The organism is Bartonella raoultii, from assembly GCF_019659805.1.
In the GTDB taxonomy this organism is placed as follows: Bacteria; Pseudomonadota; Alphaproteobacteria; order Rhizobiales; family Rhizobiaceae; genus Bartonella; species Bartonella raoultii.
Map to the genome: position 1 here is coordinate 12,543 of NZ_JAIFRO010000005.1, position 57,671 is coordinate 70,213.

Annotated in this window: 63 protein-coding genes (1 of these 63 only partly in view); 28 read left to right on the forward strand and 35 right to left on the reverse strand. The window is 36.8% G+C overall.

The window, feature by feature from the left end:
* Both K3248_RS05400 and K3248_RS05405 read right to left on the reverse strand, forming a co-directional pair.
* The coding region (locus tag K3248_RS05400; RefSeq protein ID WP_220717510.1) for a phage terminase large subunit at positions 1–890 on the reverse strand (890 nt) is incomplete at its 3' end.
* Positions 871–1,203 (reverse strand): hypothetical protein, encoded by a 333-nt coding sequence (locus K3248_RS05405; RefSeq protein ID WP_220716903.1) that lies wholly within the window; start codon positions 1,201–1,203, stop codon positions 871–873. The genes K3248_RS05400 and K3248_RS05405, both read right to left, overlap by 20 nt.
* Positions 1,204–1,417: 214 nt before the next feature.
* Here K3248_RS05405 and K3248_RS05410 point away from each other — a divergent pair, with 214 nt between their 5' ends.
* Positions 1,418–1,936, forward strand: coding sequence for a hypothetical protein (locus tag K3248_RS05410; RefSeq protein ID WP_220717373.1), 519 nt, complete (start codon positions 1,418–1,420; stop codon positions 1,934–1,936).
* On the opposite strand, the gene K3248_RS05415 is transcribed toward K3248_RS05410, so the two are convergent.
* The 12 genes from K3248_RS05415 to K3248_RS05470 form a co-directional block, all read right to left on the reverse strand.
* A complete protein-coding gene (locus K3248_RS05415) occupies positions 1,933–2,460 on the reverse strand; it encodes a hypothetical protein (protein ID WP_220717374.1) in 528 nt (175 codons plus the stop codon). The two genes, K3248_RS05410 and K3248_RS05415, sit on opposite strands and share 4 nt — an antisense overlap.
* Positions 2,461–2,473: 13 nt before the next feature.
* Positions 2,474–2,911: a single-stranded DNA-binding protein gene (ssb, locus tag K3248_RS05420; RefSeq protein ID WP_220716900.1), complete on the reverse strand. Its 438-nt coding sequence runs from the start codon at positions 2,909–2,911 to the stop codon at positions 2,474–2,476.
* Between the two features lie 808 nt (positions 2,912–3,719).
* The gene (locus tag K3248_RS05425) at positions 3,720–4,385 is read right to left on the reverse strand and encodes a hypothetical protein (RefSeq protein WP_220717375.1); all 666 of its coding nucleotides are present in this window, start codon (positions 4,383–4,385) and stop codon (positions 3,720–3,722) included.
* 104 nt (positions 4,386–4,489) lie between these two features.
* Positions 4,490–5,239 (reverse strand): phage antirepressor KilAC domain-containing protein, encoded by a 750-nt coding sequence (locus K3248_RS05430; protein ID WP_220717376.1) that lies wholly within the window; start codon positions 5,237–5,239, stop codon positions 4,490–4,492.
* A 57-nt stretch (positions 5,240–5,296) separates the two neighbouring features.
* Entirely contained in the window at positions 5,297–5,596 is a 300-nt protein-coding gene (locus K3248_RS05435) for a hypothetical protein (protein WP_220717377.1), read from the reverse strand.
* 289 nt (positions 5,597–5,885) lie between these two features.
* On the reverse strand, positions 5,886–6,347 hold the full coding sequence (locus K3248_RS05440; RefSeq protein ID WP_220716896.1) for a hypothetical protein: 462 nt from the start codon (positions 6,345–6,347) through the stop codon (positions 5,886–5,888).
* Positions 6,348–6,533: 186 nt separating this feature from the next.
* On the reverse strand, positions 6,534–7,028 hold the full coding sequence (locus K3248_RS05445; RefSeq protein ID WP_220716895.1) for a hypothetical protein: 495 nt from the start codon (positions 7,026–7,028) through the stop codon (positions 6,534–6,536).
* Positions 6,970–8,037, reverse strand: coding sequence for a hypothetical protein (locus K3248_RS05450; protein WP_220717378.1), 1,068 nt, complete (start codon positions 8,035–8,037; stop codon positions 6,970–6,972). The genes K3248_RS05445 and K3248_RS05450 overlap by 59 nt, the downstream gene beginning before the upstream one ends.
* On the reverse strand, positions 8,027–8,392 hold the full coding sequence (locus K3248_RS05455; RefSeq protein ID WP_220716893.1) for a DUF1376 domain-containing protein: 366 nt from the start codon (positions 8,390–8,392) through the stop codon (positions 8,027–8,029). The genes K3248_RS05450 and K3248_RS05455 overlap by 11 nt, the downstream gene beginning before the upstream one ends.
* Entirely contained in the window at positions 8,374–8,859 is a 486-nt protein-coding gene (locus K3248_RS05460) for a crossover junction endodeoxyribonuclease RuvC (protein ID WP_220717144.1), read from the reverse strand. Before K3248_RS05460 ends, K3248_RS05455 begins: the two co-directional genes overlap by 19 nt.
* Before the next feature lie 20 nt (positions 8,860–8,879).
* Positions 8,880–9,200 (reverse strand): dATP/dGTP diphosphohydrolase domain-containing protein, encoded by a 321-nt coding sequence (locus tag K3248_RS05465; protein ID WP_220717379.1) that lies wholly within the window; start codon positions 9,198–9,200, stop codon positions 8,880–8,882.
* Positions 9,201–9,209: 9 nt separating this feature from the next.
* Positions 9,210–9,446 carry a helix-turn-helix domain-containing protein gene (locus tag K3248_RS05470; RefSeq protein WP_220717380.1) on the reverse strand — a complete coding sequence of 79 codons (237 nt, stop codon included), beginning with the start codon at positions 9,444–9,446 and terminating at the stop codon, positions 9,210–9,212.
* Between the two features lie 88 nt (positions 9,447–9,534).
* Here K3248_RS05470 and K3248_RS05475 point away from each other — a divergent pair, with 88 nt between their 5' ends.
* The 7 genes from K3248_RS05475 to K3248_RS05505 all read left to right on the forward strand — a co-directional run bounded on the left by K3248_RS05475 (position 9,535) and on the right by K3248_RS05505 (position 13,937).
* The gene (locus K3248_RS05475; protein ID WP_220717381.1) at positions 9,535–9,888 is read left to right on the forward strand and encodes an XRE family transcriptional regulator; all 354 of its coding nucleotides are present in this window, start codon (positions 9,535–9,537) and stop codon (positions 9,886–9,888) included.
* Between the two features lie 277 nt (positions 9,889–10,165).
* Positions 10,166–10,579, forward strand: a complete 414-nt coding sequence (locus K3248_RS05480; RefSeq protein WP_220717382.1) for a hypothetical protein — start codon at positions 10,166–10,168, stop codon at positions 10,577–10,579.
* 43 nt (positions 10,580–10,622) lie between these two features.
* Positions 10,623–10,988, forward strand: coding sequence for an antA/AntB antirepressor family protein (locus K3248_RS05485; RefSeq protein ID WP_220717383.1), 366 nt, complete (start codon positions 10,623–10,625; stop codon positions 10,986–10,988).
* Positions 10,989–11,106: 118 nt separating this feature from the next.
* Complete coding sequence (gene bet / locus K3248_RS05490) at positions 11,107–11,928, forward strand: phage recombination protein Bet (RefSeq protein WP_220716888.1); 822 nt, start codon at positions 11,107–11,109, stop codon at positions 11,926–11,928.
* A gap of 1 nt (position 11,929) precedes the next feature.
* Positions 11,930–12,553 carry a lambda exonuclease family protein gene (locus K3248_RS05495; RefSeq protein WP_220717142.1) on the forward strand — a complete coding sequence of 208 codons (624 nt, stop codon included), beginning with the start codon at positions 11,930–11,932 and terminating at the stop codon, positions 12,551–12,553.
* Between the two features lie 124 nt (positions 12,554–12,677).
* On the forward strand, positions 12,678–12,890 hold the full coding sequence (locus tag K3248_RS05500; protein ID WP_220717384.1) for a hypothetical protein: 213 nt from the start codon (positions 12,678–12,680) through the stop codon (positions 12,888–12,890).
* A gap of 9 nt (positions 12,891–12,899) precedes the next feature.
* Entirely contained in the window at positions 12,900–13,937 is a 1,038-nt protein-coding gene (locus K3248_RS05505; RefSeq protein ID WP_220717385.1) for a tyrosine-type recombinase/integrase, read from the forward strand.
* A gap of 62 nt (positions 13,938–13,999) precedes the next feature.
* Here K3248_RS05505 and K3248_RS05510 read toward each other — a convergent pair whose 3' ends face one another.
* Positions 14,000–14,578 (reverse strand): undecaprenyl-diphosphatase, encoded by a 579-nt coding sequence (locus K3248_RS05510; RefSeq protein ID WP_220717386.1) that lies wholly within the window; start codon positions 14,576–14,578, stop codon positions 14,000–14,002.
* 350 nt (positions 14,579–14,928) lie between these two features.
* On the opposite strand from K3248_RS05510, the gene rpsF reads away from it, so the two are divergent.
* The 9 genes from rpsF to K3248_RS05555 all read left to right on the forward strand — a co-directional run bounded on the left by rpsF (position 14,929) and on the right by K3248_RS05555 (position 23,627).
* On the forward strand, positions 14,929–15,336 hold the full coding sequence (gene rpsF / locus K3248_RS05515) for a 30S ribosomal protein S6 (protein ID WP_220717387.1): 408 nt from the start codon (positions 14,929–14,931) through the stop codon (positions 15,334–15,336).
* Positions 15,336–15,584, forward strand: coding sequence for a 30S ribosomal protein S18 (gene rpsR, locus K3248_RS05520; protein WP_220717388.1), 249 nt, complete (start codon positions 15,336–15,338; stop codon positions 15,582–15,584). Before rpsF ends, rpsR begins: the two co-directional genes overlap by 1 nt.
* Positions 15,585–15,733: 149 nt before the next feature.
* Positions 15,734–16,714: a DUF2232 domain-containing protein gene (locus K3248_RS05525; RefSeq protein ID WP_220717511.1), complete on the forward strand. Its 981-nt coding sequence runs from the start codon at positions 15,734–15,736 to the stop codon at positions 16,712–16,714.
* A gap of 25 nt (positions 16,715–16,739) precedes the next feature.
* Entirely contained in the window at positions 16,740–17,339 is a 600-nt protein-coding gene (gene rplI, locus K3248_RS05530) for a 50S ribosomal protein L9 (RefSeq protein ID WP_220717389.1), read from the forward strand.
* Between the two features lie 376 nt (positions 17,340–17,715).
* On the forward strand, positions 17,716–19,206 hold the full coding sequence (locus tag K3248_RS05535) for a replicative DNA helicase (RefSeq protein WP_220717390.1): 1,491 nt from the start codon (positions 17,716–17,718) through the stop codon (positions 19,204–19,206).
* A 6-nt stretch (positions 19,207–19,212) separates the two neighbouring features.
* Positions 19,213–20,607, forward strand: a complete 1,395-nt coding sequence (gene radA / locus K3248_RS05540; protein ID WP_220717391.1) for a DNA repair protein RadA — start codon at positions 19,213–19,215, stop codon at positions 20,605–20,607.
* Between the two features lie 124 nt (positions 20,608–20,731).
* A complete protein-coding gene (locus K3248_RS05545; protein ID WP_220717392.1) occupies positions 20,732–21,313 on the forward strand; it encodes a CvpA family protein in 582 nt (193 codons plus the stop codon).
* Between the two features lie 71 nt (positions 21,314–21,384).
* Positions 21,385–22,875: an amidophosphoribosyltransferase gene (gene purF, locus K3248_RS05550; RefSeq protein ID WP_220717393.1), complete on the forward strand. Its 1,491-nt coding sequence runs from the start codon at positions 21,385–21,387 to the stop codon at positions 22,873–22,875.
* A gap of 2 nt (positions 22,876–22,877) precedes the next feature.
* Entirely contained in the window at positions 22,878–23,627 is a 750-nt protein-coding gene (locus K3248_RS05555; protein ID WP_220717394.1) for an SDR family NAD(P)-dependent oxidoreductase, read from the forward strand.
* Between the two features lie 95 nt (positions 23,628–23,722).
* Here K3248_RS05555 and pssA read toward each other — a convergent pair whose 3' ends face one another.
* The 5 genes from pssA to cysS form a co-directional block, all read right to left on the reverse strand.
* A complete protein-coding gene (gene pssA, locus K3248_RS05560; protein ID WP_220717395.1) occupies positions 23,723–24,544 on the reverse strand; it encodes a CDP-diacylglycerol--serine O-phosphatidyltransferase in 822 nt (273 codons plus the stop codon).
* 8 nt (positions 24,545–24,552) lie between these two features.
* Positions 24,553–25,251: a phosphatidylserine decarboxylase gene (locus K3248_RS05565; RefSeq protein WP_220717396.1), complete on the reverse strand. Its 699-nt coding sequence runs from the start codon at positions 25,249–25,251 to the stop codon at positions 24,553–24,555.
* 116 nt (positions 25,252–25,367) lie between these two features.
* The gene (locus K3248_RS05570) at positions 25,368–27,251 is read right to left on the reverse strand and encodes an ABCB family ABC transporter ATP-binding protein/permease (protein ID WP_220717397.1); all 1,884 of its coding nucleotides are present in this window, start codon (positions 27,249–27,251) and stop codon (positions 25,368–25,370) included.
* Positions 27,252–27,370: 119 nt separating this feature from the next.
* Complete coding sequence (locus tag K3248_RS05575; protein WP_220717398.1) at positions 27,371–28,042, reverse strand: DUF421 domain-containing protein; 672 nt, start codon at positions 28,040–28,042, stop codon at positions 27,371–27,373.
* Between the two features lie 42 nt (positions 28,043–28,084).
* Entirely contained in the window at positions 28,085–29,593 is a 1,509-nt protein-coding gene (cysS, locus tag K3248_RS05580; protein ID WP_220717399.1) for a cysteine--tRNA ligase, read from the reverse strand.
* A gap of 511 nt (positions 29,594–30,104) precedes the next feature.
* Between cysS and K3248_RS05585 the strand changes: the two genes are divergently transcribed.
* On the forward strand, positions 30,105–30,476 hold the full coding sequence (locus tag K3248_RS05585) for a TIGR02301 family protein (protein ID WP_220717400.1): 372 nt from the start codon (positions 30,105–30,107) through the stop codon (positions 30,474–30,476).
* A gap of 170 nt (positions 30,477–30,646) precedes the next feature.
* Here K3248_RS05585 and K3248_RS05590 read toward each other — a convergent pair whose 3' ends face one another.
* On the reverse strand, positions 30,647–31,975 hold the full coding sequence (locus K3248_RS05590) for a dihydroorotase (protein WP_220717401.1): 1,329 nt from the start codon (positions 31,973–31,975) through the stop codon (positions 30,647–30,649).
* A gap of 64 nt (positions 31,976–32,039) precedes the next feature.
* On the opposite strand from K3248_RS05590, the gene ygfZ reads away from it, so the two are divergent.
* Entirely contained in the window at positions 32,040–32,906 is an 867-nt protein-coding gene (gene ygfZ / locus K3248_RS05595) for a CAF17-like 4Fe-4S cluster assembly/insertion protein YgfZ (RefSeq protein WP_220717402.1), read from the forward strand.
* Positions 32,906–33,526: a YfbR-like 5'-deoxynucleotidase gene (locus K3248_RS05600; protein WP_220717403.1), complete on the forward strand. Its 621-nt coding sequence runs from the start codon at positions 32,906–32,908 to the stop codon at positions 33,524–33,526. Before ygfZ ends, K3248_RS05600 begins: the two co-directional genes overlap by 1 nt.
* A gap of 273 nt (positions 33,527–33,799) precedes the next feature.
* Here K3248_RS05600 and panB read toward each other — a convergent pair whose 3' ends face one another.
* The 11 genes from panB to rpoZ form a co-directional block, all read right to left on the reverse strand.
* The gene (panB, locus tag K3248_RS05605; RefSeq protein WP_220717404.1) at positions 33,800–34,636 is read right to left on the reverse strand and encodes a 3-methyl-2-oxobutanoate hydroxymethyltransferase; all 837 of its coding nucleotides are present in this window, start codon (positions 34,634–34,636) and stop codon (positions 33,800–33,802) included.
* Positions 34,637–34,638: 2 nt separating this feature from the next.
* A complete protein-coding gene (gene panC, locus K3248_RS05610) occupies positions 34,639–35,493 on the reverse strand; it encodes a pantoate--beta-alanine ligase (RefSeq protein ID WP_220717405.1) in 855 nt (284 codons plus the stop codon).
* Between the two features lie 28 nt (positions 35,494–35,521).
* The gene (gene recO / locus K3248_RS05615) at positions 35,522–36,268 is read right to left on the reverse strand and encodes a DNA repair protein RecO (protein WP_220717406.1); all 747 of its coding nucleotides are present in this window, start codon (positions 36,266–36,268) and stop codon (positions 35,522–35,524) included.
* Between the two features lies 1 nt (position 36,269).
* Positions 36,270–37,175: a GTPase Era gene (gene era / locus K3248_RS05620; protein WP_220717407.1), complete on the reverse strand. Its 906-nt coding sequence runs from the start codon at positions 37,173–37,175 to the stop codon at positions 36,270–36,272.
* Positions 37,168–37,875 (reverse strand): ribonuclease III, encoded by a 708-nt coding sequence (gene rnc, locus K3248_RS05625; protein ID WP_220717408.1) that lies wholly within the window; start codon positions 37,873–37,875, stop codon positions 37,168–37,170. Before rnc ends, era begins: the two co-directional genes overlap by 8 nt.
* Positions 37,856–38,668: a signal peptidase I gene (gene lepB / locus K3248_RS05630; protein ID WP_220717512.1), complete on the reverse strand. Its 813-nt coding sequence runs from the start codon at positions 38,666–38,668 to the stop codon at positions 37,856–37,858. Before lepB ends, rnc begins: the two co-directional genes overlap by 20 nt.
* A gap of 105 nt (positions 38,669–38,773) precedes the next feature.
* Positions 38,774–39,175: a holo-ACP synthase gene (gene acpS / locus K3248_RS05635; protein ID WP_220717409.1), complete on the reverse strand. Its 402-nt coding sequence runs from the start codon at positions 39,173–39,175 to the stop codon at positions 38,774–38,776.
* A gap of 6 nt (positions 39,176–39,181) precedes the next feature.
* A complete protein-coding gene (locus tag K3248_RS05640; RefSeq protein ID WP_220717410.1) occupies positions 39,182–39,775 on the reverse strand; it encodes a DUF2062 domain-containing protein in 594 nt (197 codons plus the stop codon).
* 94 nt (positions 39,776–39,869) lie between these two features.
* Positions 39,870–40,448 carry an orotate phosphoribosyltransferase gene (pyrE, locus tag K3248_RS05645; protein WP_220717411.1) on the reverse strand — a complete coding sequence of 193 codons (579 nt, stop codon included), beginning with the start codon at positions 40,446–40,448 and terminating at the stop codon, positions 39,870–39,872.
* Between the two features lie 17 nt (positions 40,449–40,465).
* A complete protein-coding gene (locus K3248_RS05650) occupies positions 40,466–42,694 on the reverse strand; it encodes a RelA/SpoT family protein (protein WP_220717412.1) in 2,229 nt (742 codons plus the stop codon).
* A gap of 149 nt (positions 42,695–42,843) precedes the next feature.
* Positions 42,844–43,242 carry a DNA-directed RNA polymerase subunit omega gene (rpoZ, locus tag K3248_RS05655; RefSeq protein ID WP_220717413.1) on the reverse strand — a complete coding sequence of 133 codons (399 nt, stop codon included), beginning with the start codon at positions 43,240–43,242 and terminating at the stop codon, positions 42,844–42,846.
* Between the two features lie 540 nt (positions 43,243–43,782).
* On the opposite strand from rpoZ, the gene K3248_RS05660 reads away from it, so the two are divergent.
* Complete coding sequence (locus K3248_RS05660; protein ID WP_220717414.1) at positions 43,783–44,448, forward strand: uracil-DNA glycosylase; 666 nt, start codon at positions 43,783–43,785, stop codon at positions 44,446–44,448.
* A gap of 44 nt (positions 44,449–44,492) precedes the next feature.
* On the opposite strand, the gene smpB is transcribed toward K3248_RS05660, so the two are convergent.
* Positions 44,493–44,969, reverse strand: a complete 477-nt coding sequence (smpB, locus tag K3248_RS05665) for an SsrA-binding protein SmpB (protein WP_220717415.1) — start codon at positions 44,967–44,969, stop codon at positions 44,493–44,495.
* 18 nt (positions 44,970–44,987) lie between these two features.
* Positions 44,988–45,872 carry a 4-hydroxy-tetrahydrodipicolinate synthase gene (gene dapA, locus K3248_RS05670; RefSeq protein ID WP_220717416.1) on the reverse strand — a complete coding sequence of 295 codons (885 nt, stop codon included), beginning with the start codon at positions 45,870–45,872 and terminating at the stop codon, positions 44,988–44,990.
* Positions 45,873–46,124: 252 nt separating this feature from the next.
* On the opposite strand from dapA, the gene K3248_RS05675 reads away from it, so the two are divergent.
* A complete protein-coding gene (locus tag K3248_RS05675; protein ID WP_220717417.1) occupies positions 46,125–48,218 on the forward strand; it encodes a lytic transglycosylase domain-containing protein in 2,094 nt (697 codons plus the stop codon).
* An 87-nt stretch (positions 48,219–48,305) separates the two neighbouring features.
* Here K3248_RS05675 and K3248_RS05680 read toward each other — a convergent pair whose 3' ends face one another.
* On the reverse strand, positions 48,306–49,094 hold the full coding sequence (locus K3248_RS05680) for an energy transducer TonB family protein (protein WP_220717513.1): 789 nt from the start codon (positions 49,092–49,094) through the stop codon (positions 48,306–48,308).
* A gap of 242 nt (positions 49,095–49,336) precedes the next feature.
* On the opposite strand from K3248_RS05680, the gene K3248_RS05685 reads away from it, so the two are divergent.
* From K3248_RS05685 to thiC, 6 genes are all read left to right on the forward strand, one after another.
* On the forward strand, positions 49,337–51,514 hold the full coding sequence (locus K3248_RS05685; RefSeq protein WP_220717418.1) for a TonB-dependent hemoglobin/transferrin/lactoferrin family receptor: 2,178 nt from the start codon (positions 49,337–49,339) through the stop codon (positions 51,512–51,514).
* A 265-nt stretch (positions 51,515–51,779) separates the two neighbouring features.
* Entirely contained in the window at positions 51,780–52,829 is a 1,050-nt protein-coding gene (locus tag K3248_RS05690) for a hemin-degrading factor (RefSeq protein WP_220717419.1), read from the forward strand.
* An 18-nt stretch (positions 52,830–52,847) separates the two neighbouring features.
* Positions 52,848–53,744, forward strand: a complete 897-nt coding sequence (locus K3248_RS05695; protein ID WP_220717420.1) for a heme/hemin ABC transporter substrate-binding protein — start codon at positions 52,848–52,850, stop codon at positions 53,742–53,744.
* Positions 53,745–53,746: 2 nt separating this feature from the next.
* Positions 53,747–54,844, forward strand: a complete 1,098-nt coding sequence (locus K3248_RS05700; RefSeq protein ID WP_220717421.1) for a FecCD family ABC transporter permease — start codon at positions 53,747–53,749, stop codon at positions 54,842–54,844.
* Entirely contained in the window at positions 54,841–55,641 is an 801-nt protein-coding gene (locus K3248_RS05705; RefSeq protein WP_220717422.1) for a heme ABC transporter ATP-binding protein, read from the forward strand. Before K3248_RS05700 ends, K3248_RS05705 begins: the two co-directional genes overlap by 4 nt.
* Positions 55,642–56,301: 660 nt before the next feature.
* Positions 56,302–57,671, forward strand: partial view of a phosphomethylpyrimidine synthase ThiC gene (thiC, locus tag K3248_RS05710; protein WP_220717423.1) — the 5' portion only. The gene runs 466 nt beyond the window's last position; only the first 1,370 of its 1,836 coding nucleotides appear in the window; the start codon lies at positions 56,302–56,304; its stop codon lies off the right edge, out of view.

A 57,671-nucleotide genomic window follows, 5' to 3' on the forward strand; every position in this document is an offset into this window, starting at 1 on the left:
GATAACGGCTGCCCTTGGGCCTCATAATAATCTAGCACTCTGATCTCTCTACCAATAAACTGGGCTATCCAGATTGCTGTTGCATCTGCCTTGGCTCCTGTCCCCCCAATATCCCAAAAGGCGCGTATCTGCATTAAAGGGTCACGTGCAACACGCCCTATCCGCCCCTCCTGTTCAGCTGCTAACATCTCCTTTTGGTAATAAGCACCTTGAACGGCTGTAAGGTAAGCTCCCTCCCAAATATGCTTATAGGTCTCTGGACGGTTTCTCAAATCATCAAGACGCGCTTCATTCAAGATCTTAGGAAACTTGGGATTATCTGACCAATTAACCTCAACACGCTTAATCGCTTCATTGTCTGAAAAACGAAAGCGCCTTTCAACCGGGGCATTCTCCCGTAATGGGTTCCATGTTACCCATAATTCTGCACGCCATCCATCCCCTTCTTCACGCAACGTCGGTATAAGCGTCTGCCAAGCGGTCTCTGTGACAGGCTCTGCCTCATCAACCCAACAGAGCAAAATACGCCCCATCGACTTGATACTCGCAATATTACGGTCTAGTCCAGAAAACTGAAAGGCTATACGCCCATCATTTGACTTAATTGAAGATTCCCCAACCCTGTAATAATCCTTTAAAAAGTCATGGGCTTCAATAGCACGCTTAATCTCTTCCAAGGAACTTTCCGCAAGAGAATTTTGAAACTGACGTGCACAAAGAATGGTCCCCGATATCCCTCCTATACCAAATTGATACCCCTTTAACGCTGCCATCAAAGCAAAAGATCTTGTCTTTCCAGACCCGCGTCCACCCCAAGCCGCTCTGACCAAAGCATCCCCTGCAAAAAGAGAAATAAGCTTTGGAACAATCTTAATCTGTCTTGTCGTCATTTAATAAAGGAGCTATTTCTACACGCCCTATGATCTTCACGGCTCCCCCATTCTCTCCTGTCACTTGCAAGGGCAAAATCTTCCCAAGCAGTGCTAAATAAGCCGCGGGGCAATCCATTGCCTGCTTTTCTAAATAAGACACCAAACCCTCATTGCCTATTCTATTACCAGCATTTTCTGCTGCCTTCAGTACTGCTTCTTTAAGAACACGCGTGATTTTATTAGGGACACCTTTTACACGCCCTATGCCTGCTCTTGGTGGAATACGTTTTTTTATGGGCTGTAAAACCTGCTCTGTGTTTTCGGATGTCATAAATTCCTCCCTCCAGATAATAAAAAACCCCGCATTTGCGGGGATTTAAACTGTACATCACCCTCATTTAGATACAATACACCTAAGTACAGTAATGTCATTAAATACGATTTGTTATAACTTGTCAACACAAAAATAACACATATTGATATTTTTAAGGGGAATCTGTTAGGATACATTTTAAACAGTGAATCATCAAAAAAGGATGATAATGATGCTCGAAAGCTTATGCATCGGAGTTTTGATAACATTTTTTTTATTAATGCTATGCCAAGCAATATACGCCCTGAAAAAAGCAAAGAAACAAAGAAAGGAAATAGTTGCATATTGCGCTGTACTATTTTTACCCATGTTTGTTCCATGGCTTCCTTTAATTATAATATTTAATTCTAATCTTGAAAGTGATCTACAAGATAAAGTGGGAGCTCTATTTCTAGCTATATCTGGCGTGAGTTTGTGCATGACATGTCTGATAATAAAATCGCTGCGTGAAGATGGACTACAAAGTAATATCGCGGATATAGCTTTCATGACTTGTGGAGTACCGCTTCTAATTTGTGGTTTAATTGGTGGTATAATTGCACTTTTTATGTGGAATATAACAATAGGAATAATAATTATAGGGTTATTAGTTCTAATCTCTATAAGAGAATATTTGTTAGGAATTTGTGGAGTAATATTGGGATTAATATTAACTATAGCGTTGATTAAATTTATTTGGAGAATTGTCTAATGATCAAAATACTTATGAAGCGCATTAAGAGCGACACGTAATGAACTCATAAGATGTGGTAACTCTTGATCTTCTATAACGAGGTACTGTAGCGCGGCGTAAAGATTGTACTGTCTATAGAGACATTGCGCTTCTTTTATTGCCTCTTGTGTGTTTAAAAACTGCTCTGTCGCAAATTCTACCCATTTGTCCCTTGCCTTGTCATCTGCTGACGATGGCATTTCATCATAAATCGCGTTTGGTAATCCCTTTGCACAAAGGTAGTTATTTCGTATCTGTAAATATTTTTGAGCAGTATCATATTGCTCTTGAGTAAGCACGCCTTTCAAACAAAGCCGCCCTATGTAGGTACTTGCAAGTGGATTTTTCGCATCTTGTAAGCTTAAACCGAAGCGCTTTGCACGTATTTCTATTGCTAATTTATCAATAGCTTCACGAGGTGTTTTTGACCGTGATAGACGTCCATTGGCTTCTCTTATATGCCCTGTGATTTTAGGGCGTCCCCTCTTTTTATTTTTTTTCACTTATACCCTCTGTTTAAAAAGAAACGCCATCATTTGCTACTGTAGGCATATCAAGAGGTCTGTAAATGCTTCTCTCATAAGAAGAGGACTGCTCTTGATTATCATCATTTTTGCTATCTAAGAGCTTTAAATCCCCTTTGTATTTTGGTAAAATAACCTCTGTTATATAACGATCAACACCGTTTTTATCTTGCCATTTACGGGTTTGCAATTGCCCCTCTAGATACACTTTAGAGCCTTTGTGAAAATACTGAAGCGCTATTTTTACCAATTGTGAATTAAAAATAACAATGGAATGCCATTCTATTTTGTCTATTTTCTTATTACTTGCCTTATCGGTATAGCTTTCGGTGGTAGCTAAACGAAAACTCACCATTTCGCTACCAGTAGACATTATTTTACTTTCAGGATGAGAGCCAATATAGCCAATTAAAATCACTTTATTAAGCATTCGCTTTAGATCCATTAATAGGAATAACACATAACAATACAAAGAACGTATAACCAGCCATTATTATAACACATTATAGGCTATAGTTACAAACGAAATTATTATTATAAGCTATTGAATCTAAAGAATGAATCCCATTTTTAGTTTGCTTGATTTATTGCTTTTTTATACAAATTATGTATTATAGAGATATTCGTCTCATTAGGATGTCAAAAGGACATCACGCATTACAAAACAGAAGCCGTGTCAAAAGCAATTGATACGGCTTTGTTGCATTTGCATATAATTAAGAAAATCAAGATTTAAGATTATGATGATGTTAGATAAAAAGAAAACCCTTTCACGTAATACATGAGCAAGGGCTTTCCACTTTTTAAATCTGTATGTTGTATAGCAGATTATGAATAAATTGGCAATATTGAATTCACAATGATATCTTAAAACGAAGATTTGTTTTTTACTAAAAGGAAAACACTTAGAATAACGTCGCTATTAAAAGCAAGCATCATTTACTTTAAGAGCAATTTGATAAAAATTGTATTGCGTTTATACATAAAATATGTAATTTAGAACCATATCACTAAAGTGATATCTCCTTTATTGTTAGTTAGTTTTTCATATTTCTCTAGATTCAAAGCCGTATCATTTCATTTTGATACGGTTTTTTCTTAATCATGCTTGCCATTATACACAAAATGTGTAATATAGATTTGATGTTGATTAAATATTGTGTATTGCGTAAAAAGCCGCGTTCATTAAGGACACGGCTTTCTTTTTTCTGTTTAAGACCAGACCCCAAACCCCTTATTTATGCTGTTTTTTCTAAAGTTTCTTCACTAACATCAGTATCTTTATAAACTCTTTTATTGCCTTTAATAACGGCATTCCCAAAAACTTTTACAGAGAAATAAACCTTCACTTTTCCTTGAATGCACGCATTATCATAAATCTCCGCCTCGGGATAAATACAAGCCGACCCCGATATTTTTGCATTCCCATAAATAAAGCCACCAACACAAGCGCTATTCAAAATTTTTGCATTGTCATAAACCTTTGCTTCTGGAGATACCATGGCTTTATTACAAACAATGGCATTCCCATAAATTTCACCACAAATTGCTGCATTATCACATATTTTTGCATTACCGTGAATATAAGCAGTCTTTTCAAGAACCCGCGCCTTATCACTAACTACTGCATTTCCTGCTACCCTTGCTTCCATAAAAACACAAGCGTTATTACGTATTTTTGCATTTTCACTAACAATAGCACCATGTGAAACGGCGGCATTATCGTATATCCAACAATTGCCATCATGAGAGAGATTGCTTTCATTTTCAATAAAACCACCTAAATCACCAGCCTTTACACCATCAAAATCTCTTAATGCTCTAATTCGGTATAAAGTAATCCCTTCAATATCGTAAGTTTCATTTGTAAGTTCATATTTTTTAGATACAGTTGTAGTGGTCATAGGTTGCTCCCTAATCTAATATTCGTTAAATTTTTAAATGAGATGTTTTAAAGGGGGCGCCCCCGCCGCGCCCGCGTGCCATTTACGCTGCTTTATTTTCAAAATTACTGCATATTTCCATGGATTTGCTCTCTTAAATATGCTAGTCCTTTAGATGTTATCTTTGTTGATGGTACTGTCTTTTCTGTACCATCATTTTTTTGAATAGTGATAGTTGTGCAATCCATAAGACCTTTTTGTATTTTATCTTGATATGGTAATAATGGACCGCTTGGTACTCTTTTGTAAACCCAACCATATCTTCTTAGGTAATCTGATAAATCTTTAGGTCTTACTTCTAAGATTTTCGCAGCATCTATAATACCAAACAAGCCATCCGAACGTGTTAAACCTTCAAGAGCTATTGCTTTCGGTTTTAATTCTGCAATGACATGATCTTTCTGTTCGATTTGACCTTGCAAGTAATTTAAAAAACCAATCATCGCTTGTGGACTTGAGTAATCGATTTGTGGTGTTGTTACTTGCTTTTCTAATTCTTGCCAACGATCAATAATTTTCGCACGCAAAGCAACACTGTAACCAGATACGAGAATTAAGCATTCACGTTTAGGGAGAAGATATTCAGTTTTCTGGCGATTCATGCTATCAAAAAAGATGCCCTCAAATTTGAGGATATCTTTTTCATCATACAATTCAAGCAAAATATTCTTGATATCACGCATAACATTATCATGCCGTTTACCACACAATTCTGCAATTTCACGACTAGACATAGTTTGAATGCTATCATCTATTTTGATTTGATTGACGTCTATTGGATTTTTTTGATTTACATTAATTAAATGTTGCGACATTTTTCTTTTCCCTACAAAAATTAAAAAGCAGACGCCCCCGCCGCGCCCGTGCGTTATTTAAGCTGCCTCATTAATGCTATGTACATTATCAAAATTAGGTCTATAAGCTTTCAATAATGGAGCTATTGAATGAATTGGTTCAGAATGACCAAATTCTGTAATGATTGCTAAAATTTTTGTAAAATTGGGAATTTCGTTTTGTAATTTTAAAACTAAAACTTTTTCAAGATCTACCATAAGCTCTACTAAAGCATTGCTATATTCGTCTTCAGTATAATCAGTGTTAGCTTCTTTAAACACTGCCATCCACAAATCACATAAGAAATCGATAGTTATTTGGATTTCATTTTTTTCCATTTGAAATTCTTTCTTATCAATAAATGTTTTTAATTGACAACCCTATAAGGGCGCCGGGCGCTAAAAACACGGTGATAAGTCCGCCGCTATACTTTTCCCTCGCGAAGGGTCTTGTATGGTATAGCTACACCCGACATAAATCGTTATATGCCAATAACAGCATAAAAGAAAGCCAGTTTTTTAAAGAATGGGAAAAACCTTTTCGTGGTCTATCCGCTTATCACAAGTGGTTTTTAAGCACTTGCCAATCCTTCTAAACAAACCTGCCTTTAAAGTCAATACGTATTTTTTATTTTTTACATTTTTTCCTGTTTTGATATTTACCCAGTTGAATATCAAGTGCTTTTTCTAACTCGCGATCTATATCATCATCATAAGCTTGTGAATAACTCTTCTCCCCTTCATTGCTAATCTCACAAATCAAACGGTCTTTCATTGTGCGTTTTTTGATTTTCTTATTAACCTCATTAATCAGCGCTTCACAACTCAATACGCTTCTTGGCAAATCACCACCGTATATCCACGCTTTCACTTGCGCCTTGCTACTGTAATCTACAGTTTCAGGCATCTCATGATATTGGCCACCTTCAAATTCTTCGTATTCTCTCATTCCATCATCATATTCGTAAAGATTGTAAAAATATTCTGCTACTCCTAACCCCCACGGGGCATGCCCTCTTATCGTTGCAACAAACTTTTTTTGCATGGGCGGTTTATGATTTGTTAAGAATAAATGTTTAAAAAAACCCATATCTTTTAATTCCAGTTTGTATTTTGTCGCTATAGTCTATTTACCTTAAATTTAACTGTACAAAGCGTTTTGTAGTTTTTACGTATCATTATCAAAAAATTAAATAATCGCTTTGTACGGTGCCTTTTTATCGATTTAAACGTATATCCATACAAATAGCCTCTCTACTTTTCAACATTTTGCTAGCTAATCAATGGTTTTTATTATGCCTCCTATCCCACTTAAAACCTGTTCAAAATTGTGCTTTTGAATAATGCTAAGCGCTTTTGAAGCATCGCTTGCTTCTTGTGCTTTCAATGCCTTTTCACGGCTATTCAAAACAGCTTTGCGTACAATATTGGCTTTTCTCAAAAGGTTATCTTCCAAATCACGACATAACCTCACAAGTTCACGCGTGCTCGGAAAAAACGTATCCGATAAACCGTCTATCTCATCACATAAAATCCGTTTAACTGCTGTCATTAGTGACCATGCTGAAACTTTTTCTAAAGCCATTCCATAGGTTAATGCCATTCCCTCATGATCAGATTGTTGCGATATTTTTAAACCACATGACAGCATGCGAATAGCTTTGCCTATATCCTCTTTGCTTGCTTTCACTGCGAATAGCTCCTGCAACTGATCAGCAGCCTCTAAAGCAATCGCTTCCTGCTGTTTTGTTAATTGGCTGCCATCCTTCAAAACCAATGGGAACTCCTGTGGTGGTATCATCGCGTGAATGTGCTTCAAAGTATCCTCGATTTCCGATATCAAGCAGGCTGTCTGCGATACGTTCCCCAATGCTTTTTTGCTTTTGAGTGTAATTTCCATAATTTTTACCTTGTTGATTGATTTCGTATTTTTTTGAATTTCTTACCCAGTTACGCCATGTCGCTTGCCAATCGGTTTTGGCTGCATTAGCACCCGCTTTTGAACGCCAGTAATCTCGAAATTTTGCAATTTCGACTTTCACACGCTCTGGAGGCAAACCCTCTGCAAGTGCAAAATCGTAATCCGGTTCGAAATCAGCAGGCAAGCGACAACCTCTATCGGTTTTAACCCGCTTGGCTTTCTTAGGAACGTTTTCTTGCTCGTGAATAGGAGGTTGGTTTTCTGATGATGTTGCGATTTGTTCTGATTGAACATCATCACATTCGATTGGCTCTGCAACCAAATCGGTTGTTTCTAAATTTTCAAAATCGATTTCTTTTTTTGATAAAACGATAGTTTTATTTTTTTTATTATATATGTGATTGTGGTTGTGGTTGTGATTGGCATCATTAAGCATTGCTTGTTCAATGCTATTAGCATTGTTACTAGCATTTTTAGCATTTTTGACATCATTATCACTGTTATCTTTATTTTTATCCCATCTTGCTTTTGCTGCCTTTTGTGCTCTTTCTGAAAACTTATTTAAATTTTCATTTGAGTTATTGAGCTCCTCTTCAACTTGTAAACTCCACAAACGACCATCGTCTAAACAAATGATCTTCTTATCACGTAATAAAAACTCTAACGCTTTATTAAAGATCTTTTTTGAACAGCCAGCACTATGTGCTAATTTATCTTGATCACAAAAAATGGGTTCTCCACTTTTACGCATGTGCCATTTCAATGTAACGTATGTCGCTATTTGAAAGGCTTTCATGCCATTTGTTTCTGCAAGACAATCTGAAGGGAAGCTGCGAACCCAAGCCAACTTAGTTGACATGCATTGCCTCCTCTCTTTTCCTACTCCATCTTATATTTGCTGCTTTTGAAGCTCTTTCTGAAAATTTACTGAGGCTATAATCAAAAGCTAATGACTTATGCCATAGGTTCCCATTCTCTAAACGTGTGATGTAACCAATGCTTATTAAAGTCTCTAAGGCCTTTTGAAACGTTTTTATTGAACACCCACACCAGCTGGATAAATAAGACGCATTATTGATAAGAGGCGCTTTCTTATCATTCATAAGCAACACAACGGTTGTATAAACTGCCTTCTCTGTTGCTTTTAAACCCATAAGCTCTTTTAAAAACTGATCTGAATTAAACTTTACACACTCTACTTTTTTACTGGGCATCGCTCTAAGATCTCCCTCTCTTTAATTAAATGTAAAATTGCTAAAGCATCCGCTTCATTATCATCACAAGGCGCATGCCCTTTTACACGCATTGCCTTAATCATCTCTTCTTTCGACGCATTCCCCTTGCCTGTCGTCGCTTTCTTAATTGTACAAACTGGAATGCCCTCATACGGTATCTGATGATGTTCACACCATGCCGTTAAGGTTGCTAATAAACCACCATAAACATGCGCCGCATCAGTTCCAACATGACGCCTTACCTCTTCAAAATACACCGCATCAATGCTCCCTGCTGTCTGCTTGATTTCTGTAAGCCATCTCTTAAAGCGTAAATAACGCATCCCACCGCCTTCAAATCGGCGTGATCTAAAATTAATGCTACCACTAAGGATACTCCCATCAGCACCACTTATCGCCCAGCCGGTCTTCGTTCCTAGATCAAAGCAAAGAATTGTATGAAGCATCCCAATCATCAGCCTTTACTTCACTTCATTCTGAGAGGACGGTCATCACAACCAATCTCTTTTGCCTCACATTCCATTAAAAACAGAATGCAACAAGCCGCATGTGCCAAGTGTGATAAACCACTCTCGCTATCCTTACCCTCCCCTCCAAACCATGCTAATAAATGACGCAACGCTGCACCGTGAAATCGGCTCCAATCCATGCCATTACGCCAATTGTGTGCTCCGTATTTTTTGGCCCCAAATTCTAAAACACGACCAATTTCTATAAGAGCTAAAGGCGGTATAAGATCTAAACGAGGCTTCCCATCATCATTCTTATGCGCTTCATTTACAATCATCATCATCTCCTAAGGCTGCAAACGGTCGCACGCGCTATCAACGCGGGGGCTTTTGGAAAATTTTGTCATTTGAGAAATGTGTTTATTCCACAAAGTTTCCAAAAGATAAGAGACTGTGCCTCTTGAAGGAACGCCATACTTTTCCCAACGCCATACTGTTGATTTGTTGACGCCTAATAATGCTGCCATTTCATCCTGTGTAAGATTAAGACATTTTCTTAGTTTTTTTGCTTCTATCTTATTCATAAACAAAAGTATGCGTTATGAGAATTCTAATGTCAAGTCGAAATGCATACTAATTTCATGCAATATGAGTACACATAGGAAGACAAAAATGCGCAATAAAATAACAGATCAATCTTCTAGACTAATGAAAGCACGTTTAATGCGTGGCTTCAAAAGCGCTAAAGCAGCAACCAAATATTTCGGATGGAACTATTCTAGTTATATACAACATGAACAAGGGCTTCGAGGCATATCGCGGGCATCTAAAAAATATGCAACTGCATTTAGAGTTAGCGAAGGTTGGCTACTAACTGGAGAAGGAGATGGTCCTACCCTCTCAGTCTCTGATTTTACACAAACTATTGATGAAAAAATCATTGATCTGCTACAAACAACAAGTCAGCCAGATAAAGAAGCAATTCTTCACCTTTTAAACCGCTTGAATTCTGAAGAAAAAAAATAAAAGCCTTTTTTCTTTCATAACTAAAAGCAGAAACTATCTGCATTATTTTATTATCTAATTCCATAATAAATTTTCTTTCTCTTTTTCCAAAAATATTAATTAATAAAAATTTTATAAGAGCTCTTTTTATGCCACTCTAAAAATATACTTTATGCATATTTTTTTTATTGACAAGTATGCATAATGCGTATACAAAACCACCATACCCCGAAAAAAAAAACCTATGTCAAGGTATTTTTTTCAAAATGTATTTAAATATTTTGATATGGAGGCATTTGTGAATAAACCAGTTTTCATAAATTCAGATGAAATTCTCTTAGTCGTCTGTGAAAATGAAGAGCAAAATCTCGCTAAATACGGTACTTTCTTTGATGAAAAGGAAATTATCAAATTTATAGATCAAACCGCTGATAATGCTCTTCAAATCTTCCGTGTAGAACCAAAAACTAATCGATGTGAAGATATCTCTGAAGATCTTGCTGAGTTCTACATTAAACAACGTGAAGAACAATGTTTTAACGACATTATACCTCATGACTTTGTAAAACATAGCTCTGCATACAGTTTTTTTTTAGATGAAATGAGACAGCAAGAATATGACGACAAAAGATACGGTACTTATGAACAGCAAAACCGTTTAACCTTTTGGGACGTTCTTCCAAACTACCCAAACTATACATGGCGTTTTTAAAAGCGCCTCTTTTTCCCATCAGTTAAGTAATGAAAGCAAATCTATGACGAAGCATAATGATAATGAAGAGAATGAACAGTATTTAATATCAAAGGATGAAGTAAAAGACAGAACCGGTTACGTCCAAATGGTCAATGCCCATGCATTGCATGAACACTTACAATTGCAACAAGATTTTGACACTTGGTTTAATAATCATGTTGAAAAACTGGGGCTGAAAGAGGGCATGCATTTTGTCTTCACAAAACAAGAAGGCAAGAGAAGCAAGATTTGTTCAAAATCTGAAATAGACCCAAATGCTACAAATAGCCATCACTTCAAAATTTACGCTGCAAAAGACATTCTCGAAGCAGAACCCCATCGAAACCAAGTCGTTATCTTAAAACAAATATTGAGCCCTTATTGGTAATTAACGAAGAGATCATTCTCAAGGAGTGATCCTCTCGCCATTACAAATAATACTATTGACGGAAAAATCACTCAAACAGTGAATGCTCGTTATTTGCGTGCATTAAAAGGAAATACAGATGACAAATTCCCCCTTAACAACCATGGCAAGTAAATATGGGTTTTCTCATGAACAATTTCGAAAAACAATCATTAAAACATGTATCAATTATAACTTCTCTGATGAAGAATTCGCTGCTTTTATTTCGGTAGCCAATACCTATGGTCTTAACCCTTTAACCAAAGAGATCTATGCTCTTCCTAAAAGAGGCGGCGGCATTATTCCTGTCGTCTCAATCGACGGATGGATTAAGATTATTAAGTCTAATCCTCAATTTGATGGGATGACCTTTCAAGATCAACTTGATAAAGAGGGCAATATCATTGCTATCAAATGCGCTATTCGTCTTAAAAATATTAAAGACCCTATCGAAGTTACTGAATATTTAGCTGAATGCAAACAAAAAACTGATACTTGGCAAAAATACCCAGCACGCATGTTGCGTCATAAAGCAACCATACAATGTGCGCGCTATGCTTTTGGTTTTTCAGGTATTTATGAAGAAGATGAAGCCGCGCGCATCAATGAAGTAAACCAAAATATACAAGATAAAATGGTCTCTTATGAAACGCTTATGCAAATCAAACAATTAATGGACAGCACGCAAACAGAAGAAAACAAAATTCTCACTTATGCAAAAGCCAACACGCTTGCCGATATATCAGATGGACAAGCGCAAACCATTTTGCACCTTTTGAAAGAGAAACAACAAAAGCAAAGGATTGAAGCACAACACTCTTTACCAACAAAAGAGCAAATAGAGATGCCTGTACAAGAGGCAGAATATATTCATATCCAAGATATCGAATATGAACAAACGCAACAACAAACGGCGGTGTGAGATGGAACAAAGAACGGCAGAATGGTTTCAAGCAAGATTAGGAAAAGTCACCGCTTCTAATATTTACAACATACTGAGTAAAACAGCAAAGGGAACGCCTACAAGCAAATATGAAGACTACAAAATCAAGCTTATAACAGAACGTTTAACGGGAGAAATAAGCCCCCATTATGAAAATGAAGATATGAGATGGGGCATTGAACATGAAGAAAATGCCTTGCATGAATATAGCCTTATCCATGATGCGAATGTTACAAAATGCGGCTTTATTCAACATCCTACAATAGAAATGGCGGGGGCAAGTCCTGATGGGCTCGTTGATGAGCACGGGTTAATTGAAATCAAATGTCCTAGATCAACGACCCATATGCGCTTCTTTATAAATGATGAGATCAAACCTGAATATCATGCACAAATGCAATTTCAAATGGCATGTACTGGACGCAAATGGTGTGATTTCATCAGCTATGATCCGCGCTTTACGGGACAATCATCTCATTTACGCATGAAAATCAAACGTATCCACCGTGATGAAAAACATATTGAACAAATTAATCAGGCTGTAGAAGCCTTTTTAAAAGAAATAGAACAAGAGATCAAAAAGATTTCAACAAAAGCGGCTTAACCTTATGGGGGTGCTGCTGTCCACACATGCCTCCTAGCACCCCCACCCTTTCCCTATAACAACTTGCAAAAAAATGCGTGATTCACGACACGGGTGAATTGCACTTCAAATGAGGAGAACAGATATGGCGCATCGCCTAGCTACCATAACCCAACCAGCCATTGCACGGGCTTTAAGAGAAGCTAAAAAACAGGGATGTGAACTCATAGAAATCAAACCTACGGGGGAACTGCTTATCTATCTCAAATCCGATATCCCATTACCAAACGCAACCAATCATCCTGATAAATTATGGAATTTATCGCCTGATGATTATAACTTTGATATTAAACTATAGATTATATCTATGCCTAAACCACGCCCTCCTCATCTGGTCAAAGAAATCACCCGTCATGGTAAAATTATATGGTATGTCCGTATAGGTCATGGAAAACGCATTAGAGTATGCGGGACTTACGGAACACAAGAATTTGTTGATAATTACAAAAGTGCACTTGCTCAATTACAAGGACTAATACTTCCTAAACCTAAAGTTGGGAAACTTGTTGAAGGCTCCTTTGCATGGCTCCTTAAGCAGTACTTCAACAGTTCTAATTGGCATAACCTAGCACAATCTACAAAAAAACAGAGACAACTCGTCCTTATGAAGGTATGCGATACTGTAGGAAACATTCCATACCAAGCAATCGAAAAAAAACATATCATAGCCGGTGTTGAACGACGTAAAGAAACACCCGCAATGGCAAGAGATTTTCTGAAAACACTTAATGGACTCTTTAATTGGGCTATTGAACAAGGGTTATTAGAAAATAATCCAACTGTAGGAGTCAAAAAACCTGCTCTTAAAAATAATGGGGGATTTCCCGTTTGGACAGAAGAAGATGTTGAAAAATATTATCAATGCTGGTCACATGGTACCTATGAACGTGTTTGGATTGATGTTTTGCTTTACACGGGCTTGCGTCGTGGTGATGCTGTTCGCATTGGTTGGAAAGATGTCAAGGATAATATCATTCATCTCAAAACAGAAAAGAGCCAATTTAAAACAGATGTTTTTTTACCTATTTTACCAGAGTTAGCAGAAATTTTGAAAATTGGTCCCATAGGTAAGGAAACATTTATTTGTGGTAAGCGTGGAAAAAAACTCTCAAAAGATAGCTTTAGTTTAATGTTTTATAATGCATGTACCAAAGCAGGAATTAAAAAATCCGCCCATGGATTGCGAAAATTAGCCGCAACACGCGCTGCTAATTCCGGTGCAACCGTCTCACAATTGAAAGCAATTTTTGGATGGACAGATGATGATATGGCATCCCTTTACACAAAAAGCGTAGACCGTAAAAGATTAGCCTTAGAAGCAATAAAAAAGCTCCAAAAAAGTTAGGGATTGAGTTCAAAAAACATTATAGAATCAATAACTACAGAATCCCTTATTATTAAATTAACTTATTGATTTTTATATTTTTTATTAATCAAGGGTGGAATTTGGTATAAAAACTTAGGGAAATATGGTGCCATAAACCGAATAACGACCCAACTTACGAGACTGCCTAAAAAGATACCAGCTAAAATATCAAAAGGGTAATGAACACCAACAAAAATACGGCCCCAACAAATCAAAAATAAAAAAACTGTCGCCAATTTAGAAGAAACTTTATATCGGTAAAAATAAAAATTTGCTGTATAAGCAGCAATAGTTAAGGCATGATTACTAGGAAAAGAAGCTGTTGCACGATGCTTAATCAGTGGTGATGTTAACCCCATAACAAATGGACGTGGATGGAAATAAATGAGAGAAATGAGGTAACCTATAAAAAGAGCTGTACAAATACTTACACAAATGCTCAGTACGACACGCCGTTCCATATTTGTACCCAAAAACCATAGAGCACAAAGGTGTATTGGAATAATGTAAATTAAAAATTTTGCACAAAAAATACTAAATAAAACTAAAATTGCCCAAGATTGCTCATTTCCTGTAACACTTTGCAACAGTGTGATGTCAATCTGGTTTAGAATGTTCATTCTTCTCTCCTTAATCTTCATAGCTTTATAGCATCATTTCTTTAAGAAATGAGCAGAACCCTATAAAAAATATATCAAAATTTAATAAATAAAATTTTTTGTGCACATAAACTTGCTATTTTAAAAGATAAGCTGTAAATGTTGAGCGTTTATCGCTGGTATTTTGGCTGGAGGTTGAACGGAGGATTGAGATAATCAGTAGGAAACAGGACGTTTCCGACCTCCCGTGTCTCCGCTCTCGGATGTCTCGAATTTTAAAAGCGTCCTTTCTTCTTTGGATCTTCCAAAAAGACAAGTCGCAGAGGCTTTGCGCTAAAACCGGTAAGTTTTAATTGAAGAAAGGCAAAAAAATGGCTCTTTATGAACAAATGTTCCTTGCCCGACAAGATATTGCTCCACAACAAGTTGATGAACTTGTAAGTACCTACAAAGATGTTATAGAAGCACATGGGGGAAAAGTTGGGCGTGTAGAAAATTGGGGTCTTCGTGCTCTTGCGTATCGTATTCGTAAAAATCGTAAAGCTTATTATGTGTTGGTCAATATTGATGCGCCCTCTGCTGCGATTGCTGAAGTTGAACGTCAGATGCGCATCAATGAAGATATTTTGCGTTATATGACTATTCGCGTAGAAAAGCATGAAAAAGAAAAATCTGCTATGCTCTCGCGTCTTGACCGTAATGCTCATACTAATTTAGATGAAGAACGTCCTCGTTCATCGCGTCACCAACGTGAAGATGCTATAGAAGGAGTAGAATAATGGGTGATATCAATCAAACGTCTGTACGCCGTCCTTTTCATCGTCGTCGCAAAACATGTCCGTTTTCAGGGGAAAATGCTCCTAAAATTGATTATAAAGATGTGAAATTGTTACAGCGTTATATTTCAGAACGTGGAAAAATTGTCCCTTCACGGATTACAGCTGTTAGCCAAAAAAAACAGCGTGAGTTGGCGAATGCGATCAAACGTGCTCGTTTTTTAGGTTTACTTCCATATGTTATAAAATAATATTCTACTGTATTACGCAACTGGAATATTTTTAAAGATATTTTTATAGTTTAAAAACGTATCTAATTGTAAACTTTATAAAAATTACAGAAATACCATGAAGTTGGGGCATTATAATGCCCCTAACTGCAAAAGCAGGACAGCGATATATGAAAGAAAATCGTATTTATGAAATAATGACCGGTATTTTAGCAGGCCTATTTGCTGCTGTAATAGGTATGGCCATTATTAGTGTTGCGAATAGCGCTCCTTATTTCTCTTTTCTTCTTGGTTGCTTTCTTTCACTTCCTATTTTCATTGTTGCATTTGGTCAAGGAACATTATCCAGTCTTGTTGCCTTAATAAGTGCTACTGTTGTTTTTATCATAACTACGAATATTTATATTGCTTTTGGCTGTATGCTATTATTTTTTCTTCCTGCTGTTTATGCTTCTTGGCTCCTTGGGCTAGCACGACCAGCGCAAAAAGAAAACACTCTGATATGGTACCCATTATCATCTGTTATTTTTCATTTAACCAACTTTATTGCTTTTATATCAACCCTTATTGGACTCTATGTCCAAACACGCCCATCTATACCCCTCTTTGTAAAACATATCACCACGAATATAGCCCAAGCTATGCAACAGTCACAGTCTCTAAAAGAAGCTGATATACTTGCTATCCGTGAACTCTTAACGACACATGCTGCAACTCTGACAGCGATTGCTCTTGCTATTTATAGTTTGATTTTTCTTATAGGTAATCTTTATTTTTCAATGATCACAGCACAGCATATGAAATGGTTAAAAAGACCACGTGATGATTGGAGTAAAACTCTCCGTCTTCCAATTTCTGCGGTTGTTGTTTTTATTGTTATGTGTATAGCATCAATGATTGAATTGAATGAAAATATTAATTTAAGCACACGCGTCTTCAGCACTGCATATACTATCGTCATATCGATTAGTGGTCTAGCTTATCTTCATAATATTACAAAAGGGGTTAGTGGCCGGATTATTATACTCTCTCTTGTTTATATTGCTATTTTAACCGTTGTTTTTTCTCCACCTGTTTCTTTCATGATGCTTTTGATGGGGATTTGGGCGACTATTCAATACAACTTTCAATCACGTAACAAACATCACTAAATTTATTTGTTCGAAAGGAAAAACTATGGATATTATACTGCTTGAGCGCATTCCTCGTCTTGGTCAGATGGGTGATATTGTCTCAGTTAAAGATGGTTATGCACGTAATTTTCTCTTACCTCAAGGGAAAGCTTTGCGCGCCAATGAAGAAAATAAAAAGCATTTTGAAATACAGCGTGCACAACTTGAAGCACGTAACCTTGAACGCAAAAGTGAAGCACAAAAAATTGCTGAAAAACTGGATGGTCAATCATTTATTGCTGTTCGTTCAGCTGGTGAAACAGGACAGCTTTACGGATCAGTTTCTACACGTGATATTGCTGAAATTATAACAGCTGACGGATTTTCTCTTGAACGCAATCAAATTGAACTTAACCATCCAATAAAAACGATTGGTCTTCATAAGATTGCTCTTAACTTACATCCTGAAGTTCAAGTTATTGTAATAATTAATGTTGCACGCTCAATTAATGAAGCACAACGCCAAGCAGAAGGTGAAACTCTCACTTCTGCTGAAGCAATATATGCCTCTCAAGAAGAGACATTGCTGGAAGAAAGCCAAGAAGAGATCTTGGCAGAAGAAATAAATGATAACAATGAAAATAGCATGAATGAAGAAGCTTAATCTTTTTTAAACTATTTATTTTGTGCTTTTTATTTTCTGCTATTTAATATATTGCCATAAAATGCTCAGCTTTCAAAGCGGGGTATTTTATGGTTATTGTAATCAGAAATTTGCATTTTAGTAAAATAATCACCTGTTAGTGTCTTTTATAAAAGATCCCATACAAAAAGCTGTAAAGATATCTAAACTACATCATATAAAACACTCAAAATATATAGAAATATGTTACATATAATATGCGTAAATAATAAAATCTAAATCTTTAAATATTGAAAATATGATTTTAACTTAAATAACAATCTGGAATTCTATCCTTTTACAATGCGCAACTTATTGCCTAAAGTAGGCAAATACCAACTTAGTGGGAAAAGCTGTTATGGCAGAAAAAGATATTGTCAATGTTCATTCCTCACAAAAAGAAGATTCCTCTTCTTATCAACAACTCCCTCATAATATTGAAGCAGAACAAGCATTGCTTGGAGCTCTTCTTATCAACAATGATGCTCATGATCGCGTTTCAGATTTTTTAAAACCAGAACATTTTTTTGAACTTTTACATCAAAAAATTTACGATGTTTTATCGCACTTTATCAAAGGTGGAAAACTTGCAAACCCTGTTACTATCAAACCTTTTATTCCAGCTGAAGAGAAAATTGGAGACATCACCGTATTCAATTATGTCATTCGCTTAGCAAAGGAAGCAGTAACAATCATTAATGCTGAAGATTATGGACGTGTTATTTATGACCTTTTTATTCGACGGTCTTTAATTAATCTTGGAACCCAAATTGTTAATACAGCTTTTAACGCGCCTATAGAACTTACACCTGCCCAACAAATTGAAACAATTGAGCATCAATTGTTTAACCTAGCGGAAAAAGGAAAATATGGCGGAGGATTTGAAAATTTTGATGAAGCCGTCAAAAAAGCTATTGACATGGCAAGTGCTGCTAAAAAGCGCTCTTCACAATTATCAGGAATAGCCACACACATTAGAACACTTGATGAAAAAATGGGAGGGTTACAACCGTCTGACTTGATTATTCTTGCAGGCCGTCCTGGCATGGGTAAAACTTCACTTGTCACCAATATTGCCTTTAATATTGCCAATGCTTGTAATCGTGATGTTACAACACAAGAGAATGAAGGAGGTATTGTTGGATTTTTTTCTCTTGAAATGTCATCTGAGCAACTAGCAACACGTATTATTTCCGAACAAACAGAAGTCTCTTCTTCTGATATCCGGCGTGGAAATATTTCGGAAGAACAATTTACAAAATTATTACGTGCAATGAATCGCTTACAAAAAGCGCCGCTCTATATAGATCAAACGGGTGGTATATCAATTACACAGCTGGCAGCTCGTGCACGGCGTCTTAAGAGACAACACGGTTTAGACGTCTTAATTATTGACTATATACAGTTAATGACGAGCAGTTCAAAGCGTTCATCTGAAAATCGCGTTCAAGAAATTACAGAAATTACTACAGGATTGAAAGCATTAGCTAAAGAACTCAATATTCCTATTATTGCTCTTTCACAGCTTTCACGCCAAGTCGAAAACCGAACAGATAAACGACCACAACTCTCAGATTTACGCGAGTCTGGTTCAATTGAACAGGATGCTGACATCGTTCTTTTTGTATACCGTGAAGAATATTACCTTAAAAATGAAGAACCAAAGGTAGGAAGCCTTGAACATACAAAATGGCAAGAAGCAATGGATGCAGCTTTTGGAAAAGCTGATGTTATTGTTGCAAAACAACGTCACGGACCTACAGGAACTGTTCATCTTGCCTTTCAGTCTGATTTTACACGTTTTAGCGATTTGGCAGATAGTCAGTATCTTCCAGAGCAAATTGGTTAAATTACCATGGCACGTAGCCGTATTCAATTTATCTGCCAAAATTGTGGAACCATCTATTCACGTTGGGCGGGAAAATGTACTTCCTGTGGAGAATGGAATTCTCTGATCGAAGAAAATACAAATGGTGGTATTGGTAGCGGACCTAAGAAGAATATTGGTAAAGGACGCATTGTCACGCTTACTTCTCTTTCTGAAAATATTGAAGATGCTCCACGTATTCATTCTGGTATTGCTGAGCTTGATCGTGTCACTGGAGGAGGATTTGTTCGTGGATCTGCATTACTTGTTGGCGGCGATCCAGGTATTGGAAAATCAACATTACTTACACAAACAGCGGCTGCTTTATCACGAAAAGGGCATAAAGTCATCTACGTTTCAGGTGAAGAAGCTATTGCACAAATCTGTCTTCGTGCACAAAGGCTCGGTGCTGCAAATACAGAAATTAAACTTGCTGCTGAAACAAATGTTGAAGATATTCTTGCAACCTTAAGCCAGCATAAAAATCTCGATATGGTTATTATTGATTCCATTCAAACCTTATGGTCAGATACAGCAGATTCAGCACCCGGAACCGTCACACAAGTACGCATCGGTGCGCAAGCAATGATCCGCTTTGCCAAAAAAACAGGAGCAGCTGTCGTCCTTGTTGGCCATGTTACAAAAGATGGACAAATTGCTGGTCCTCGGGTTGTTGAACATATGGTTGATGGTGTTCTCTATTTTGAGGGTGAAGGTGGACATCATTATCGAATCTTGAGAACTGTAAAAAATCGCTTTGGGCCAACAGATGAAATTGGCGTTTTCGAAATGTCTGATAAAGGATTACAGGAAGTGAGTAATCCATCTGAATTATTCTTGGGTGAACGCAATGAAAAAGCGCCTGGTGCTGCTGTTTTTGCCGGAATGGAAGGCACACGCCCCATATTAGTAGAAATACAAGCACTTGTTGCCCCCTCTTCACTTGGAACACCACGACGTGCTGTTGTGGGGTGGGATGGAAATCGTCTTTCCATGATTCTTGCCGTTTTAGAAGCTTATTGTGGCATTCGTTTTGGACAACATGATGTCTACCTTAATGTCGCTGGCGGATATCGTATATCAGAACCAGCAGCTGATCTTGCTGTTGCAGCAGCTTTAGTATCCTCTCTTGCAAATATTCCTCTTCCAACAGATTATGTGTATTTTGGTGAAATAAGCCTTTCTGGCGCTATCCGAACTGTTGCCCATTCAGCACAGCGCATCAATGAAGCAAAAAAACTTGGATTTCAAGGCGCCGTTCAACCCACTACAATAACTGAAAAAGTTAAATCACAAGCTTTTCAACAAAAAACATTTTCTGATCTTCCTGAATTGGTTGCTGCTATTACTACAAAGAAAAAACAGTCTATATCTTATACATGATAATATAGAAAAAACTCTATAAAATACAAAAGATCCTTGTTATAAGAAAAAATAATAAAATAATCAGCAATATAATTATAGACTCATTGAAAATGAAATAACTTTATATATAAGGAACAAACAAATGATCATAACAGTCCTTGATGGAATTGTCATAATAATCATCCTGTTGTCCGCTTTCCTCTCTATGCTTCGAGGATTTTCACGCGAAATATTATCGTTATTTTCTTGGGCCATTGCAGCCATCGCTACTCTCTTTTTATTTAAACCTATATTGCCGTTCTTTGAGCAATATCTTTCTAACAAAATGATTGCACTTATCACAACGTTGGTCACAATTTTTATTATTATTCTGATTATTGCTTCGATCGTTACAATGAAAATTGCTGATTTTATTCTTGATAGCCGAATTGGTATATTTGACCGTACTATTGGTTTTGTTTTTGGAGCATTTCGTGGCTTATTTATTATGGTTATCGGCATGTTGTTACTGAATGCACTTATCCGGCCCGAACAACAAGAAAATTGGTTAAAGAATGCTACAACAAAACCCATTTTAGATTCATTGGGACAAAAAGTGTGGGCAATACTTCCTAAAAATCTCGATAATGTTCTCGAAAAGACAGAAAAATTCTTTAAAACAGATGATATAGATATACGTGACCAACATTCTCATGAAAATTTGCTTCAAAAAAATGGAGAATAGTTTGTCATAGGAAAAAAGATTTAATACAGTATACTTTTAATTATTCCTCGTATTACAATTGAAAGAATATAATGACAAAAAACGACATTTCCTGTCAGGAATTTTCATTAGATGACGATACTCTGCATGAAGAATGTGGAGTTTTCGGTATTCTTGGGCATGAAGATGCAGCAACATTAACAGCTCTTGGTCTTCATGCACTTCAGCATCGTGGACAAGAAGCAGCTGGTATTGTTTCCTACCATAATAACATGTTTCATCAAGAAAAACATCTAGGTCTTGTTGGTGATCACTATACCAATCCCGTAACACTTGCTCGATTACCAGGAGATCGTTCTATCGGGCATACCCGTTATTCAACAACTGGTGAAATAGCATTACGCAATGTTCAACCTCTTTTTGCTGAATTAAAAGTTGGAGGTATTGCTATTGCCCATAATGGCAATCTCACGAATGGTCTTACATTACGTCGTAAACTGATAGCCTCTGGTGCTATTTGTCAATCAACATCGGATTCAGAAGTTTTTCTGCACCTTATTGCACGTTCACGTTATGAATCATCATCCGACCGCTTTGTTGATGCTATTAGGCAAGTAGAAGGTGGATATGCCATGTTAGCACTCACACGCACCAAGCTCATTGCGGCACGCGATCCAATAGGTATTCGACCTCTCGTAATGGGCGAGCTGGATGGTAAACCAATCTTTTGCTCTGAAACTTGTGCACTTGATATTATTGGTGCAAAATATATCCGCGACGTCAAAAATGGCGAAATCATTATATGTGAAATACAAAAAAATGGCGAAATCACTAAAAAAATTATACAATCAAAAAATGAAAAGCCAGAAAAACTTTGCCTTTTTGAATATGTTTACTTTGCACGCCCTGATTCAATTGTTGGAGGACGAAGTGTTTATACAACGCGTAAAAATATGGGAATTCGCTTAGCACAGGAAGCTCCCTGTAAAGGTGATGTTGTTGTGCCTGTTCCTGATGGAGGAACACCAGCTGCAATTGGCTACGCACAAGAAATTGGAATTCCCTTTGAGCTTGGTATTATTCGTAATCATTACGTGGGGCGAACTTTTATCGAACCAACACAACAAATTCGTGCTTTTGGAGTTAAACTCAAACATTCTGCAAACCGTCCTATAATTGAAGGAAAGCGTGTTATTCTGATTGATGACTCCATTGTTCGTGGAACAACATCTCTTAAAATCGTACGAATGATCCGCGATGCAGGAGCAAAAGAAGTTCATATGCGCATTTCTAGCCCTATGATTTTTTATCCTGATTTTTATGGTATCGATACCCCTAAAGTTGAGAGCCTTTTAGCAAATCAATATCCAGATTTAAAATCTATGTGTAATTTTATCGGAGCTGATTCATTAGAGTTTCTTTCAACAGATGGTCTCTATCTTGCTGTAACAGGAGAAAAACGAAATAATGCTGATCCACAATTTACGGACCATTATTTTACTGGAGAGTACCCAACACATTTAATTGATCAAGAAAGTATCCCCAAAACACATCAATTATCCGTCCTTAAAACAAGAGATTAATAATGAAAAAATTAGATTTTAGTTTAGATGGACGTATTGCACTTGTCACCGGTGCATCAAGAGGAATTGGTTATTCTTTAGCGTTAGAGATGGCAAAACGCGGAGCTCATATTATCGCTCTTGCACGGACAGTTAGTGGACTTACTGAACTGGATGATCAAATCCGAAAAAAGGGAGCTTCTGCAACACTTATCCCATTCGATTTGCATAATATGGAAAGCATTGATGCTCTTGGAAATTCCATTGCTCAGCGCTGGAAAAAACTCGATATTTTAGTTGCAAATGCAGGAATCCTTGGACCCCTTTCACCAATAGCACATATAGAAAACAAAATATTTGAAGATGTTTTTAACATAAACCTTATTAGCCAATGGCGCTTGATGAAAACAGTAGAACCCTTATTGCGTGCATCTGATGCTGGACGGGCCATTCTATTATCCTCAAGTGTTGCTCATATTGCACGCGCTTTCTGGGGACCTTATTCAGCCTCCAAAGCAGCTTTAGAAATGATTGCTCGCTGTTGGGCAGAAGAGCTCAAACAGACACCTGTCAAGATTAACTGCGTTAATCCAGGTGCAACACGTACTACTATGCGTGCACAAGCTATGCCAGGCGAAGATCCCTACACTCTTCCCACACCACAGGAAGTTGCGTCAAAAATAGTGCATTTATCATCACCTCATTTAATAGAAACAGGCAAACTCTTTAATGTTCATAAAAATAGATTTACAGATTATCATGCGCCTAATTGATCATAATTATAGGAATCTGTCATCTCAATTAATCTTTTCTCTTCTACCTTACTTTCCAAGTAAAAAAACATACAGTTTCACGATTTATGAATAGCTTAAGTCTTTGTCTTTTTTTCTTCTAGAGTCGCCCTTTTATTGTAAGCTATAAAACTAAAGGGAAGAAAAATCATATAACTAACAGCTGTAATCAATAAAGTTTTCCATGTGTAAGTCGCAAGAAAACCTACATAAATAACAATGATCAACATGCATGGTACAACCATATCACGCCTTAAATTTTGATCTATGGTTTTTGCATTCCATACCGGCAAACGACTGATCAAAAGAAAAGCAATAATCACAGTATAAAGACTAAAAAATAATGCCCAACCCCAATTTGGTGTCAAACCAAGAACCCCTAAATACATAGGTAATAAAAGTAACAATGCCCCTGCTGGTGCTGGAACACCAATAAAATAACTTTTTTGCCATTGAGGTATATCGATATTATCCAACATCACATTAAAACGTGCTAATCGCAAACAACAAGCAACGCAATAGACAAGTGCTGCAACCCACCCCACGTGATGTGCTTGAGTCAAAATAAAAGAATAAACGATCAGCGCAGGTGCAACACCAAAATTAACAACATCAGCAAGAGAATCCATCTGTGCACCAAAAGATGAACTCCCATCCATTAAACGCGCGATACGCCCATCAGCACCATCTAAAACTGCTGCCAAAAGCACCATTAAAATAGCAGCCTCATAGCGATTATCAAAAGCCAAACGAATACTACTCATCCCTGCACAAATTGCCAAAATAGTGATAATATTAGGAATGACATAGCGCATTGGTGTGGGCGAACGCCACCGATTTGCAGAATCATCATGCTGCCCTTCAGGATTAAATGAAGAAAATAGTGAAAAATTTTTCATTGTTCATCCTAATCAAATCTGAAATCAGTTATTGCACTTTTATCATCAAAAGAACCTAAAACTGTTTCTCCAGCAATTGCTGTCTGACCAACAGAAACACGTAATTTTACTTCAGTTGGTATATAAATATCAAGACGAGAACCAAAACGAATCATTCCAAAGCGTTGTCCTGTTAAAACAGAATCATTTTCTTTTGGCCAACAAACAATCCGGCGCGCTACTATTCCTGCTATTTGTACTACGCCAATTTTACCATATTTGCTATCAATAATCACTCCATTTCTCTCATTAAATTGGCTAGCCTTATCAAGCTCAGCATTAGCAAATCGACCTGGGCGATAGATGATAGATTCTACCGTACCATTTATAGGAATACGATTAATATGGCATGAGAAAACATCCATAAACACGGAAATACGGATCATCTCTTCATTTCCCAATCCCAACTCTTCAGGCGGAATACACGGTTCAACAAATGAAATCCGTCCATCAGCAGGAGACATAACCCAACTTGGATTCAAAGGGATTACACGATCTGGATCACGAAAAAAATATATACACCACACCGTGAGAATCAGACCACACCAAAATAATGGACTCCATACCCAACCAAGAATGAGAGAAACAATAAAAAATGTTATGATAAAAGGGTACCCCTCCTTATGAATTGGTGCAAAACTATTATGGACAGATTGTAGAATACTCATATAACTTCCTATTCATAGATATGATTTAAACAAGTAATAAATCTTTTTGTTCCTCCCTTTCTGTCGTATACTTAATCAATCACACCATATAAAGGCTAAAGCTTATCTTAAGCAGCTTATTTTTTACGATTGACAACCCCCATTTCGTCTTCTTCACGCATTTTACGCAATTTTTCTTCAGCTTGTGATGCTTCAAGTTGCTTATTCCACATTGAAGCATATAAACCTTTCTTCAATAAAAGCTCGGCATGTGTCCCATTTTCAATAATACGACCACTTTTGAGAACCAAAATTTCATCGGCATTAATAACTGTAGATAAACGGTGTGCAATGATTAATGTTGTACGTCCACGACTTACAATATCTAAGGCTTGTTGAATTTCTTGTTCTGTTGCCGTATCAAGAGCTGCGGTTGCCTCATCTAAAATAAGAAGTGGAGGTGCTTTTAACAATGTCCGCGCAATAGCCACACGCTGTTTTTCACCACCAGATAGTTTGAGTCCACGCTCACCTACTAGAGACTGAAAACCATTTGGAAGCATCTCAATAAATTTTGATATTTGTGCCATTTCAGCAGCTTTACGCATCTCTTCATCTGTAGCACTTGGACGTCCATAGCGAATGTTATAGGCAATTGTATCATTAAATAACACTGTGTCTTGTGGTACCATACCGATAACTTCGCGCAAACTTTTCTGTGTTACATCACGAATATCCTGTCCATCAATTGTGATAGCCCCAGAATCAACATCATAAAAACGAAAAAGCAATCGAGAAATAGTTGATTTACCAGCACCCGATGGGCCAACAATTGCCACTGTTTTTCCTCCAGGAACTTCAAAATCAATATCTCTGAGGATTTGACGGGTTGGATCATAGGAAAATCTAACCTTATTAAACCGAATACTACCCTCTTGGATTACTAACGGCTGAGCATCTGGTTTATCAATAATTTCCTGTTTCACATCCAAAAGATCAAACATCGCTTCAATATCCGTTAAACCTTGTCGAATGTCACGATAAATTGAACCAATAAAATTTAATGGCATAGAAAGCTGTATTAAAAGCGCATTAATAAAAACAAAATCTCCTAAAGTTTGTGTGTCATGAAAAACTTCATAAGCTGACATCAACATAAGAATTGTCATTCCAAGACCAAAAATCAGGGCTTGACCAAAATTAAGCCAGCTTAATGATGTCCAAATCTTCGTCGCTGCTTGTTCATAACCTGCCATAGAAGAATCATAGCGACGCGCTTCTAGAGTTTCATTACCAAAATATTTCACTGTTTCAAAATTTAAAAGAGAATCAACAGCACGAGTATTCGCCTCAGTATCTGCTGTATTCATTTGTTGTCGAATACCAATACGCCAATCACTCGCCTTAATGGTAAACCAAGTATACAAACCAACCATTAGAACAACTATAAAAAGATACAGTCCCCCGTAGTTGATGTAAAATACCAATGCCGTTAATATAAATTCCAACACTGTTGGCACTGTATTGAGAATTGAAAATCTAACGATTGCTTCAATTCCCTTTGTACCACGCTCGATAACACGAGAAAGTCCACCAGTTCGCCTTTCCAAATGAAATCGTAAAGATAATCCATGAATATGCACAAAGGTTTTATAAGCTAACTGACGAATAGCATGCTGACCAACCGTCGCAAAAAGGGAATCGCGTAACTGATTTAATCCAGCTTGTACAATACGTGCAACATTATATGCCAAAACGAGCATGAGAGGAACAATCCAACTAGATGAAAGCCATCCAGGAAGTTTGACGTGTACATCAAGCATATTTGTAGCATATTTAAAGAAATAGGGAACGGAAATAAGAAAAATCTTAGCTAAAAGAAGATAAAATATCGCCCATACAACACGCATTTTTAGATCACGTCGACCTGCAGGCCACATATAAGGCCATAAATTATAAAGTGTACGCAATGTCTGCCCTGTATCTGACGATACAGTTTTTATCCTATCGTGTTGTTTCATAAAGCCTTACTTCTCTTTCATACACTCAAAAGGTACTATAACCTTTCTCTTTTCCCGCTCACAGATCATACTCTATTTTCTATACGCCCCCAGTAAGTTATACGACTGATTATGTAAGGTTAGACTGTTTTTGAAAAGGGAACAAGAAATAATCCTCTATAAGGTTTATTATTTTTATCTGTATTCTCATACCATTCCGCAGCAAATAAGTTTTCAACTGTTACATGTTTTTTTTTCAATTTTTCTTGAAGCCATTTCTTTGATTTACCAATCTCTTTAAGACCATCATCTAGAATTTCACCATTTTGCACTAAAATGGTAGACTTTTTACCTTCTTCCTTTTTAATAACAGTACAATCACCGTTAGTTTCTAAACGAACAAACGCAGCTTCATGCAAATTACAGCCTTTAATACGTAACATCGTAATCAGATCATTCACATTTATCCCTAAATTTTTAATCTTATCCATTTGAAAAACACCATCTAAAACCAATGCAATATTTTTTCCTGCAATAAGACGATGAAAAAAAACTGAATAGCGTGCTAAAAAATTAAGACTAGTAACCAAGGTTTGCCAAATAAGTAAAACAAGCAATAATTGAATACTACTTACACTCGGACTATAAATAACCCCCCCTATAATGCTTCCCATTACAAAGTTGCTTACTAAATCAACAGGCGTCATTTGACTTAAACTACCACGCCCTGTGGTTCTTAAAATTAAGAGGAAGGCAATAAGACCTATCATCAATTTAAGTGCAACATAACCGTAATGATATAAAAATTCCATCAGACTTTCTCCTTTATTATAAAAGCTGCTAGAATACGGCAATTAGAACCGTTTTATTTCCCACACGGTTTTACGCTCACCAGTCTGCGGATCCTTACTATCTTTTAAGATAACCCCCATGGCTGCGAGCTCATTACGAATGGTATCTGCAGCGTCCCACTCTCTATTATGGATAAGGTGCAGTCTTTCGACAATGCGCTGATCAATAAATTTTGAATCAAGGGACGTTTTTCTCGTAAATAATGGACATTCTCTATCTTGAATCCATTCCTGCTTTAATAACCCTAATAAACCCATTCCTTTTGCAAGAGCGACAGCATTCCCTGCTTTATAAAATTTTCGCAAAAGAGCAAAGGCACTTGGAGTGTTAAGATCATCGCTTAATGCATTCATCAAAGCAGCATCAAGAGCCCCATCCTTCTCCAAACATCCTTTCTCATAACGAAGCAATTCATACCAACGATATAGTTCATTACCCGATTGTGTTAAACGCTGTGCTGTCCAATTTAAGGGTTCACGATAATGCGTTTGTAACATCGAAAAACGTGCAGATAAACCAGACCAATTTTGCTTTATTTGATCTGATAAAGCATCATTAAATGCAAAAAAATTATTTTCTAAGATAGAACGAATAGTCATAAAGTTGCCAAGACTTTTCGACATCTTTTTTCCTTCAATTTGTAAAAAGCCGTTATGCATCCAAAAATTAGCCATTCTCTGTGTCCCAAAAGCTGAACAGCTTTGTGCAATCTCATTTTCATGATGAGGGAAAATTAAATCGATTCCACCACCATGAATATCAAAAATATTGTCTGCTGGATCATCACATGTCAGACCGCCACCATAAGGTGTTAATAGCTTCGCCATCGACATTGCAGAACATTCAATATGCCATCCTGGACGACCTAAAACAGAAATGCCTGCTGGTGATTGCCAACCTGGTTCCCCTTCCAGAGAAGGCTTCCATAAAACAAAATCCATCTCATCCTTTTTATAAGCAGCAACATCAATACGTGCCCCTGCTCTCATTTCATCTAAAGAACGATTTGCAAATTTTCCATAATAAGGATGTCTTTTTATACTACTTATAGAAAATAAAATATGATTTTCTGCTTTATATGCATGCCCTTTTTCAATCAACTTTTCTATCAAAGAACGCATCTCCTGCAAATGCTCCGTTGCACGTGGTTGACTGGTTGGCAAAAGACAACCCAGTGCTATTGTGTCTTGCTGAAACTGAGAATATGTACGTTCTGTTAATTGGCGAATAGCATCATTGAGTGCTAACTCTGGATATTCATGAGCGGCTCGTGCATTAATTTTATCATCTACATCTGTGATATTACGTGCGTATATCACATGATCCTTACCATAAACATAACGTAATAAGCGAAATAAAAGATCAAAAACAATAACAGGACGAGCGTTCCCGATATGTGCATCATCGTAAACTGTCGGACCACAAACATAAAGGCGTACTTTTGTAGCATCTATTGGTATAAAATTTTCTTTTTTACGTGTAAGCGTATTATAAAATCGCAACTCTTTCATCATTATACTCCATGCACGATAGATATGCTACTCTTCTAGATGAATCTTGCCTTTAAATCATTATGTTACATCACTTAAATGAAACTGCTCATATTTCTTAAGTAAAACTCTTATAGAAAACTATCCTATTTAGGCTGCATCCATCATCTGTTGTAAAAACAACCTCATTTATTTAACGAAACAAACATACTCCACAAATCCTCTCTTTCCCTTTTCAAGGAGACAACCTTCTCAAGAAAAAATTTTTAATACACGATGCAATCGCAATTTACGCGAAAAATAAATTGCACACACCATATTTGAAATTTCGAATGATACAAAACTTAGATAAGAATTATTAATGTCCTCATGAAGGTTTCCTTATTATCTTTTATGCCCTACATCTTATAAATATCCGTTATTAAAAATAATAGGCAAAATATTTTGCTCTATTTTTTTAGAATATACCCAGTGACAAAATTATTTATTCGTCATTATCATTAAAACTTTATACTAAGGAAACGATAAAATTGTGCGCAATATATTGATAAATATGATTATTATAATATTTTTTTTCACTTCCACTCAAACTTTTTCACAACAATTTCCCTCCTATGAAACAAAATTGCTGCGACTAGCAGAAATTTTGGGGTCTCTACACTTTTTACAAAATCTTTGCAGTACTCCAACAAACAAATGGTATGATCATATGAACGCACTCATTGAAGTAGAAAACCCCACCCCACAAAGACGCGCTCATTTTTATGCAGCATTTAACAATGCATATCGTGCTTTTTCAGAAAATTATCATCATTGTACACGCTCAGCTATTGAAGCAAACAAACGATATATTAAAGAAGGAAAAGCTTTATCTAAAAGCCTCCTTACGCCTCTTAGTCATTAATCTACATCAAAAATTTATTTGTATTTTATGAATAGGACAATTAGCCACTCTGATATAAAAATGATCGATCTCAACTGACAAGTCTATAAAGTGAATTTCCTTTATACAGTCATTATAAACATCTTTTGCACATGGAAAATCATTTTATAAGACCCATAAGTTTAATCTAATCATGCAAAAGATTCTATAAATTTAACAGGTTCTCCCTGTGAAGGAGTGACAATTTCGCCTTCCCACATAACCCGTTTACCACGGATAATCGTTCCAACAGGCCAACCTTTAACCTTTTTACCATCATAAGGTGTCCATCCCGCCCGTGAGCCAATTAGTGCATTTGTAATGACCTCTTCTCTCTCCAAATCGATAACGGTTAAATCCGCATCATATCCAACAGCAAGGCGCCCTTTACAGCTTATGCCAAAAATGCGACTAGGACCATGCGAAGTAAGATCAACAAAACGTTCAAGAGATATCTTTCCTGCATTAACATGTGTTAGCATAAGTGCGGCTGTTGTCTGCACACCCGTCATACCTGAAAGTGAAGAAGGATAAGGTTGAAGCTTTTCTTCAAACGTATGTGGAGCATGGTCAGAGCCTAAAACATCAATAATACCCTGCTGCACACCATACCATAAAGCTTCACGGTGGTGTTTCTCTCTGATAGGAGGATTCATCTGAATCAATGTACCAAACTGCTTATAATCATCAGCTGTAAGCGTTAAATGATGTTGCGTAACTTCAATTGTTGCAACATCTTTATGATTTTTTAAAAAATCAATTTCTTCTGCTGTAGAAAGATGTAGAATGTGAATGCGTGCCTTTGTTTCATGCGCAATTTTTACCAGACGTTGTGTACATTTTAATGCTGTTACCTCATCGCGCCAAACTGGATGTGATGAAGCATCCCCTTCAATGCGTAATATTTTACGCTCTTTAAGCCTTACTTCATCTTCAGAATGAAAAGCTGCTCGACGGCGTATATTCTTTAAAATAAGACGTACACTTTCATCATCATCTACCAAAAGATCTCCCGTAGAAGACCCCATGAATACTTTAATTCCAGCGGCACCAGGCAGCCTTTCTAATTCTGCCAATTCGTGGACATTATCACGCGTTCCTCCAACCCAAAATGCAAAATCACAATGCATCCGATGAAATCCACGTTTAACTTTATCGGCCAATGTTTCTTCTGATACCGTCAATGGATGCGTGTTAGGCATTTCAAATACTGTTGTAACACCTCCTAATACGGCAGAATATGAGCCACTTTCTAAATCTTCCTTATGTTCATTGCCCGGTTCGCGGAAATGAACTTGGCTATCAATGATACCAGGTAAAATATGCAATCCTGTACAATTAATCACTTCACCGGAAGATGCACAGGTAAGATCACCAATTTCAGCAATACGACCATTTGTAATCCCAATATCACGCTGGCTCCTTCCGTCATGATTCACAAGTGTTGCACCTTTTAAAATTGTATCAAATGTTTTACACATAGCCATGCTCCTTACATATCGTCTCTTTATCGATTATGTAACTTTGAGCAGAAAGGCAAGGATCATGATTAAGAAACAAAATGCCATTCTCTTAAAAAACCGCAGGATTATTGAAATTACGGGTGAAGAAGCAACAGATTTTTTACAATCTCTTATTACGACAGATATTAAACAAATCGGCACACAAGAAGTTTTTCCTGGAGCTCTCTTATCCCCACAAGGAAAAGTTCTTGCTGATTTTCTTATTGGAAAAAAAAACGATGGTTATCTAATTGATATTGTTTCCTCTTTATCTGATCTTCTCTACAAGCGCCTGATCCTTTATAAAATGCGTAAAAAAGTAGAAATTATACAACCTTTACAAGATCTTGTTACAATTTCTTGGGAAAAAGAATCAGATGTTTTACATTTTGATTCAAGCTTTATCGATAAACGCTTTCCACAAAAAGAAAAAATAATACGCACCTATGGAAAAATACCTCTTGTTGCTTCAGAATCTTATAATCATTGGGATCAACTGCGTATCCGCTATGCAATAGCAGAAAGTGGTAAAGACTATGAAATAGGCAAAGTCTTTCCTCACGATATTAATTACGATCAAATCAATGGGCTTACCTTTAACAAAGGGTGCTATATTGGACAGGAAATTGTTTCACGAATGCACCACCGACGTGCTGCACGTCGCCGTACTTTGATTGTAAAAAGTCAATATGAATTAATTCCAGAATCTAGTATTGAAGCAGGGACTAAAATACTTGGCTATTTAGGAACATGCGTTGAGAAAGAAGCTTTAGCTTTAATGCGTATTGACCATGTTAAAGATGCTATGGATCATAATATTCCTTTTACAGTAAAAAACGTTCCTGTCACTATAAGTATTGCTGAAAATATGAATTTTACTTTTCCTGAAAATACTGAGGAAACAAATTAATGGCTAAAGCTGAATTATCAAAAAATGGAGAAGCACGTGCTTGGCAAAGAATGCTCTCTGGTCGCAGACTTGACCTTCTCAATCCTTCTCCTTTTGATATTGAAATCGAAGATATTGCCCATGGGCTTGCGCGTGTTGCACGTTGGAATGGTCAAACACGGGGAGAACATGCTTATTCTGTCGCACAACATTCTCTTTTGGTAGAACAAATATTTTACAAGCTTTTTCCGCAATCACATAAAAATGAATGTCTCTATGCCCTTCTCCATGATGCTCCAGAATATGTCATCGGAGATATGATTTCCCCCTTTAAGGCTGTTATAGGAAACCAATATGAGCGTATAGAAAAACGTATACAAGATGCTATCCATATGCGCTTTTCTCTTCCCATTGATCCTCCTCAAAAGCTCTTAAAAAAAATCAAACAAGCCGATCGCATTGCTGCATTCCACGAAGCAATTACTCTTGCTGGATTCAATCCAGAAGAAGCCCTTTTCTATTTTGGATCACCCAATCATATTTTACCTGATGATCTTAATTTACAGCCATGCTCTACACAACAAATTGAAAATGCATTTTTAATGCGCTTTAAGAATCTTGATGCTCAAAAGTCATTCTAATACTCTTCTTATCATTATCATCTACCTGTTGTCATTTTACAGCTGTAAAAATATATTAGATGAATATTTTTTCTCATTTATATTTTATATATCTTTGAAAAGGAAATTCCTTTCTTTATCATTACTCTCTACTATTTAAACTCTACCGTTGATTGTTATTTCTAATGATCTAAAATTTAAAACAAAAACAATGAATATTATTATGTTGATCGATTCAAAATCTCTAAATGCAAAAATATGCACTCCTTCTTTAGAAAAGATTTTTTCGTAAAATTATTTGTCTAATATTAAATTTGGTTTCAGTTTATAAACTTCGTTATCTGATGGAAAAGCACGAGACTTCACATCCTGTGCATAATTTTTGATTGCGCTCTCCATTTCATTTTCAAGAGAAGCATAACGACGCACAAATTTAGGTGCATGAGCACCATAGCCCAACATATCTTCCATAACTAGCACCTGCCCATCACATTGGTTAGATGCACCAATGCCGATAGTAGGAATAGAAAGCTTTTCTGTTAGCTTTACTGCTAATGGTTCTACAATTCCTTCTAGTACAACAGAAAAAGCACCGGCCTCTTCAACTGCTACACCATCTGCTTCGATTTTTTGCCAATCACTTTCCTTTCGCCCCTGTGTCTTGAATCCGCCTAAGCGATTCACTGCCTGCGGAGTAAGACCAATATGGGCCATAACTGGAATTCCACGTGTAGATAAAAAATGAATTGTTTCGGCTATATAAATGCCCCCTTCAAGCTTAATTGCTCCACACCCCGTTTGTGCAATAATACGCGATGCATTCAAAAAAGCTTGCTCTGGACTTTCTTCATAGGAGCCAAAAGGCATATCAACCACCACAAGTGCTCTCTGAGATCCACGTACAACTGCCTGCCCATGCAAAATCATCATATCTAGATTAACAGGAAGCGTTGTCTCAAACCCATATACTATCATACCAACGCTATCACCAACCAAAAGTACATCACAATATGGATCAGCAATCCGCGCAGTATAAGCCTGATATGCCGTTAGAGAAACAATCGGTTTTTGCCCTTTTCGTGATCGTATTTCAGACGAGGTTATACGTTTAATAGTTTTATGAATACTCATTTTCAGCCCTTCTCTTGCAATATATATTGATCAATAAGTCTTACCTCACCAAAGCGGATAGTGAGCAATAAAACTGCAGGCTTTTCTAGTCTTCCTTTGACCATACATAAAGTCTCCATATCCCGTAAATCTATAGACTCAATAATTGCACGTGCTTCCCTTTGTAAAATATCGCGGACAATTGCGCATAATTTATCAACCGAGCGTTCCCCTTGGCGATAAAGCTTTTCAGCAGCTTTGCCACTCTCAGCAATGATTTTCGCTGCTTTACGATCTTCCTTTGTTAAAAACTGATTACGAGAAGAATATGCTACACCATCCGCTTCACGTAAAATAGGTACGCCAACAATGTCAATCGGAAAAGCTAAATCTTTAACCATACGTTGAATAATCAAAAGCTGTTGAAAATCTTTTTCTCCAAAAAAAGCCTTATCCGGCTGAACAATATTAAAAAGTTTAGCAACAACACTCGTCACACCATAAAAATGCCCTGGACGCAATTTTCCTATCAAAATACGGGATAATTTTTCTACCTTCACAGTTGTCTCATTCCCCGATGGCCATATTTCTTCTGTAGAAGGTGCAAAAACATATTCAACACATGCTATTTTCAATAAAGCACAATCTTTCTCCAAATCTCTTGGATATTTATTAAAATCTTCACGAGGACCAAATTGCTTTGGATTGACAAAAATAGAAACCAATACACGATCGCACAATGCTTTTGCCCGCTCCACTAATGCAAGATGCCCCTCATGTAATGCGCCCATCGTTGGAACAAAACCAATCGAAAATCCTAAACGTTTTTCTTCCGCAATATGTTGACGCACCTGCGCAATTGTTTCTAAAATTTGCATTTTTATATTCTATTCATCATTTATAAAATTAACAACTTAATGCTTGCATACGAAACCGTCGTTCAAACAATTGTATCAAATTCATGCGCACTGATGGCGACTTTATATCCCGTGGTTCCCATACATGACGCATTAAAAAGAAACCTGTTAGTATAAAACCATCCATTATCTCACTAAAATGAAGAGGACGAGCAGTTCTTTGTACAAGAAACCGTGGTAAAGTGAGAAGCTTGTCCTTCCAAGGCTCTCCTGCTTCCTTACATACAGCACGCCCCGATTTTGGTGATACATAAAAAAGTCCTTCTCGCCGACCTGTTGCAGCACAACAAGATAAATCAAGGCCAAAACCAAATTCTTTAAGAAGTCGCATTTCAAAACGTACAAGTAATTCCGCATTAACAAACGGTTTATCAAAATTGCACATAAAAAGGTGTAGAATATCGTATAGAATAGGATGCGGATCACGTTCAGGAAGAAGACGCAAATGAAAAGCTATTAACTGCAAAGCATAAAGTGCTTCTGGTAAAAGGATTAATCGTGCAGCATGTAAATCAAGCGCCTCAAGTCGAAAAAGTCCCAAATGTTCATCTAAACGTGCCCACCATTCTGCTTCTACAAAATTTCCAGGTTGAAGAAGTGCTGCCATACGACGTGAACGTCCCCCTTTTACCACTCCCATATAACGACCATGCTGGCGAGTCATAATTTCAAGAATAACACTTGTTTCACCATATTGGCGTGTGCCAAGGATAATAGCTTGCTCTTTCCATTTCATTTTATTTAAAAAAATCTAATCCCATTTCACGGTAACGCTCTGGATCACTATCCCAATTATTACGCACTTTTACAAAAAGAAAGAGATGAATCTTCTGACCTATGATTTCCATAAGCTCTTTACGCGCTGCCTGACCAATTGCTTTAATTGTCTCCCCTTTTGCCCCTAAAACAATTTTTTTCTGACTCTCACGCTCTACATAGATCACTTGATTAATTTTTATCGAACTATCTGAACGCTCTTCCCAGTTTTCTGTCTCAACTGTTGAGGAATAAGGAAGTTCATCATGAAGGCGAAGAAAAAGCTTTTCGCGCGTAATCTCAGCAGCAAGCTGACGCATAGGCATGTCTGAAACTTGATCTTCTGGATAATACCATGGTCCCTTTTTCATCATACGACTCAACGCATGAAGCAAGTCTTTACAACCTGAACCATTGAGAGCAGAAATCATAAATGTTTGTAAAAATTGCACACGCTCATTAATCTTAGCGGTTAATGCTAGAAGAGAAGACTTTGCAACTGTATCGATTTTATTCAAAACGAGAATTTTATCTCGTTTAATTTTTTCTACGATATCTAACATTATAAACACTTCATCCGAAAGACCGCTTTGAGCATCAATTAAAACTAACAGAATATCTGCACTCTTTGCTTCTCCCCAAGCAGCAGATACCATCGCACGTTCTAACCGCTTATAGGGACGAAAAACACCTGGTGTATCAATCAATACAATTTGGGTATCATCATGAATAACAATGCCTCGGATTAAAGTCCGTGTCGTTTGCACTTTATGCGTTACAATTGAAACCTTTGTTCCAACTAACTGGTTTACTAATGTAGACTTACCAGCATTAGGCAATCCAATAAGAGCCACAAAACCAGAACGCGTTTTAATAACATCATTCATGATCACTTTTTCCTATTGTTTCCCATATCCCTTCTCGCCGTAAAATTTTTTCTGCTGCCATTCTTTCAGCACATCGTTTAGAGTTTCCCAGTCCAACTTCCGGTGTAAAACCTAAAATACTCACCTCTACCATAAAAACAGGATCATGATCTGGACCAGAACGCTTTATAACGCGATAATGAGGTTGTACACCACCTTGCACATGCGCCCATTCTTGTAATTCTGTCTTAGCATCACGCCGACCTGCATCCATCTGCTTTGCACGACTTTGCCAATACTTTTCAATAAAAGGACGAACACTCTTTATCCCTCCATCAAGATACATAACAGCAATTAAAGCTTCAATCACATCAGCATACATATTCGTAAGACGACGACCTTTTAAATTTTTCATCTCAAAACCAACATGCATCATCTCAGGTAAACCCATTTCTAGTGCAATATCAGCACATGTGTGCGCATTTACTAAATGGTTCAAACGCACTGATAATTCACCTTCACTCGCCTGTGGAAATAAATGATACAACATCTCTGCAATTACAAGACCAAGAACCCTATCACCTAGAAATTCCAATCGCTCATAATTGCCCTGTTCCGAATCTTGTACACTTGAATGCGTTAATGCCTTTTTTAATCTCTCTTCATTTTTAAAATGATGCCCTGTTAGTCTCTTAAGCTGATCAATCATTAGACGATTCACCATTGATCTCCTGCTTCATAAGCGGCAAATCATGAACTGTATTAATAAAAGAAAACAAACGCTTCCAACGTATATCAAATGGCCAACGCCAAATCTGCCAACCACTGGAACCATTACTGATAGAAAAAAAGATTAGACTTGCGCGACCAATAAGATTCTCTTCTGGAACATATCCTACATCCAACCGACTATCGTCTGAATTATCGCGATTATCACCCATCATAAAATAATGCCCTGATGGAACCTCAAAGACTTTTGTATCATCAACACGCGGAATAAACATTAAATCAAGCGTATCATAGCTAACGCCGTTAGGCATTGTCTCACGATAAACATCAACTGGGCCTTTGACTTCCGTTATATCAGGATCATTAATCTTTCCTATAAAGTCACGTGAAATTGCCTTATCATTAATATAAAGCACTCCTTCACGTACTTGTACACGATCACCTGGAAGCCCAACAACACGCTTTATATAATCGATTTTTGGGTTACTTGGTAAACGAAAAACTACAACATCTCCGCGCTTAGGTTGAGAAGCCCAAATGCGTCCTGAAAAAAGAGGAAGAGAAAAGGGTATGGAAAAACGAGAATAGCCATATGCATACTTCGACACAAACAAATAATCCCCCACAAGCAAAGTAGGGCGCATGGAACCTGAAGGAATGCTAAAAGGCTGAAAAAAAAGCGTTCTAATAAGCGCTGCTAAAATTAAAGCCTGTATTAAAGCCTTAATAAATTCAAAAACTCCTCCCTTTTTTTCTTGTTTATATATTTTCTCTTTTTGGATTATTAAAGATTGCTTGTCTTCCTGATTCATCTCAGATTGCCTTCCCATTACAGATATAACCTTTCTTATCATAATGTTTAAATAACCAAGCGCAATCTTTCACGTTATCTATCCACGTGGAAGTGCTTCAATAATAATAAACGCTTGCGCCCATGGAAAATCATCCGTTATGCTGAGGTGAATAACAGCATCGTGATGTGGAGGCAATAATTTCTGAAGTTGTATTTGTGCACGATTTGTTAATTTCATAACCGGCTTACCGGATGGTAAATTGACCACTCCCATATCTTTCCAATTTACACCGCAAGCGATTCCAGTTCCTAAAGCTTTAGCACATGCTTCTTTAGCAGCAAATCTTTTAGCGTAAGAAGAAGAAGTTTTTTGGATATTTTTAGATTTTTTCTGCTCAATATCTGTAAAAATACGTTGAACAAAACGATCTCCATAACGTACTAACATTTTCTCAATACGCCGTATATCAATTAAATCATTTCCAAGACCAACAATCATCAGATATCACCTATATGTTCTTTTCGTAAAGGCTTTTTTTTTCATAATCTTTTGATATCGCTTTTTTTGAAAACGGGTAATTGCTCTGTAAATTCCTATATACGATAAACTCCCTAAAACAAAGCCTAGAAAAGTACCACCCAAAACCATTGGCATCATGATTGAATTCCATGCTCCCTTAAAGAGCAAAGATACATTTGAAAGTGTTAAACTATTAAACAAAAGGCGAATTTGAGAAAGAGAAATCTCACTCACATTGCTAAAAAGCGATAAACAGAAATAACCTATCTTATAATCAGCCATAACAATGAGTAAAAACGTAAGTGGATTAGAAAAAATTGTCCCAATAATGGCTGCTGCAAAATTTCCACGTAAAATCCAAGATAAAAGAATTGCCAGAATAATATGCATCCCAAAAAGAGGAGAGCAGGCCAAAAAAATACCAATAGAAAACCCTAACGCTACTTTATGTGGCGTTGCAGATATACGTAAAATACGTTTGCGTATATAGCTAAATGAGCGAGAAAAAGAACGACGTGGCCACAACCAAAGCCGAATGCGTTTTACAAAACCTACAGGTTCTCGATGACCAAAAAGCATAGGATTCTCAATATACGTCTTGTTATAAGAAAATAGTCTATATGTTTCAAATAAACCTACCTCTCCTTGTTATTTTCATAAAAATAAAAAAAAATTAAATATTGCGACTTCCCGGCTTAATTGCTGGAATCACAGCAAGTTCCGCAGGGAGTTCATCACTATCATAAGATGCTATCTCATATTCAGCCAGTGCAATTAACGGAACGCCAACACCAACTTTACCACCAGAACGATCAAGAATACATGCACTTGCAAGTACATTTGCTCCAACATCAACCAAAGCTTTAATTGTTTCGCGAATGGAAAGACCTGTTGTTACAATATCTTCAATGATCACCACCCGTGCACCTTTCTTAATTTCAAAACGACGTAATTCAAATACACCATTTACACGCTCCACCCAAAGAGAAGGAACTCCAAGATGACGTGATGTTTCATACGAGGGAATAAGACCACCAACTGCAGGACCAACTACATAATCAATTTTTCCTTCAATAGATTTTTTGATTTTTTCAGCTAATCCACGACATAACTGTTCTGTCAAGTCTGCATGCATGAATACTTTTGCCTTCTGCATATAAATAGCACTATGACGACCTGATGTTAAAATAAAATGCCCTTCTAAAATAGCATCTGCTTTTTTAAAAATATCAATCACATCCTGTGTATTCATTGAAAATCTCTCTCTTTTCATCCATGAACCCGTCGCACAACACTAACAGATTCAGCTTCTTTTAACTGAGAAAAAATGCGATTTAAATGTTTTAAATCCCAAACTTCAAGATCAAATATAATTTCTGTGAAATCTGGTGCTGTACGGATAAAAGATAAATTTTGAATATTGGCATCATTGGTAGAAATAATTTGCGTAATTTCAGCCAAAGAACCTGGACTATTAACAGCTAAAATATTAATCCGAGCAGGAAAACGTTCATTCATTGACACATCTATATCCCAACGCACATCCACCCATCTTTCTGGCTGATCATCATATGCCATTAAAGCTGAAGACTGTATTGGATAAATCATAATACCCGCACCTGGTTGCATAATACCAACAATCCGATCACCTGGCACTGCCCCTTCAGGAGAAAATCGTACAGGAATATCCCCGCGTGTTCCTCGAATAGGCAATGCTTTGGATTGATGTTTCTTTTCTATAGTTGTATCTTTTTCATTTTCTGGAACTTTAAAAATCATACCTTGAGCATTTTCTATGTTAAACCACCCCTCTTCTTCAGATTTAAAAGCTGCTTTTTGTGTTATACGTTGATCTTGATAGTCAGGATAAACAGCTTTTATGACATCAGCAGAAAGCAATTCACCACGTCCAACAGCTGCTAACACATCTTCTACATCTTTTCGTGCTAAACGTGGCAAGACTTGTTTTAGAATATCTGTTGAAAATTGTTTTCCCACATATTCAAATGAACGTTCAAGAATACGATATCCAAGCCCTGAATATTGCTTACGCACTGCTGCGCGCGTTGCTCGACGAATAGCTGAACGTGCTTTTCCTGTTACCACAAGAAATTCCCATGCAGCAGGAGGGATTTGCGCTTGTGAACGTATAATATCAACTTCATCACCATTTTTTAATTTGGTCATTAAAGGCATAATACGGCCATTGATTTTTACCCCTACACAAGAATTACCAATATCTGTATGAACAGCATATGCAAAATCTATAGGAGTAGCACCTTTTGGAAAAGCAATTAATCGGCCTTTTGGTGTAAAACAAAAGACCTGATCTTGAAAAAGCTCAAGTTTTGTATGTTCTAAAAACTCTTCTGGATTATCTCCATCTGATAAAGATTGAATCGTTTGACGCAACCACGCATAAGCATTGGTCTCACTTGATAACTTTGAAGTTGAATAATGAGAACCACGCTCTTTATAGATAGAATGCGCTGCAACACCATATTCAGCAATCTCATCCATAGCAGCTGTTCTAATTTGTAGTTCAACACGTTGTCTAGAAGGCCCCACAATCGTTGTATGAATAGAACGATAATCATTCTGCTTGGGTATAGAAATATAATCTTTAAAACGGCCAGGCACCATTGGCCACGTTGTATGAATAACACCAAGAGCACGATAACAATCATCTACTGTTTCAACAATCACGCGAAAGCCAAAAATATCTGATAATTGCTCAAAAGATAATGCCTTACTTTCCATTTTACGAAAAACAGAATAAGATTTCTTCTGACGGCTTTTAACATCTGCTTTAATGCCGTATTTTAAAAAAAGCTTTGTTAATTCTTTTTCAATTGTGGAAAGCAAATCACGATTGCGTTTGGATAATTCAGAAAGCCGATTTGTAATTGTACGATAACCTTCTGGATTTAGATAAAAGAAAGAAAGATCTTCTAATTCTTCGCGCATATCTTGCATACCCATACGGCCAGCAAGCGGCGCGTAAATATCCATTGTCTCCTCAGCAATTCGCCGACGCTTATCATCACGCATAACACCAAGAGTGCGCATATTGTGAAGACGATCAGCAAGTTTGACTAAAAGAACACGAACATCATCAGAAATAGCAATAAGAAGCTTACGAAGATTCTCTGCTTGCACTGCCTTTTTTGATACAAGATCAAGCCTATTAAGCTTTGTTAGCCCTTCTACCAACTTTCCAATTTCAGATCCAAAAAGCTGATCAATTTCTGCTCGCGTAGCACTGGTATCTTCAATTGTATCATGCAAAAGAGCAACAGCAATTGTTGCTTCATCCAACCGCATATCTGTCAAAATCGCAGCAACTTCTAAAGGATGAGAAAAATACAAATCACCAGAAGCACGCCTTTGATGACCATGCTTGCGCATTGCATAATCATAAGCTTTATTTAATAAAGTCTTATCTACGTCAGACTTGTAACGCTTCACACGCCCAACAAGCTCACACTGACGCATCATACGAGCATATCCTTTATCTTTTCACAACCAAATATTTCTTTACAATAAAAATTCTTATTGAATACAAATATTTCATCAATAAAAGACACGAAAAATTACCGCCACTCTACGATGAAAATCTCTCTATTCCTATAGCATGAACACTATCATTAATAATCATCGTTTTTCTCTGGAACAACCAACCCTTCTATCCCAGCTAAAAGTTCTTCTTCCGACATATAATCAAATGAACTACCTTCTTCTTCTGATGAAGTACCCAAAACACTTTCCGATCCACTCGAATGCGTAATAAATTCACTTGCCATTTCTGGTTCATCTACCTCTACATGCTTTTGTAGAGAGTGAATAAGATCTTCTTTCAAATCAGCAGGAGATAAGGTTTCTTCTGCTATTTCACGCAAAGCAACAACTGGATTTTTATCATTATCACGCTCAACTGTAATTTGCGCGCCTTGTGAAATCTGACGCGCCCGATGCCCAGCTAAAAGCACCAATTCAAATCGGTTATCGACTTTATCAATACAATCTTCTACCGTTACGCGGGCCATTTATGCCTCTTTCTAAAGATTTAAAATTCCGTTTAAATATAAAATATATACAATAATCAAAATAAAACACAAGAAAAACAACACATACTTCAATAATTTTTTGCTCAAAAAGCTTATTTTAAAAAATTGTGAAAATTTTATAAAAAGTGTATAATCTGTATCAGTAATCAACAACACTCTAAGATGAAAGATTTCACATGTACTCATTTCACGAAAGTACACTTGCTTTACCAAATGATACTCTCTGACAACTTCATTATATCTCAATTATTAAAAATATTAAATAAATAGTTCCACATATGCTATTTATGGTAACATTTTGAAAACATTATTCCATTAAACAGTGTCTTGCATCTCGTGTTCATTGCCTTGCTAATTGTCTCTGTTTCATAAAATAATCAATACGTAATATTGTATTAAACTCTGTTATAAAAGAGCTTATTTATATTGATAAAATGGATTATTTATAAAATAGCATCATTGGTTATACTCCCTGTAAAACAACTTTTAAAAATATAAAAATGATTGATCCCTACCACTATGAATAGTCCATTAACATCGCTTTGCCCAGAGCCCCCAAAAAACTGCAATTTATGTCCCCGCTTACACCAATTTATCGCCGGCTGGCGTATAAAAGAGCCAACTTGGTATAATGCACCTGTAAGCCCATTTTTTCCTTATAAAGGTGCAGAAACAACACGTCTTCTTATTGTCGGTCTTGCTCCTGGTTTACGCGGAGCAAATAGAACTGGACGTCCATTCACCGGTGATTATGCAGGGCATTTGCTTTATTCTACTTTAAAAAAATTTGGTTTTGCTCAAGGCTCTTTTGAAGAAAGGGCAGACGACAGCCTTGAACTGATTGATGCAGCAATTGTGAACTCAGTTCGTTGTGTCCCACCAGAAAATAAACCTACTGGTACTGAAATTAACACTTGCCGCTATTTTTTCTCGCCTCTTTTAACAAATCTTCCTAAACTTAAAGCTGTCATCACTCTTGGCACTATTGCGCACCATTCAACATTGCGCGCTCTTAATGCAAAAGTTTCAGACTATCCCTTCGGACATGGAAAAATAAATAATATTGGCAGATTACGCATCTTTTCAAGTTATCACTGTTCACGTTATAATACGAACACTGGCCGTTTGACAGATGCTATGTTTCATCAAGTTTTTCAAGCAGTAAAAACATATCTTAATTCATGATAGATCTTCTTAAACAGGCTATAATAATTAAAAAAACAATCCTCTTATCCATATTTTTTTAAAAGCCTTGCTTTTTCACGCCCCCAATCACGTTTTTTTTCTGTCTCACGTTTGTCGTAAAGCTTTTTCCCACGTGCTACAGCAATTTCCAACTTAGCACGCCCTTGCTCATTAAAGTACAGTTTGAGAGGAACAAGCGTCATTCCTTCACGAGCCGTTGCATTAAAAAAACGTGCCATTTCACGCTTTGAAATTAATAATTTACGTAAACGACGTGGATCGTGATTAAAACGATTGGCCTGCGTATATTCAGGAATATAGCTGTTTACTAACCATAACTCCCCATTTTCAAAGCTGGCATAACTTTCAGAAATATTTGCATGATTAGAACGCAGAGACTTTACCTCTGCCCCTTGAAGGACAAGACCAGCTTCAAGATGATCGAGAAGTTCATAATTAAAACGTGCTTTACGATTATCAGCAATTATTTTTCGTATTGACGCATTCTTTCTTTTATTCATGGTTTTGTCAATATTATTTTATTCTTTAAGAAGACCCGCATGTTGTAGAGCTGCATCAATAACTCTCTTTGTGCTATCTGCTAATGGAACAATCGGTGAACGAACAGTATTATTACACAATCCTAATTTTGCAGCAGCATATTTAATACCTGCAGGGCTTGGTTCAATAAATACAGCACGATTAAGAGGCATCAAGCGATCATTTAATTCCAATGCTTTTTTATAATCACCTTGAAAACAAGCAGCATAAAGCTCTGCACAAAGCTTTGGAGCAACATTAGATGAAACTGATATACACCCTACACCTCCATGTGCATTAAAACCTAATGCTGTGCTATCATCGCCGGAAAGCTGTATAAAATCCTTGCCACACTTTTCACGTTGTTCGCTGACCCGCTCAATTCGGCTCGTTGCATCTTTAACACCAATAATATTTTTAAAATCTTGACAAAGATCTCTCATGGTTTCCACAGTCATATCGATGATAGAGCGTCCTGGAATATTATAGATGATAATGGGAATAGAAATTGCTTTTGCAATAGATGAAAAATGCGTATATAAACCAGACTGGTTAGGTTTATTATAATAAGGTGTTACAACCAAAACCGCATCTGCACCTGCTTTTTCTGCGTGTTGTGCAAGCTCTACAGCCTCACTTGTGCTATTTGATCCTGCTCCTGCAATAACAGGAACGCGCTTGGCGACTTGTTCAACACACAATTCTATAACCCGTTTATGTTCTTCATGGCTTAACGTTGCTGATTCACCCGTTGTACCAACAGGACTAACTCCATTAATACCTTGTGCAATCTGCCATTCAATAAAATTGCAAAATATTTTTTCATCAATCGCGCCATTAGCATCAAATGGTGTGATAAGCGCAGTCACAGCTCCTTTGAGCATAATAAACTCCCTGTAATATTTACTTTATTTTTTTTAATATCTTTATTAATTACTATATTAAAACATAATCTTGCTCTCTTACTGAAGCAAGATGAATTTCCTACTCCTTTTACAAAATTACCACGGATCTTTCTTAATTTTGAATATTTTTTTGAAATATAAAGTATCAGTCTATATTAACCCGTTTTTCATGCTTCTATTTTAAAAAATTCTTAAATATTTTCTAAAGTAAGGTCTTAAGGTCTTTTTTCTATGCGTGTACCCACCATTTCCTCTGTTGCATTAACCTTTACTACACTCACACTGGCAACAACAGTTTTATTTTCAAGTGCATGTGCACATTCACCTTTTTTACATGGAAAAGTACCAATTCCTTTAATTCGCCCGAACCCCTTTATTGTAAAAGAAGAAGCTAAAAATACTCTTAAACAACTTCACACAACAACCTACAATCCCCTTACGCTCCAACAACTTAAAGCAGGGCTAGATGCACTTTCTAACAATAATATTGCAAAAACAATAAACATTCGTAATTCAATGGAAAAACATAGCCTTGATCGTTATATTTTGACATGGGCAATTGCTATCGCAAACCAAGAAAATACTCCAAGCTCTGAGATATACAATGCAATTAAGAGTCTAAAAGGATGGCCAGGCATAACCACTATGCAACATAACGCTGAACGTGCTTTTGTCAATGAAGCCCATTCTGTTCATGTAATCCTTCAAAAATTTGCACATCATCCCCCCTTAACGGCGCAAGGTATGGCTCTCTTTGCTAAAGCACTTATCCTAACAAGACAAATCACCCGTGCTCGACAAATCGTAGCACCATGGTGGCATAAAGCAATACTCAATGCAAAAGAAGAAGAACTTATTCTTCAAAATGCAAGCGCTGTATTAACAGCAAATGATCATTTCAAACGCATGCAATTTATGCTTTATGCACATCGATTTGATTCTGCTAAACGTGTTGCAAAATTAGCACATGCACAATCGCTTTTTAACGCTTTTGTAGCTGTCGAGACAAACGATCCCCGAGCATCGCAAAAATTACGTGCTGTAAAGCGAACATGGAAAAAAAATCCTCTTTTACAATTTGCTCAAATTCGCCATCTTCGTCGAACTGGGCAATATAGTGCAGCTGCAACACTTATGATGAGCACACCCAAAAATATCTTAGAGCTTATAGATGTTCATACTTTGTGGCAAGAACAACGTGCTCTTTCTCGTGAAATGCTCGATTTAAATAAACCTCAAATTGCTTATCAACTCGTTGCAATGCACCCTAATATGACATCTTCATTAGCCATCGATGCTGCTTTTCATGCAGGATGGTATGCATTACGCTTTCTTCACAATCCGCAATTAGCAAAGCATCATTTTGCGCGTATTGCCCAATTATCTTCTACACCTCTTTCCACATCACGTGGATATTATTGGATGGGAAGAACAGCAGAAGCCTTAGGTGAACATGAAAATGCGCAACATTATTTTCATCGTGCTGCCTCTTTTAGTACAACTTATTATGGACAATTAGCAGCTGCACAACTTCATCAAAAAATACTTAAAATATCTTTTCCTAAACCAACTGCCATTGAACGGCAACGTTTTAGTGCCCGCAATACTATTAAAGCTATTCAACGCCTTGAAGCAGTTGGATATGATCATTTTGCTAAAATTTTTTATAGAGAGCTCGGAAAAAAAATAGAAAGCCCTGGCGAATTAGCTCTTTTAGCTGTTATGGCAGAAAGAAATGGTGATTATTATACCAGCCTAAAAATAGGAAAAACAGCTGCTTTTCAAGGCAAAAATGTTGGTGCACTCTCCCATCCTATAGGTGCTATACCAGCCTCTACCAATGTTTCTTCTGCAGGAAAAGCTCTTGTTTATGCTTTAGCGCGGCAAGAAAGTGAATTTAATCCAACAGCTTTATCAAGAACAGGCGCTCAAGGTATACTCCAATTACTTCCTAGTACAGCAAAAACACTGGCCAAGAAATATTCAATCGCGTGGTTGCCAAAAAAACTAAACAGTGATGCTAGTTATAATGCAACATTAGGGGCCTATTTTTTAAGTGAACAGTTAGAACGTTTTAACGGATCTTACATCTTGACTCTTATTGGTTATAACGCAGGGCCTCGTCGTGTTAATGAATGGATACAACGTTATGGAGATCCTCGAGGAAAGCCTCTTGATAAAGTTATCGACTGGATTGAACGTATCCCCTATACAGAAACACGTAATTATGTCATGCGTGTTATGGAAAATTATGAAGTTTACAAAACACGACTCACTGGAAAAGCTGATATAAAAAACGATCTTATTTTTGGTCGTCGGAAATAATTCACTTGAATCTATGCCAAAGCCCTCTTTTTATTTCTAACGCACACATTATAAAACCACAGAAATAAGCAATATACTAACCTGAAATTAGCTAAATATTAAAGAAACTCTGATAATTTTGTTTACTTTTGATGATGGCGGTGGTGGAAAAGAACCGACTCGTTGAAGTGCTGATAGAGCTAATCGATCAAGCTCTAAATTGCCCGAAGAAACGACAACATGACTAGAAAAAATACTTCCCTGCTCATGCACCCTAAATTCCAATTTTACCGTTCCTTTTGCACGACTTGTACGTTGTCCTACAACATAATTTTTTTGCTTTTCTAATTGCATTTGTACCTTTGCCAACCATGCCATTAACAATGCATCTTCAAGTAGTGCTGTCTTTCCACCTTGACTAGTGGTAGATGAATGCATTGCCTTTACAAGAGGTTGTTTTACAGTAGTCTTCGGTATTGGTTTTGGGATAGGCTTTTTATCTTCAATTTTTTGAGACGGAGATTCTTCTAAAGGTTTTAAATCTGTAAAATCATCTTTTTTTATAATATTTTGAAGATCTTCCGATTGAATTTCATTTGCTTCTTCCAGTGTCTTAGACTCTTGTTCTAAAGAATCAGGCTGCAATATCTCTGGTTCTACTTCTGGTTCCGTGTTGACATTCAACAAATCTGTATCAGTATCTAGCGAATCTATATCAATATCTGAATATACAGCTTCTTGCACAAAAGTAAGCATCATTGTCGATGAAAGTGCACCAATATTAACACCAGTATTGCGGAAATAGAACTGTACTCCCAATGCTACATGCAAAGAGAAAGCGCAAATAAACGCACCAATCCAAAGAGTTAATAACTTCCTCGTCTTTATAAAATGCATCGTTTTGTCCGCCATTATCTAAGCTTAATTTTGGTGCTTAATATTATTAAAACAGGCTCTTTTGAAATTGCAACTTTTTTCTTGACTGATTTTATCATGTTTAATATGGTCTTTCCGTGATTTTGGGCTGATATCAAATCATTTGTGCTTGGCTGTCTTATTTTATGTAGATAAGTCAGGCGTTTTGTATGTGAATTTTCAAGCTAGAGAGGGGATATTTAAAATAAAGGTTGTGATGTGTTATGCGAATAAGACGAAAAAATATCCATAAAAGCTGCATAATTTTAAGTGCATTGTCGGTCTGTATGCCGTCATTTGTTTTTGCACAAAACAGTAAGAAAAGTTCTGTAACTGAACTGAACCCAATTGTTATTAAGGGAAAAAAAATAGAAAGTGTTTTAGATTCAGCCAGCATTCTGACTGATCGTAAAACAGCTAAGGATATTGATAAAAAACAAATAAATGACGTCTATGATGTTGATCGTCTTCATCCATCTGTTGCTTATAACCCAATCAATAATAGTTTTGTGATGCGTGGTTTAAATGCAAACCGTATTCTTACAACAATGGATGGCATAGCTCTTCCATGGCTTGATGATATACTGCGTGGACAAGGTGGAAACACAACTTTTGATTTTGGTGCACTTTCTAGATTTGATGCTATTCAAGGATCAGATTCTAGTCTTTATGGGTCCGGTGCATTAGGGGGCGTTATCGCTTTGCACACGCTCAATCCTGAAGATCTTATTTCTGAAGAAAAAAATTGGGGCGTTCTTATAAAAGGAAATTATAATTCTGTCGACAATAGCTGGCATGTCGATAAGGCAATGGCAGTACGTGCACAAAAAACATTTTTGCTTTTTCAAGGATCTTATGTGAACGGTCATGAACGTAAAAATATGGGAATCGTAGAAGGATACCAGGACCGAACACGTAAAAATCCCTCCCATTTTGATAAGAACAATTTGCTCTTTAAAATTCATCAATATTTAGGTGATAATCAACGGCTCGGTTTTACTGCGGAACGTTTTAGTCATAATAGTAATACACATTCATTGGATGCATCTAAAAGATATTCTCCCGGTTCCGTTTATGATAAAGAGGATAAACTGCGTGAGCGTCTCTCTCTTTCTTATAATTATAACGGCGATGGCAGTGCTATTCTTGATAGCTTTCATGGGCAAGTTTATTGGCAAAGACAATCAGATCGTTATATTCTAACTGGTTTTCGTGTTGCAGCGCCTAAAGGTGATTATTTAAGAGATAATTTTTTGCGCAGTATTAATTATGGTTTCAATGCACATGCCCTTAAAGAAACTCATATTGGTAGCGTAAGTCATGTTTTGAGGTTGGCAACAGATGCTATGTCATCTCAATTTCATCACTATTTGTTAGGCAGAGACAATTGTCATGTGCCAGAATATGCTCGCGGATGCCTTTTTGTACCTGCTAACCGATCAGATTCGCCAGATACAAATGGTTATAACTTTGGTTTTGCTGTTGAGGATGAAATTGGGTTGGCAGATAAACGTTTCCGTCTCACGCCTGGAATTCGTTATGATTGGTACAAATATACCCCTCAGAAAACCGCTTCTTATGAGAAGGCACTTATTTCTGATAAATTTCCTTCAGACAGAAATGGTTCGCGTTTCTCTCCTAAATTACGTGTGGAATGGGATATTCGTAATAACGTAACGTTTTATGCTCAATGGGCGCAAGCTTTTCGCGCTCCACGTGTTTCAGAACTTTACGTCTCTTATATCAAGCCTGGTGCTTATTATGTAAAAGGTACACCTGACCTTAAAGCAGAAACAAGCAATGGTTATGATTTTGGTATACAATATGGAGATGTCAATTTCGGAGGTTCTTTCAGTGCCTTTATTAATCAATATAAAGACTTCATAGATACCGTAGATAAAGGACCATCAGACGAATTCAGATTTGCGCGTCGGCATTATACAAATCGTTCACGTGTACAAATTTTTGGGCTCGAAACAAAAGCGCATTGGGCTCTTAAAAATGGATTCCATAGTGATATCGCTCTTGCCTATTCACAAGGAAAAGATCTTGATAAAAACGAGTATCTTAATTCAATTCCTCCCCTCAAAGCAATTATTGGTTTAGGATATGCGAAAGAGATATGGGGAACAGATCTTTCGCTTACTTTAGCCGCCAAACGTGATAAAGTTGCTGAGGGATCAGATTATCAAAAAATTCCAGGATACAAAGTTGTCGATATATCGGGTTGGTGGAAACCGTTTGGTGCAAAAGGACCTGTTGTAAGAGCTGGTGTTTATAATCTTTTAAATGAAAAATATTGGATTGCATCAGATTTACCTTCCGGTAAAAGTTCAACACCAAAAGATTATTATACTCAACCTGGCCGTAATTTTAAAGTATCGTTCACACAAAAATTTTAATTATTTCTGTTCATCATAAGATCAATAAAAATTATATTGGTAAAAAAGGTAAATGAGAGTGTTTTTGTTCTTCTTGTTTTTAAAATTAAAAAGACTTGAAAAGAGCTTTTTAGCTCTTTCTCATTTACCGCTTTTGGGTTGTTTTACTATTGATAATAAGAGCTTATTTCGTGATGGATTGAGTCATAAATTGAGAGTGACTCAATCTGTTATTTTTGAACTTTAAAAGTTAATTCTCAATAAGTAATATAAGGAAAACCAATCCATGTCATATACAGCTGAAATAATTCTTCGTTTGCGTGAAGAAAAGAAAAAAATGCGAAACCGTGACTTTGCGGTTTCTATTGGTATATCTGAAGCAGAACTTATTGCAGCTTATTGCACAATTGGAAAAGCAAAAAGATTGCAAGTTGATATTGCTACTCTTTTGGAAAATGCTTCTAAACTTGGAACTGTGATGGTAGTAACACGCAATGACCATGCTGTTCACGAAATAACGGGATGTTTTGAAAAAATTGTGCATCACCAGCACGTTCCTATTACACTTGGTGAAATTGACTTGCGTATTTTCTCAAAGCAATGGAAATTTGCTTTTGAACATGACGTAACTATTCTCGGAAAACCTGAAAAAAGTTTACAATTTTTTGATCAACATGGCGCTGCTATTTTAAAAATTTATTCTAAAAAAACAACAAATATGGAAGAATGGAATAAACTTGTTGAAAAGTTACTTCATGAAGATCAGTCATCTATTCTTGATATCCTTCCAGCTTCTCTTCCAGCCAAACATAATGCGACAGAGTTGGATATTAAAAAATTTCAAAACCGTTGGAGAGAAATGACTGATGTACATCAGCTGTATAAAATTATTTCTGAATTTAAAATTAATCGGTATGATGCTATAAAATATATCGGTCGTGAATTTGCTAATAAATTGAAGGTAGAAGCTATTGAGAAAATGCTTCACCAGGTTGCACAACAGGAGCTGCCTATTATGTGCTTTGTTAGCAATAGAGGATGTGTCCAAATTTTCAGTGGGAAGATAAAAAATATTAAGCAAATGGGACCATGGCTTAATATTCTTGATAAAAAATTTGATCTGCATTTGCTCGTTTCTGCTATTGATAGTGTGTGGTGCGTTCGCAAACCTATAAGTGATGGTTACGTTAGTTCACTTGAAGTTTTTAACAAAAATGGTGAAATGATTGTTCAATTTTTTGGTCTACGAAAAGAAGGCCAAAAAGAACGTGAAGATTGGCGCTCTTTATTGAAAAATCTTCCTTCATATCAAGAACAAGAAATAGCAGTTGCTTAAAAAGAGGCAAAGTCAAATATGCTTATAATTCTTTTGCAGAGACTATCGAGCCTTTTTATGCTGCTGTCTCTCATTTTCTTTTCTCAACAAGTCATTGCTGAACCTACAACACACTTTTCTGAAAATGCACGTATTGTCTCTATTGGTGGTTCTCTTACAGAAATCGTTTATGCATTGGGCGCTCAAGATCAACTTGTTGCCCGTGATAGTACAAGTGTTTATCCGCAAGAAGCTCTTAAACTTCCTGTCCTTGGATATATGCGTACCCTTTCACCAGAAGGTGTTTTATCTCTTGCTCCAGAAGGCATATTGCTCGTTGAAGGAAGTGGCCCTCCCTCAACAATTGATATTCTTAAAAAGACATCAATTCCCATAGTTATCATACCAGAAAATTACTCCCGTGAAAGTGTAATAGAAAAGATTCGTCTTGTTGGCAAAGCTATTCATCGTGAAGCACAAGCAGCTGAACTCATTAAAAAAGTAAGCCGTGACTTTGTAGACAATGATGCACTTTTGGCAAAAGTAACAAAACCAAAGCGTGTTCTTTTGGTGATATCTGTACAAAATGGACGTGTGATGGCTTCAGGGACAGATACAGCAGCAGATGGTATGATTAAACTTTCAGGCGGAATAAATGCTGTTACTGATTATAAAGGATACAAATTACTTAACGGTGAGGCATTATTGAAAGCAGATCCCGAGGTTATTTTGCTTATAAAACATGGTAAAAAATCTAATAATCTTGAAAAAATTTTAGCCATACCAGCAGTTCAAGCAACCACTGCGGCAAAAAATCATGCCATTAAACAGATGGATGCTATGTATCTTTTGGGGTTTGGTCCACGTACCGCCGATGCATCAAGGGAGCTTATTAATATACTTTACGGTACAAACAAGAATGATACGAGTTGGTAGAAATGGTAGAAAGTACATCCATAGTCTATGCATCTGAAACACAAGAAAATAAAAAAGTTAGTCGTGCAAGCTTAAGAAAGCTTACTTTATTAAGTTTAAGTATATTTCTTATCTTCAGCATTGTGAGTGGGCTTTTAAATGGAGCCTCAAATGTTTCTTTCTTTGACTTTTTTCATGTCATGCTTACCCAAGGCTTTGGGGTCAGTAGTAAAACGCGTGATTATCTCGTGATTATCGACATAAGGCTTCCCCGTGTTATCTTAGGATTATTGGTTGGAGCAGCTTTGGCTGTCTCTGGTGTTCTCATGCAGGGGCTCTTTCGTAACCCTCTCGCTGACCCTGGAATTGTAGGTGTATCATCAGGTGCTGGTCTTGGAGCTGTTTTAGCAATTGTTATTGGTATTGCCTTTCCTGCTTCATTGGCATCCTTTTTAGAACCTTACAAAGTGATCATAGGTGCTTTTTTGGGTGGGCTTCTTTCAACAAGCATTCTCTATATAGTCGCGACACATCATAGTTTAACTTCTATTGCAACAATGCTTCTTGCAGGTATTGCACTTGGTGCTTTAAGCGGTGCTGTTGTTGGAACATTAATTTTTATTGCAAATGATCAACAATTACGTGATATTACTTTTTGGAATCTTGGCTCTCTTGCAGGTGCTACATGGCTGAAGGTCTGGCTTGTTTTTCCTTTTATTTGTGGTGGTCTTCTTTTATCTCCTCTTTTATCACAAGCGCTTAATGCTCTTGCTCTTGGTGAAGCAGTTGCAGGTCACATCGGTTTTCATATTCAGCGCATTAAAAATATTGCTATTCTTCTCGTTGCCCTTATGTGTGGTAGTGCAGTTGCTGTCAGTGGTGGTATTGGTTTTATTGGTATTGTTGTTCCACATATTTTACGCCAACTTATTGGTCCAGATCATCGCTATCTGATTCCATGCTCTGCCCTTTTAGGAGCGGCGTTACTTATTTTTGCTGATACCTTTGCGCGCTTAATTGTTGCTCCAGCAGAATTACCCATTGGAATCGTCACGGCACTTGTTGGGGCTCCTTTTTTCTTGTGGATCCTTATACGCAAACGGGGAGCAAATTTTTCATGATCGAAGCAAAGCATATTTGTGTTCAGCGCGGAAAAAAACAGATTCTTAACCATATTAATCTTCAAGCAAAAAGTGGCGATTTCACAGTTATTATTGGTCCTAATGGATCTGGAAAGAGTACTTTCATTAAAGCATTGAGTGGAGAGATCCCCTACAGTGGGAAAATAACTTTAAATGGTTATGATGTGCGTCAAACCAAAACTTATGAAATGGCAAAAATGCGTGCAGTACTACCACAATCAACAGTACTCGTATTTCCGTTTTTAGTTCATGAAGTGGTTGCCCTTGGTCTTTCTGTAAACAAACATACCATTGATAAAACTGAGTTGCAGAATCTTACACAAAAGGCTTTAGAACGCGTTGGTCTTACCGATTATAGCGATCGATATTATCACCAACTATCAGGAGGAGAACAAGCTAGAGTGCAACTTGCTCGCGTACTTTGTCAAATTTGGGAACCCATTTATTGTGAAATTCCTCGCTGGATGATATTAGATGAGCCTATTGCAAGCCTCGATATTCAACACCAAATTGTCGTTATGGATATTGCTAGAAATTTTGCCCATCGTGGTGGTGGTGTTCTTGCTGTTCTTCATGATCTCAATCTTGCCGCACATTATGCAGATAAGATGATATTACTAAAACAGGGAGAAATTTATTGCAAGGGAAATGCCTCTCATGTTTTGACTACAAAGAATCTCCGTGATGTTTATCATTGTTCCTTAGTCGTTTCTGAGTTACCTAAAACAGATGTACCATTTATACTTCCTCAAACAGCATCTTACTTAAAACAATGATTGTGATTCCCGTATAGAGATTTTCTCATCAACTTCAGCTTCTTATATGATCTTACAAGCTGTACTGTTTGTATTATCTATAAATTTATACAACATGATAAAAATAGTATAAACTATAATGCGTTATCAACTGGCTTATAGTATACTCAATGAGTACATTGGATTTTACTTTTTTCCTCATATACATATAATAGATTAACTTATAAGTATCAATTCAATATCTTCTCTAAAAAGAAAATAGAGATATAAAAATATGATGTATAGAAAAATTCAATGGAAATGATAATTATCAAATTCTTCGCTTTGATAATAACATTTACTTTTACTATTTATTTATCAAAAACTTTAACATTATAGCTCGTTTTTATATGGAATTTGTTTGCACTCTTACAAAATACATTAAGACCATTAAAAAGATATCTTGTAATTGACAATATCGGTATTTATGCAAACATATGCATTTTAATATAAGTATTGAAGTGGGGGGTGTGCAAATATTAGAGAAATATTGTATTCATTTTTTAATAAAATTTATTGCGCTTTTCTGAACAGCAATAATGTGTGTATTTCTTTATGCAAAATATACATGTTTAGTATATGCGAAGATACCTCCACGAATATCACAACTTTTTAAATTCTGTGTTTATAAGGAGCAAGTTTATGCAGAAAAAAATTTCTTCAATCAGTTGCAGCCCCTTTCCCGCCTCACGTAAAATTTATCAACAAAGTCTTCTCTTTCCTGATGTGCATGTTCCATTGCGTGAAATTTCATTAACAGAAGGCAGTGGTGAAAAGCCTTTAAATCTTTATGATACTTCTGGCCCTTATACTGATAAAAATATGACTATTGATCTTACAAAAGGCTTACCCAAAATTCGTTCCTCTTGGCTTTCTAGACGTGCCGATACAGAATCTTATCTTGGACGACCAGTCAAACCTGAAGATAATGGATTAATCCATGATAAAAATCCTATACCATCTTTTAAAGAGAAGAGAGCCATTTTACGTGCAAAAAATGGCAAGGTAATAACACAAATGGCTTATGCCCGCGCAGGTATTATTACCGAAGAAATGGAATATGTAGCTATAAGAGAAAATGAAGGTTCCCTCTTAAAAGATCAAAAAACTGTACAATCAAATAAAACATTGGATGGATCAATACCAGAAGTTTATACTGCAGAATTTGTTCGCAATGAAATTGCCTGCGGACGCGCTATTATTCCGCAAAATATCAATCATCCAGAATGCGAACCAATGATTATTGGACGCAATTTTCATGTTAAAATTAACGCAAATATTGGTAATTCAGCCGTAACATCCTCTATGGAAGAAGAAGTGGATAAAATGGTTTGGGCTATTCGTTGGGGAGCCGATACAGTTATGGATCTCTCAACAGGGCGGAATATTCATAATATTCGTGAGTGGATTATTCGAAATTCCCCGGTTCCTATTGGGACGGTTCCTCTTTATCAAGCACTTGAAAAAGTACAAGGTATTGCTGAAAATTTAACATGGGATATTTTCCGTGATACTCTTATCGAACAAGCAGAACAGGGGGTTGATTATTTTACTATTCATGCGGGATTACGATTACCATTTATTCCTTTAACTATTGATCGTATAACAGGTATTGTTTCGCGGGGCGGTTCTATTATGGCAAAATGGTGCCTACATCATCATAAAGAAAGTTTTCTCTATGAACATTTCGATGAAATTTGTGATATCGCACGCACCTATGATATCTCTCTTTCCTTAGGAGATGGACTACGTCCTGGCTCTATCGCTGATGCAAATGATGAAGCTCAATTTGCTGAGCTTAAAACATTGGGAGAATTAACAAAAATTGCTTGGGAAAAAGACGTACAGGTCATGATTGAAGGACCTGGACATGTACCAATGCATCAAATTAAAGAAAATATGGAGCAACAACTCGCTCTCTGTCATGAAGCACCTTTTTATACTTTGGGACCTCTTACAACAGACATTGCTCCTGGTTATGATCATATTACATCAGCAATTGGTGCTGCTAT

What these genes read in the sequence shown, in the direction of transcription:
- K3248_RS05405 (WP_220716903.1), bottom strand. Translation starts at nt 1,203, where the DNA reads ATGACATCCGAAAACACAGAGCAGGTTTTACAGCCCATAAAAAAACGT.
- K3248_RS05410 (WP_220717373.1), top strand. Translation starts at nt 1,418, where the DNA reads ATGCTCGAAAGCTTATGCATCGGAGTTTTGATAACATTTTTTTTATTA.
- ssb (WP_220716900.1), bottom strand. Translation starts at nt 2,911, where the DNA reads ATGCTTAATAAAGTGATTTTAATTGGCTATATTGGCTCTCATCCTGAA.
- K3248_RS05425 (WP_220717375.1), bottom strand. Translation starts at nt 4,385, where the DNA reads ATGACCACTACAACTGTATCTAAAAAATATGAACTTACAAATGAAACT.
- K3248_RS05430 (WP_220717376.1), bottom strand. Translation starts at nt 5,239, where the DNA reads ATGTCGCAACATTTAATTAATGTAAATCAAAAAAATCCAATAGACGTC.
- K3248_RS05435 (WP_220717377.1), bottom strand. Translation starts at nt 5,596, where the DNA reads ATGGAAAAAAATGAAATCCAAATAACTATCGATTTCTTATGTGATTTG.
- K3248_RS05440 (WP_220716896.1), bottom strand. Translation starts at nt 6,347, where the DNA reads ATGGGTTTTTTTAAACATTTATTCTTAACAAATCATAAACCGCCCATG.
- K3248_RS05450 (WP_220717378.1), bottom strand. Translation starts at nt 8,037, where the DNA reads ATGTCAACTAAGTTGGCTTGGGTTCGCAGCTTCCCTTCAGATTGTCTT.
- K3248_RS05455 (WP_220716893.1), bottom strand. Translation starts at nt 8,392, where the DNA reads ATGCCCAGTAAAAAAGTAGAGTGTGTAAAGTTTAATTCAGATCAGTTT.
- K3248_RS05460 (WP_220717144.1), bottom strand. Translation starts at nt 8,859, where the DNA reads ATGCTTCATACAATTCTTTGCTTTGATCTAGGAACGAAGACCGGCTGG.
- K3248_RS05465 (WP_220717379.1), bottom strand. Translation starts at nt 9,200, where the DNA reads ATGATTGTAAATGAAGCGCATAAGAATGATGATGGGAAGCCTCGTTTA.
- K3248_RS05470 (WP_220717380.1), bottom strand. Translation starts at nt 9,446, where the DNA reads ATGAATAAGATAGAAGCAAAAAAACTAAGAAAATGTCTTAATCTTACA.
- K3248_RS05475 (WP_220717381.1), top strand. Translation starts at nt 9,535, where the DNA reads ATGCGCAATAAAATAACAGATCAATCTTCTAGACTAATGAAAGCACGT.
- K3248_RS05485 (WP_220717383.1), top strand. Translation starts at nt 10,623, where the DNA reads ATGACGAAGCATAATGATAATGAAGAGAATGAACAGTATTTAATATCA.
- bet (WP_220716888.1), top strand. Translation starts at nt 11,107, where the DNA reads ATGACAAATTCCCCCTTAACAACCATGGCAAGTAAATATGGGTTTTCT.
- K3248_RS05495 (WP_220717142.1), top strand. Translation starts at nt 11,930, where the DNA reads ATGGAACAAAGAACGGCAGAATGGTTTCAAGCAAGATTAGGAAAAGTC.
- K3248_RS05500 (WP_220717384.1), top strand. Translation starts at nt 12,678, where the DNA reads ATGGCGCATCGCCTAGCTACCATAACCCAACCAGCCATTGCACGGGCT.
- K3248_RS05505 (WP_220717385.1), top strand. Translation starts at nt 12,900, where the DNA reads ATGCCTAAACCACGCCCTCCTCATCTGGTCAAAGAAATCACCCGTCAT.
- K3248_RS05510 (WP_220717386.1), bottom strand. Translation starts at nt 14,578, where the DNA reads ATGAACATTCTAAACCAGATTGACATCACACTGTTGCAAAGTGTTACA.
- rpsF (WP_220717387.1), top strand. Translation starts at nt 14,929, where the DNA reads ATGGCTCTTTATGAACAAATGTTCCTTGCCCGACAAGATATTGCTCCA.
- rpsR (WP_220717388.1), top strand. Translation starts at nt 15,336, where the DNA reads ATGGGTGATATCAATCAAACGTCTGTACGCCGTCCTTTTCATCGTCGT.
- K3248_RS05525 (WP_220717511.1), top strand. Translation starts at nt 15,734, where the DNA reads ATGAAAGAAAATCGTATTTATGAAATAATGACCGGTATTTTAGCAGGC.
- rplI (WP_220717389.1), top strand. Translation starts at nt 16,740, where the DNA reads ATGGATATTATACTGCTTGAGCGCATTCCTCGTCTTGGTCAGATGGGT.
- K3248_RS05535 (WP_220717390.1), top strand. Translation starts at nt 17,716, where the DNA reads ATGGCAGAAAAAGATATTGTCAATGTTCATTCCTCACAAAAAGAAGAT.
- radA (WP_220717391.1), top strand. Translation starts at nt 19,213, where the DNA reads ATGGCACGTAGCCGTATTCAATTTATCTGCCAAAATTGTGGAACCATC.
- K3248_RS05545 (WP_220717392.1), top strand. Translation starts at nt 20,732, where the DNA reads ATGATCATAACAGTCCTTGATGGAATTGTCATAATAATCATCCTGTTG.
- purF (WP_220717393.1), top strand. Translation starts at nt 21,385, where the DNA reads ATGACAAAAAACGACATTTCCTGTCAGGAATTTTCATTAGATGACGAT.
- K3248_RS05555 (WP_220717394.1), top strand. Translation starts at nt 22,878, where the DNA reads ATGAAAAAATTAGATTTTAGTTTAGATGGACGTATTGCACTTGTCACC.
- pssA (WP_220717395.1), bottom strand. Translation starts at nt 24,544, where the DNA reads ATGAAAAATTTTTCACTATTTTCTTCATTTAATCCTGAAGGGCAGCAT.
- K3248_RS05565 (WP_220717396.1), bottom strand. Translation starts at nt 25,251, where the DNA reads ATGAGTATTCTACAATCTGTCCATAATAGTTTTGCACCAATTCATAAG.
- K3248_RS05570 (WP_220717397.1), bottom strand. Translation starts at nt 27,251, where the DNA reads ATGAAACAACACGATAGGATAAAAACTGTATCGTCAGATACAGGGCAG.
- K3248_RS05575 (WP_220717398.1), bottom strand. Translation starts at nt 28,042, where the DNA reads ATGGAATTTTTATATCATTACGGTTATGTTGCACTTAAATTGATGATA.
- cysS (WP_220717399.1), bottom strand. Translation starts at nt 29,593, where the DNA reads ATGAAAGAGTTGCGATTTTATAATACGCTTACACGTAAAAAAGAAAAT.
- K3248_RS05590 (WP_220717401.1), bottom strand. Translation starts at nt 31,975, where the DNA reads ATGTGTAAAACATTTGATACAATTTTAAAAGGTGCAACACTTGTGAAT.
- ygfZ (WP_220717402.1), top strand. Translation starts at nt 32,040, where the DNA reads ATGATTAAGAAACAAAATGCCATTCTCTTAAAAAACCGCAGGATTATT.
- K3248_RS05600 (WP_220717403.1), top strand. Translation starts at nt 32,906, where the DNA reads ATGGCTAAAGCTGAATTATCAAAAAATGGAGAAGCACGTGCTTGGCAA.
- panB (WP_220717404.1), bottom strand. Translation starts at nt 34,636, where the DNA reads ATGAGTATTCATAAAACTATTAAACGTATAACCTCGTCTGAAATACGA.
- panC (WP_220717405.1), bottom strand. Translation starts at nt 35,493, where the DNA reads ATGCAAATTTTAGAAACAATTGCGCAGGTGCGTCAACATATTGCGGAA.
- recO (WP_220717406.1), bottom strand. Translation starts at nt 36,268, where the DNA reads ATGAAATGGAAAGAGCAAGCTATTATCCTTGGCACACGCCAATATGGT.
- era (WP_220717407.1), bottom strand. Translation starts at nt 37,175, where the DNA reads ATGAATGATGTTATTAAAACGCGTTCTGGTTTTGTGGCTCTTATTGGA.
- acpS (WP_220717409.1), bottom strand. Translation starts at nt 39,175, where the DNA reads ATGATTGTTGGTCTTGGAAATGATTTAATTGATATACGGCGTATTGAG.
- K3248_RS05640 (WP_220717410.1), bottom strand. Translation starts at nt 39,775, where the DNA reads ATGCTTTTTGGTCATCGAGAACCTGTAGGTTTTGTAAAACGCATTCGG.
- pyrE (WP_220717411.1), bottom strand. Translation starts at nt 40,448, where the DNA reads ATGAATACACAGGATGTGATTGATATTTTTAAAAAAGCAGATGCTATT.
- K3248_RS05650 (WP_220717412.1), bottom strand. Translation starts at nt 42,694, where the DNA reads ATGATGCGTCAGTGTGAGCTTGTTGGGCGTGTGAAGCGTTACAAGTCT.
- rpoZ (WP_220717413.1), bottom strand. Translation starts at nt 43,242, where the DNA reads ATGGCCCGCGTAACGGTAGAAGATTGTATTGATAAAGTCGATAACCGA.
- K3248_RS05660 (WP_220717414.1), top strand. Translation starts at nt 43,783, where the DNA reads ATGAATAGTCCATTAACATCGCTTTGCCCAGAGCCCCCAAAAAACTGC.
- smpB (WP_220717415.1), bottom strand. Translation starts at nt 44,969, where the DNA reads ATGAATAAAAGAAAGAATGCGTCAATACGAAAAATAATTGCTGATAAT.
- dapA (WP_220717416.1), bottom strand. Translation starts at nt 45,872, where the DNA reads ATGCTCAAAGGAGCTGTGACTGCGCTTATCACACCATTTGATGCTAAT.
- K3248_RS05675 (WP_220717417.1), top strand. Translation starts at nt 46,125, where the DNA reads ATGCGTGTACCCACCATTTCCTCTGTTGCATTAACCTTTACTACACTC.
- K3248_RS05680 (WP_220717513.1), bottom strand. Translation starts at nt 49,094, where the DNA reads ATGCATTTTATAAAGACGAGGAAGTTATTAACTCTTTGGATTGGTGCG.
- K3248_RS05685 (WP_220717418.1), top strand. Translation starts at nt 49,337, where the DNA reads ATGCGAATAAGACGAAAAAATATCCATAAAAGCTGCATAATTTTAAGT.
- K3248_RS05690 (WP_220717419.1), top strand. Translation starts at nt 51,780, where the DNA reads ATGTCATATACAGCTGAAATAATTCTTCGTTTGCGTGAAGAAAAGAAA.
- K3248_RS05695 (WP_220717420.1), top strand. Translation starts at nt 52,848, where the DNA reads ATGCTTATAATTCTTTTGCAGAGACTATCGAGCCTTTTTATGCTGCTG.
- K3248_RS05700 (WP_220717421.1), top strand. Translation starts at nt 53,747, where the DNA reads ATGGTAGAAAGTACATCCATAGTCTATGCATCTGAAACACAAGAAAAT.
- K3248_RS05705 (WP_220717422.1), top strand. Translation starts at nt 54,841, where the DNA reads ATGATCGAAGCAAAGCATATTTGTGTTCAGCGCGGAAAAAAACAGATT.